General features: G+C 62.5%; 49 protein-coding genes (2 of these 49 cut by a window edge). 19 read left to right on the top strand and 30 right to left on the bottom strand.

The window, feature by feature from the left end; all coding sequences use genetic code 11:
* Nucleotide 1 carries a 1-nt sliver of a hypothetical protein gene (locus AWB69_RS08765; RefSeq protein ID WP_156528779.1) on the bottom strand. 179 nt of this gene lie to the left of the window's left edge, so a 1-nt sliver of its 180-nt coding sequence is all that appears in the window; the start codon is cut by the window's left edge — 1 of its three bases falls inside, at nt 1; the stop codon falls past the left edge of the window.
* 275 nt (nt 2-276) lie between these two features.
* On the opposite strand from AWB69_RS08765, the gene AWB69_RS08760 reads away from it, so the two are divergent.
* The 8 genes from AWB69_RS08760 to tdh all read left to right on the top strand — a co-directional run bounded on the left by AWB69_RS08760 (nt 277) and on the right by tdh (nt 8083).
* The gene (locus AWB69_RS08760) at nt 277-783 is read left to right on the top strand and encodes a metal-dependent hydrolase (protein WP_062084392.1); all 507 of its coding nucleotides are present in this window, start codon (nt 277-279) and stop codon (nt 781-783) included.
* Nucleotides 784-1175: 392 nt separating this feature from the next.
* Nucleotides 1176-1865, top strand: a complete 690-nt coding sequence (locus AWB69_RS08755; RefSeq protein ID WP_062084443.1) for an ABC transporter permease — start codon at nt 1176-1178, stop codon at nt 1863-1865.
* Between the two features lie 22 nt (nt 1866-1887).
* Nucleotides 1888-2601 carry an ABC transporter permease gene (locus AWB69_RS08750; RefSeq protein WP_062084390.1) on the top strand — a complete coding sequence of 238 codons (714 nt, stop codon included), beginning with the start codon at nt 1888-1890 and terminating at the stop codon, nt 2599-2601.
* Nucleotides 2602-2694: 93 nt separating this feature from the next.
* Entirely contained in the window at nt 2695-3486 is a 792-nt protein-coding gene (locus AWB69_RS08745) for an ABC transporter ATP-binding protein (RefSeq protein ID WP_062084387.1), read from the top strand.
* Nucleotides 3487-3589: 103 nt separating this feature from the next.
* Nucleotides 3590-4564 carry a GlxA family transcriptional regulator gene (locus tag AWB69_RS08740; RefSeq protein ID WP_062084440.1) on the top strand — a complete coding sequence of 325 codons (975 nt, stop codon included), beginning with the start codon at nt 3590-3592 and terminating at the stop codon, nt 4562-4564.
* A 147-nt stretch (nt 4565-4711) separates the two neighbouring features.
* Entirely contained in the window at nt 4712-5509 is a 798-nt protein-coding gene (locus AWB69_RS08735) for an ABC transporter substrate-binding protein (RefSeq protein WP_062084386.1), read from the top strand.
* A gap of 320 nt (nt 5510-5829) precedes the next feature.
* On the top strand, nt 5830-7029 hold the full coding sequence (locus AWB69_RS08730; protein WP_062084384.1) for a glycine C-acetyltransferase: 1200 nt from the start codon (nt 5830-5832) through the stop codon (nt 7027-7029).
* 25 nt (nt 7030-7054) lie between these two features.
* Complete coding sequence (gene tdh, locus AWB69_RS08725) at nt 7055-8083, top strand: L-threonine 3-dehydrogenase (protein ID WP_062084383.1); 1029 nt, start codon at nt 7055-7057, stop codon at nt 8081-8083.
* A 43-nt stretch (nt 8084-8126) separates the two neighbouring features.
* Here the strand turns inward: tdh and AWB69_RS08720 are convergent, their stop codons facing one another.
* The 5 genes from AWB69_RS08720 to xylA all read right to left on the bottom strand — a co-directional run bounded on the left by AWB69_RS08720 (nt 8127) and on the right by xylA (nt 18560).
* Entirely contained in the window at nt 8127-13001 is a 4875-nt protein-coding gene (locus AWB69_RS08720) for an NAD-glutamate dehydrogenase (RefSeq protein WP_062084381.1), read from the bottom strand.
* Nucleotides 13002-13105: 104 nt separating this feature from the next.
* Complete coding sequence (locus AWB69_RS08715) at nt 13106-14305, bottom strand: sugar ABC transporter permease (protein WP_062084378.1); 1200 nt, start codon at nt 14303-14305, stop codon at nt 13106-13108.
* On the bottom strand, nt 14302-15858 hold the full coding sequence (gene xylG / locus AWB69_RS08710) for a D-xylose ABC transporter ATP-binding protein (RefSeq protein WP_062084376.1): 1557 nt from the start codon (nt 15856-15858) through the stop codon (nt 14302-14304). Before xylG ends, AWB69_RS08715 begins: the two co-directional genes overlap by 4 nt.
* Before the next feature lie 91 nt (nt 15859-15949).
* A complete protein-coding gene (xylF, locus tag AWB69_RS08705) occupies nt 15950-16978 on the bottom strand; it encodes a D-xylose ABC transporter substrate-binding protein (protein ID WP_062084373.1) in 1029 nt (342 codons plus the stop codon).
* A 265-nt stretch (nt 16979-17243) separates the two neighbouring features.
* Nucleotides 17244-18560: a xylose isomerase gene (xylA, locus tag AWB69_RS08700; RefSeq protein ID WP_062084364.1), complete on the bottom strand. Its 1317-nt coding sequence runs from the start codon at nt 18558-18560 to the stop codon at nt 17244-17246.
* Between the two features lie 244 nt (nt 18561-18804).
* Here xylA and AWB69_RS08695 point away from each other — a divergent pair, with 244 nt between their 5' ends.
* Both AWB69_RS08695 and AWB69_RS08690 read left to right on the top strand, forming a co-directional pair.
* Nucleotides 18805-20013 (top strand): XylR family transcriptional regulator, encoded by a 1209-nt coding sequence (locus AWB69_RS08695; RefSeq protein WP_062084362.1) that lies wholly within the window; start codon nt 18805-18807, stop codon nt 20011-20013.
* A 12-nt stretch (nt 20014-20025) separates the two neighbouring features.
* On the top strand, nt 20026-21111 hold the full coding sequence (locus AWB69_RS08690; protein WP_062084360.1) for an aldose epimerase family protein: 1086 nt from the start codon (nt 20026-20028) through the stop codon (nt 21109-21111).
* 130 nt (nt 21112-21241) lie between these two features.
* Here AWB69_RS08690 and tssA read toward each other — a convergent pair whose 3' ends face one another.
* The 23 genes from tssA to AWB69_RS08580 form a co-directional block, all read right to left on the bottom strand.
* Nucleotides 21242-22438, bottom strand: a complete 1197-nt coding sequence (tssA, locus tag AWB69_RS08685) for a type VI secretion system protein TssA (protein WP_062084358.1) — start codon at nt 22436-22438, stop codon at nt 21242-21244.
* Nucleotides 22435-26661: a type VI secretion system protein gene (locus AWB69_RS08680; RefSeq protein ID WP_062084356.1), complete on the bottom strand. Its 4227-nt coding sequence runs from the start codon at nt 26659-26661 to the stop codon at nt 22435-22437. Before AWB69_RS08680 ends, tssA begins: the two co-directional genes overlap by 4 nt.
* 61 nt (nt 26662-26722) lie before the next feature.
* Nucleotides 26723-27478, bottom strand: a complete 756-nt coding sequence (locus tag AWB69_RS08675; protein ID WP_062084354.1) for a DotU family type IV/VI secretion system protein — start codon at nt 27476-27478, stop codon at nt 26723-26725.
* Nucleotides 27479-27535: 57 nt separating this feature from the next.
* Nucleotides 27536-28867 (bottom strand): type VI secretion system baseplate subunit TssK, encoded by a 1332-nt coding sequence (tssK, locus tag AWB69_RS08670; RefSeq protein WP_062084351.1) that lies wholly within the window; start codon nt 28865-28867, stop codon nt 27536-27538.
* Between the two features lie 90 nt (nt 28868-28957).
* On the bottom strand, nt 28958-29398 hold the full coding sequence (locus AWB69_RS08665; RefSeq protein ID WP_197500200.1) for a hypothetical protein: 441 nt from the start codon (nt 29396-29398) through the stop codon (nt 28958-28960).
* Nucleotides 29399-29457: 59 nt separating this feature from the next.
* Complete coding sequence (locus AWB69_RS08660; protein ID WP_062084347.1) at nt 29458-30879, bottom strand: dicarboxylate/amino acid:cation symporter; 1422 nt, start codon at nt 30877-30879, stop codon at nt 29458-29460.
* On the bottom strand, nt 30876-31577 hold the full coding sequence (gene cuyB / locus AWB69_RS08655; protein ID WP_062084345.1) for a cysteate racemase: 702 nt from the start codon (nt 31575-31577) through the stop codon (nt 30876-30878). Before cuyB ends, AWB69_RS08660 begins: the two co-directional genes overlap by 4 nt.
* 8 nt (nt 31578-31585) lie before the next feature.
* Nucleotides 31586-32860, bottom strand: coding sequence for a dicarboxylate/amino acid:cation symporter (locus AWB69_RS08650; protein ID WP_062084343.1), 1275 nt, complete (start codon nt 32858-32860; stop codon nt 31586-31588).
* Nucleotides 32861-32906: 46 nt separating this feature from the next.
* Entirely contained in the window at nt 32907-33821 is a 915-nt protein-coding gene (locus AWB69_RS08645) for a substrate-binding periplasmic protein (protein WP_082913313.1), read from the bottom strand.
* A gap of 98 nt (nt 33822-33919) precedes the next feature.
* Nucleotides 33920-34168, bottom strand: a complete 249-nt coding sequence (locus AWB69_RS45610; RefSeq protein WP_075643881.1) for a hypothetical protein — start codon at nt 34166-34168, stop codon at nt 33920-33922.
* Nucleotides 34169-34180: 12 nt separating this feature from the next.
* Nucleotides 34181-34567: a DUF4280 domain-containing protein gene (locus tag AWB69_RS08640; RefSeq protein ID WP_062084341.1), complete on the bottom strand. Its 387-nt coding sequence runs from the start codon at nt 34565-34567 to the stop codon at nt 34181-34183.
* A 2-nt stretch (nt 34568-34569) separates the two neighbouring features.
* Nucleotides 34570-35238 (bottom strand): toxin-antitoxin system YwqK family antitoxin, encoded by a 669-nt coding sequence (locus AWB69_RS08635; RefSeq protein ID WP_231937033.1) that lies wholly within the window; start codon nt 35236-35238, stop codon nt 34570-34572.
* 81 nt (nt 35239-35319) lie between these two features.
* On the bottom strand, nt 35320-37215 hold the full coding sequence (tssI, locus tag AWB69_RS08630; RefSeq protein WP_062084337.1) for a type VI secretion system tip protein TssI/VgrG: 1896 nt from the start codon (nt 37213-37215) through the stop codon (nt 35320-35322).
* A 4-nt stretch (nt 37216-37219) separates the two neighbouring features.
* Nucleotides 37220-39976: a type VI secretion system ATPase TssH gene (tssH, locus tag AWB69_RS08625; protein WP_062084335.1), complete on the bottom strand. Its 2757-nt coding sequence runs from the start codon at nt 39974-39976 to the stop codon at nt 37220-37222.
* Entirely contained in the window at nt 39973-41160 is a 1188-nt protein-coding gene (tssG, locus tag AWB69_RS08620) for a type VI secretion system baseplate subunit TssG (protein ID WP_062084333.1), read from the bottom strand. Before tssG ends, tssH begins: the two co-directional genes overlap by 4 nt.
* A complete protein-coding gene (gene tssF, locus AWB69_RS08615; protein ID WP_062084331.1) occupies nt 41115-42878 on the bottom strand; it encodes a type VI secretion system baseplate subunit TssF in 1764 nt (587 codons plus the stop codon). The genes tssG and tssF overlap by 46 nt, the downstream gene beginning before the upstream one ends.
* Nucleotides 42871-43326 carry a type VI secretion system baseplate subunit TssE gene (tssE, locus tag AWB69_RS08610; protein WP_062084329.1) on the bottom strand — a complete coding sequence of 152 codons (456 nt, stop codon included), beginning with the start codon at nt 43324-43326 and terminating at the stop codon, nt 42871-42873. The genes tssF and tssE overlap by 8 nt, the downstream gene beginning before the upstream one ends.
* A gap of 66 nt (nt 43327-43392) precedes the next feature.
* The gene (locus AWB69_RS08605) at nt 43393-43881 is read right to left on the bottom strand and encodes an Hcp family type VI secretion system effector (RefSeq protein ID WP_062084327.1); all 489 of its coding nucleotides are present in this window, start codon (nt 43879-43881) and stop codon (nt 43393-43395) included.
* Between the two features lie 65 nt (nt 43882-43946).
* Entirely contained in the window at nt 43947-45458 is a 1512-nt protein-coding gene (tssC, locus tag AWB69_RS08600) for a type VI secretion system contractile sheath large subunit (RefSeq protein WP_062084325.1), read from the bottom strand.
* A gap of 62 nt (nt 45459-45520) precedes the next feature.
* On the bottom strand, nt 45521-46090 hold the full coding sequence (gene tssB, locus AWB69_RS08595) for a type VI secretion system contractile sheath small subunit (RefSeq protein ID WP_062084323.1): 570 nt from the start codon (nt 46088-46090) through the stop codon (nt 45521-45523).
* A gap of 661 nt (nt 46091-46751) precedes the next feature.
* Nucleotides 46752-48539, bottom strand: coding sequence for a hypothetical protein (locus AWB69_RS08590; protein WP_062084321.1), 1788 nt, complete (start codon nt 48537-48539; stop codon nt 46752-46754).
* Nucleotides 48540-49025: 486 nt separating this feature from the next.
* The gene (locus AWB69_RS08585) at nt 49026-49331 is read right to left on the bottom strand and encodes a plastocyanin/azurin family copper-binding protein (RefSeq protein WP_231937032.1); all 306 of its coding nucleotides are present in this window, start codon (nt 49329-49331) and stop codon (nt 49026-49028) included.
* Nucleotides 49332-49425: 94 nt separating this feature from the next.
* Entirely contained in the window at nt 49426-49698 is a 273-nt protein-coding gene (locus AWB69_RS08580) for a hypothetical protein (protein WP_062084317.1), read from the bottom strand.
* A 185-nt stretch (nt 49699-49883) separates the two neighbouring features.
* On the opposite strand from AWB69_RS08580, the gene AWB69_RS08575 reads away from it, so the two are divergent.
* The 4 genes from AWB69_RS08575 to AWB69_RS08565 all read left to right on the top strand — a co-directional run bounded on the left by AWB69_RS08575 (nt 49884) and on the right by AWB69_RS08565 (nt 52857).
* Nucleotides 49884-50540 (top strand): RNA polymerase sigma factor, encoded by a 657-nt coding sequence (locus AWB69_RS08575; RefSeq protein ID WP_407923025.1) that lies wholly within the window; start codon nt 49884-49886, stop codon nt 50538-50540.
* Entirely contained in the window at nt 50530-51222 is a 693-nt protein-coding gene (locus AWB69_RS08570) for an anti-sigma factor family protein (protein WP_062084314.1), read from the top strand. Before AWB69_RS08575 ends, AWB69_RS08570 begins: the two co-directional genes overlap by 11 nt.
* A 680-nt stretch (nt 51223-51902) precedes the next feature.
* The gene (locus AWB69_RS45605) at nt 51903-52298 is read left to right on the top strand and encodes a hypothetical protein (RefSeq protein WP_407923023.1); all 396 of its coding nucleotides are present in this window, start codon (nt 51903-51905) and stop codon (nt 52296-52298) included.
* Nucleotides 52299-52323: 25 nt separating this feature from the next.
* Complete coding sequence (locus AWB69_RS08565; RefSeq protein WP_062084311.1) at nt 52324-52857, top strand: YMGG-like glycine zipper-containing protein; 534 nt, start codon at nt 52324-52326, stop codon at nt 52855-52857.
* A gap of 65 nt (nt 52858-52922) precedes the next feature.
* On the opposite strand, the gene AWB69_RS08560 is transcribed toward AWB69_RS08565, so the two are convergent.
* The gene (locus AWB69_RS08560; protein WP_062084310.1) at nt 52923-53747 is read right to left on the bottom strand and encodes an IclR family transcriptional regulator; all 825 of its coding nucleotides are present in this window, start codon (nt 53745-53747) and stop codon (nt 52923-52925) included.
* A gap of 167 nt (nt 53748-53914) precedes the next feature.
* Here AWB69_RS08560 and AWB69_RS08555 point away from each other — a divergent pair, with 167 nt between their 5' ends.
* The 5 genes from AWB69_RS08555 to AWB69_RS08535 form a co-directional block, all read left to right on the top strand.
* Nucleotides 53915-54682: an ABC transporter substrate-binding protein gene (locus tag AWB69_RS08555; RefSeq protein ID WP_062084307.1), complete on the top strand. Its 768-nt coding sequence runs from the start codon at nt 53915-53917 to the stop codon at nt 54680-54682.
* Nucleotides 54683-54713: 31 nt separating this feature from the next.
* Nucleotides 54714-55370 (top strand): amino acid ABC transporter permease, encoded by a 657-nt coding sequence (locus tag AWB69_RS08550; protein WP_062084305.1) that lies wholly within the window; start codon nt 54714-54716, stop codon nt 55368-55370.
* Nucleotides 55367-56113, top strand: coding sequence for an amino acid ABC transporter ATP-binding protein (locus tag AWB69_RS08545; RefSeq protein ID WP_062084303.1), 747 nt, complete (start codon nt 55367-55369; stop codon nt 56111-56113). Before AWB69_RS08550 ends, AWB69_RS08545 begins: the two co-directional genes overlap by 4 nt.
* 9 nt (nt 56114-56122) lie before the next feature.
* Nucleotides 56123-57415 (top strand): NAD(P)/FAD-dependent oxidoreductase, encoded by a 1293-nt coding sequence (locus AWB69_RS08540; RefSeq protein ID WP_062084301.1) that lies wholly within the window; start codon nt 56123-56125, stop codon nt 57413-57415.
* Between the two features lie 179 nt (nt 57416-57594).
* Nucleotides 57595-57671 carry the 5' portion of a hypothetical protein gene (locus AWB69_RS08535; protein ID WP_062084299.1) on the top strand. The gene runs 394 nt beyond the window's last position, so 77 of the gene's 471 nt are visible here — the first part of the coding sequence; its start codon is at nt 57595-57597; its stop codon lies beyond the right edge, outside the window.

The following is a 57671-nucleotide window of genomic DNA, read 5'->3' as shown; positions in this document are numbered from 1 at the left end:
TGATTGCTCCTTGTTCATGCACCAAACGGAACATGGCATCAGTAAAAGGTGGCGACATCTTCAAACAGCAAATCACGCGCCCGGCCCCTGCCTGAAGTCCGAACCCGGACTTGAGCGGCCGGCGCCGCCTTACCCGCTAGCGCTCCTCCGCGCGCGTCTCCTGACAAATCCGCAAGCACCCGAACGTGCCCGATCCTCGCGAACATTGCGCACACTACGCAACTCTTGTGTCAACATGCGCAGCTTCATTTCATTCGCTACACGCGGCATCTCTTCATGGCTTCGAGCAACGCGCATCACGCGACCGGTTGGGCAGCAGGTCTTATCGCTGCCGCGGTCGTCAGCAAGGCCGGCGCAGCCGGTCCGTATCACGTCTGGGGCGTACTCAGTTTTTGTGCAGGCGTGTTCGGCGGCACCGCGCCGGACTGGCTTGAAGTGGCGTGGTGGACGCGGGCGCGAAGGTTATGGATCACGCACCGCACGCTCACGCATTGGGGCGTTGGCTGGGTTGCACTGCTCGCCGTTTCATACCACCTGCTTGGGGTCCACCCATGGGCCGCCGTCGGTTTCGGTTTTGCCTGCGGGGGCTTGATGCATCTCTTCGCCGACTGGCCCAACCCCCTTGGCGTGCCGTGGCTCGTCTCGCGACATTCCCTGAACTGGTGGAACAGCGGCCGCTGCGACGCGTTGATCGTCGGCGCCGCGTGGATCGCCGCAGCCCTGGCTGTAGACCACGTCTGGTTTCACGGCGCCTACGGGCTCAAGCTGCTTCACGCACTCTGAACAGCGGACACGCATTTTTCTCCGCGTCTTCATCCACGATGAATCGAGCGAGCGGATTTTTTCCGCCCAGCCCCCGCCAAAGCGCTTTCCAGGGCCTCCTGGTTTCTATCGGAAAAGCGACGCAAAACCCGTGGATTCCGCTCGGCAGTCAACGTGCAGCGTCATGTCGTACGAAAGCCGCAACCCGACCGAAGCCCCTGTCCCACGGTTCATTGTCCGCAATACGCATCGATGACCCATCGGTGGATACATTTGCTGCAGCGCAATAAACAGCCTCTGCCCCGTTTGAGCAATTCTTTTTCGCTGGTGATTATCGGCGCCAGTCGTCCGGGCAATGCCGTCGTGATCAGGCGCATGCCCGTACGACCCCTTCAACAGACGGAGACATGCACTTGTTCCTTTACGGCTATGGTCCACTGCTGCTGGCGGGCGCAAAACAGACGGTCGCGCTCGCGGTCCTGTCTCTCGCGGTATCCATCCTGCTCGGGCTCGCGGGTGCAAGCGCCAAGCTATCGCGCAACCGCGTCACGCGCAGCCTCGCCACCGCCTACACGACGCTGATTCGCGCGGTGCCCGACCTGGTCCTGATGCTCCTGCTTTTCTACAGCATCCAGATTGCCGTCAATCACCTGACCGATGCTTTGGGCCTGGACCAGTTCGACATCGATCCCTTCACGGCGGGTGTCCTCACGCTCGGCTTCATCTACGGCGCCTACTTCACCGAAACCTTTCGCGGCGCGTTTCTCGCGGTGCCGCGCGGCCAGCTGGAAGCCGGTAGCGCCTACGGCATGAGCGGCGTGCGCGTGTTCGTTCGGATCCTGTTTCCGCAGATGATGCGCTTTGCGCTGCCGGGGATCGGCAACAACTGGCAGGTGCTGATCAAGGCGACGGCGCTGGTATCGATCATCGGCCTCGCCGATATCGTCAAGGCCGCACAAGACGCCGGCAAAAGCACCTACAAGATGTTTTTCTTCATCATGGTCGCGGCGGCGGCCTATCTCGCCATCACGACTGTCTCGAACATCGTTCTGTTGTATCTCGAACGCCGCTATTCCACCGGCGTGCGGCACGCCGAGCTCTGAGCAAAAGGGAACAGCGACCATCATGATCCAGATACTTGCCGATTACTGGCGCCCGTTTCTTTACTCCGACGGCATGCGCGCCTCGGGTCTCGTCGTGACCTTGTGGCTGTTGGCAAGCTCGCTTGCGCTGGGTTTTATCGCGGCGGTGCCGCTTGCCTGCGCCCGTGTTTCGAAGAACCGCTGGCTCGCCACGCCGGTGCGGCTCTACACCTACGTGTTTCGCGGCACGCCGCTCTACGTGCAGTTGCTGCTGCTCTACACCGGCATGTACAGTCTCGAATTCGTGCGCTCGCAGTCGCTGCTGGAAGCATTTTTTCGCAGCGGTTTCAACTGCGCGATACTGGCCTTCGCACTCAATACCTGCGCGTACACCACCGAGATTTTCGCCGGTGCGATCCGCTCGATTCCGTACGGCGAAGTGGAAGCGGCGCGTGCATACGGCATGAGCACCTTCACGGTGTACCGGCGCGTGATCCTGCCTTCGGCACTGCGACGCTCGCTGCCGCTGTACAGTAACGAAGTGATCCTCATGCTGCACGCCACAACCGTCGCATTCACCGCGACCGTGCCGGACATCCTGAAGGTCGCGCGCGACGCCAACTCGGCCACCTATCAATCGTTCGAGTCGTTCGGGCTTGCGGCGCTGATCTACCTGTCCGTGTCGTTCGTGCTGATCGGCGCATTCAGGCGTGCGGAAAAGCGCTGGCTTGGTTATCTGGGCCCGAGTCGCCGTTGAAGGACATGAATTAAAATCGGCGCCTTGCAAGGATTCCCTCGCGGATCACCTTGGTTTAAACCGCAGTTCAGTCAACCACCCCGGGAGTATGAGTTGGAGCCAACCGCCAAAGATGCAGCGACGAAACTGGTCGCGCAGGATATTCACAAGCGCTACGGCGACAATGAGGTGCTCAAGGGCGTATCGCTTTCCGCACGCGCGGGCGACGTCATCAGCATCATCGGCGCGAGCGGGTCGGGCAAGAGCACGTTCCTGCGCTGCATCAACTTTCTCGAACGGCCGAACGCAGGACAGATCGTGGTGGACGGCGAGACGGTGCTCGTCAAGCCTGACCGCGCGGGCAACCATGACGTGGCCGACCGCAAGCAATTGCAGCGGGTGCGCACGAAGCTCGCAATGGTGTTCCAGCACTTCAACCTGTGGTCGCATATGACCGCCATGGAAAACGTGATGGAAGCGCCGCGCCATGTGCTCGGTCTCTCGAAGAAGGAAGCCGAGGAGCGCGCACGGATGTACCTCGAGAAGGTCGGGCTCGCGCCTCGCATTGAAAAGCAATATCCGTCGCACATGTCGGGCGGACAGCAGCAGCGCGTGGCCATTGCGCGCGCACTGGCCATGCATCCCGACGTCATGCTGTTCGACGAACCCACTTCGGCGCTTGACCCGGAACTGGTCGGCGAAGTGCTGAAGGTGATGCAGAAGCTTGCCGAAGAGGGCCGCACAATGATCGTGGTCACGCACGAGATGGGCTTTGCACGCAACGTCTCGAACCATGTGATGTTCCTGCATCAGGGCCGCACCGAAGAAGAAGGTGCGCCGGCCGACGTGCTCACAGCACCGAAGAGCGAGCGGCTGCGCCAGTTCCTCTCCGGTAGTCTCAAGTAAGCACGTGAGCCTAAGCGTGAACGTGAGCGCTAACCCCGGGCCGGGGCCGGCCCCGGGCGCCAAGCCGCTCAAGGTCACAATCGTTGTCCTGCCGCCCTGCTCCATGAGCGGCGTGGGGATGATCCTGGACAGCCTGCGCCTCGCGAACGAGATCGATGGCCACGCGCTCTACGACTGGCAAATCTGTTCGTGGGACGGCCGGCCCCTGACGTTCGCGGGGGGGGCGCAACTTCAGGCCGACACCGCGTTCGGTGACGCCGTCAGTTGCGACTGGCTGATCGTGGTCAGCGAGCGGTATCAGCAATTCGCGGACTACCGGCTCTTCCTGCAAAGCCTCGCGCGCGTGGGCAGCCGCACGCCGCGCGTGACCGGCATTCACCACGGCGTCTGGTGGCTCGCGATGGCGGGCCAGTTGAGCGCGTACCGGGTGGCCGTAAACTGGGAAACCTATCAGCAGTTCGCCGAGGAGTTCGAGCGCTCGATCGTTACACAGCAGATCTTCGAGATCGATCGCGACCGTTCCACCTGCACAGGCGGCCAGGCGACCGTCGACTTCATGCTTGCAATGATCGCCCGCGACCAGGGCGCCGACCTCGCGGAACGGATCGCTGATTCGCTTGGCATTGGCGTATTGCGCTCGGGCGAAGAGCGCCAGCGCATTCCGTTCGTGACCGCGCCGGGCGAACGCCATCCGCGGCTGAACGACGCGCTGCAACTGATGGAAGCGAACATTGAAGACCCGCTCGCCACCGATGAAATCGCGGGGCTTGTCGGCATCTCGCGACGCCAGCTCGAGCGGCTGTTTCGACAGTACCTCGGCGCGATGCCGTCGAAGTATTACGTCAACCTGCGCCTGACCAAAGCCCGCACGCAATTGCAGCGCACCAGCAAGTCGGTGGTGCAGATCAGCCTCGCGTGCGGGTTTGCATCGGCGGCGCATTTCTCCAACGCGTACCGCGACCGCTTCGGCGTGACACCGCGTGAGGAACGCCGTAACTGGATCGAAAAGCATAGCGGACAGGCGCCCGATGAACCGCGTGGCGGCGCGTTGCTCGGTTCATCGCGTGAGCCTGTTTGAAGCTTCTTTTTTTGGCTTGCGTATGTCCTCCTATATCCGCTTATACCCCCTTATGCCCCCAATCCCGCGTTCGCCGGCAATGGCCGTGCAAACGCATAAAATCACCGCCCCACTCCTGAGAGGTATGCATTGAAGACCGTTTTCCGGATGAATCATAAAGTCGCCGCTTTCGCGGTTGCCGCCGCCACGGTGTTTGCCACCTCATTCGCGGCATCAAGCGCGCAGGCGGCGGATCTCAAGGAAATCCGCTTTGGCGTCGAGGCGTCATACGCGCCGTTCGAATCGAAGTCACCGAGCGGCGAACTGACTGGTTTCGACATCGATGTCGGCAACGCCGTATGCGCGAAGCTCAAGGTCAAATGCGTGTGGGTCGAGAACTCGTTCGACGGCCTGATCCCTGCCTTGCAGGCACGCAAGTTCGACGCGATCAATTCGGACATGACCATCACCGACCAGCGCAAGGCAGCCATCAACTTCACGAATCCGATCTACGCAATCCCGAACCAGTTGATCGCGAAGAAAGGCAGCAAGATCCTGCCCACCGTCGACGGCCTGAAGGGCGCGCACGTTGGCGTGCTGCAAGGGTCGATCCAGGAAACCTACGCGAAGGCCAAGTGGGCGACGGCCGGTATTGATGTGGTGTCGTACCAGGCGCAGGACCAGGTGTATGCGGACCTCGCGGCGGGCCGTCTGGATGCGGCGTTCCAGGACGCGGAAGCGGCATCGAAAGGTTTTCTGAAGACGCCGCAGGGTGCGGGCTTTGCGTTCGCCGGACCCGCTGTGGCCGACGAGAAACTGCTGGGCGCGGGGGTGGGTTTCGGCGTGGCGAAAAATAACCACACGCTGAAAGATGCCCTTGATCAGGCGCTCTCGGACCTGAAGGCCGACGGCACCATCGACAAGCTGGGATCGAAGTACTTCGACGTGAAGGTAGTGGTGAAGTAAGACGGCTTCGGGGTGCTATAAACGCCGCGTTCAATGCACGGATGCATAGCAGCAATCCGTCGCAAAGCTGGGGCAAACCCGAGGGCACGGCCGTGTATCTCTCCTTGCCCGCGTCGCGTGATGTGAATGGCCAGATCATCATGTGGATAGAGGCTGGTACGCGGTGCTCTGATTACCCTGAATCGGCATTTTGCTTCATGCCTGACGTCAGTTCCTGCATACTGGCAGCCGTATCGTCTAAACGGCGTTGCCTTGGGGTCCCTCGATGCCGATCCATCGTGGGTTCTGTCGGGCGTCCGTATCACTCAGGAGCATGATCCATGCATGATTCTTATCTGACGCATGTGCGCAGCACTCTCGATCAGATTCGCGCAGACGGTTTCTACAAGACCGAACGCGTAATCTCAAGTCCGCAATCGGCTGACATCCAGCTCGCGAGCGGCGGCGACATGCTGAACTTCTGCGCCAACAATTACCTCGGCCTCGCCAACGACGCCCGCCTGATCGAAGCCGCAAAAACGGGCCTCGACCGCGACGGTTTCGGCATGGCGTCGGTGCGGTTTATCTGCGGTACGCAGACCGTCCACAAGGAACTCGAGCAAGCGCTCGCTTCGTTCCTGCAAACCGACGACTGCATCCTGTACTCAAGCTGCTTCGATGCAAACGGCGGGCTGTTCGAAACCCTGCTCGACGAGTCCGACGCCATCATCAGCGACGAACTCAATCACGCGAGCATTATCGACGGCGTGCGTTTATCCAAGGCCAAGCGCTACCGCTACAAGAACAACGACCTCGCTGACCTTGAAGCCAAGCTGCGCGAAGCGGATGCTGCAGGCGCGCGTTTCAAGCTGATCGCCACCGACGGCGTATTTTCGATGGACGGCATCATCGCGAATCTCGCCGGCATCTGCGACCTCGCCGATCGCTACGGTGCGCTCGTCATGGTCGACGACTCGCACGCGGTGGGCTTCATCGGCGAACACGGACGCGGTACGCCTGAGCATTGCGGCGTGCTCTCTCGCGTGGACATCATCACCGGCACCTTGGGCAAGGCGCTGGGCGGCGCGTCAGGCGGTTATGTCGCCGCGCGCCGCGAGATCGTGGAGTTGCTGCGGCAGCGTTCGCGCCCCTATCTGTTCTCGAATTCGCTGGCGCCCAGCATTGCCGCCGCCACGCTCAAGGTGCTCGACCTGCTGGCGAGCGACGAAGGCGCCCAACTGCGCGCCAGCGTCCGTGCCAACGGCGCCCATTTCCGCGACGCCATGAGCAAGCTCGGTTTCACGCTCGTTCCCGGCGAACATCCGATCATCCCGGTCATGCTCGGCGACGCCCAGGTCGCGTCGCGCATGGCGGACGCGCTGCTGCATGAGGGCGTCTACGTGATCGGGTTTTCGTTCCCGGTGGTGCCGAAGGGCCGCGCCCGTATCCGCACGCAGATGAGCGCCGCGCACACGCCGGCGCAGATCGATCGCGCGGTGGATGCGTTCGCGCGTGTCGGCCGTTCACTGGGCATCATCTGACGTATCGGGATTAATCGGAACAATCATGAAAGCACTGGCAAAACTGGAACGTGGCCCGGGGCTGACGCTGACGCGCGTCAAGAAGCCTGAAGTCGGTCATAACGACGTGATGATCCGCATCACGCGCACAGCTATCTGCGGCACCGACATCCATATCTGGAAATGGGACGAGTGGGCGCAGAAGACCATCCCCGTACCCATGCATGTGGGCCACGAGTACGTTGGCGAGATCGTGGAGATGGGGCAGGAAGTGCGTGGCTTCGCGATCGGCGACCGCGTGTCGGGTGAAGGGCATATCACCTGCGGGTTCTGCAGAAACTGTCGTGCGGGGCGCCGGCATTTGTGCCGCAATACCGTGGGCGTAGGCGTCAATCGTCCCGGTGCGTTCGCCGAATTCCTGGTGATTCCGGCGTTCAACGCGTTCAAGATTCCGCCGGAAATTTCCGATGATCTGGCCGCTATCTTCGATCCGTTCGGCAACGCAACGCATACGGCGCTGTCGTTCAATCTGGTCGGCGAGGACGTGTTGATCACGGGTGCCGGGCCGATCGGCATCATGGCCGTGGCCATCGCCAGGCACGTGGGTGCGCGCAACGTAGTGATCACCGACGTGAATGATTACCGGCTGGATCTTGCCCGCAAGATGGGCGCGACGCGGGCGGTGAATGTGTCGGAGGCGTCACTGCGCGACGTGATGGCCGAGTTGCACATGACCGAAGGCTTTGACGTGGGGCTGGAAATGTCCGGCGTGCCGAGCGCGTTCACTGGTTTGCTGGAAGCGATGAATCACGGCGGCAAGGTGGCCTTGCTTGGCATTCCGCCCGCGCACATGGCGATCGACTGGACCCAGGTGATTTTCAAGGGACTGGAGATCAAGGGCATCTATGGCCGCGAGATGTTCGAGACCTGGTACAAGATGGTCGCCATGCTGCAGAGCGGGCTCGATCTCTCCCCTATCCTCACGCATAGTTTCGCCGTGGACGACTATGAAGAAGCGTTCGCGACCATGTTGTCAGGCCAGAGCGGCAAGGTGATCCTGGACTGGACGGTTTGAGACCCGCACAGCTGGAGCCATGGACATGGCTCCAGCTGTGCAACTACGCACGTTCCAGCGTCGCTATCTCGCGGACCACAACCAGCAGCATCGAAAGACTCGCGCCGCTTGTCGCGCGCAATTCCGCCAGCAGACGTGCGTAACGTTCGACCGCGGCTTCTCTTCTCGACCGCCAGTTTTCGACGATCACCTCAGGCGTATCAATGTCGCGTGTCTGCTCGAGCGCACTGACCGTCAACGCGCGCTTGAGCCGCGCGAGTTCTTCCAACGCAGCCGCCCGCGCGAGCAGGTCCCAGTGAGTGGATGCAGGCAACGCCATCGCGCGCTCCGCAATCCAGCCGTAGTTCAGCAACGTGCCTATGGCGAAATAAACGCTGGCGACGGTCTCGAGGCTACGGTCGCAACTGGCCGCCACTTCGGCGCTGTCCAGCACGGCAGTCGATAACCCGCCGCTCGCCACCAGCGCGGCCAGCGGACCTTCAACGCCCGCGTCCTCCAGCACGCGACGCCGTTCCGTCCATCCGTCGAGTTCGTCGGCAGGCAGCAAGTTCGGCAACTGCGGTGCAAGCCTTTGCGCCGCCTCACGACACCGCGCGACACGCTCGGCCGCAAGACCCGCGTCCTCCGTCGATACCTTCAAATGACGCAGGAACCAGAGCGTTGCGCCCTCCAGCAAACGCACGACATCGACGAACATCCGCGCTTGCACTTCGTCTGCGACGTGATTGTCGAGTCCGTCGATACTGCTCCAGATCTCGTTCAGATCGAACACGTCGCGCGCCATGATGCAGGCACGCACGATCTCGCTTGGACATGCATCGGTTTCTTCCATCAAGCGATGCACGAAGGTGCAGCCGACCCGGTTGATCAACGCATTCGTCAGATGCGTGGCCAGGATTTCGCGCCTGAGCGGATGGCGTTGCATCGGTTCGCTGTAGCGAGCCTGCAAGGGCAACGGGAAATAGTCGGGCAGCATGCCGGCGACAAGCACGTCCTCGGGGACATCCGAGGCGAGCAGTTCGTCGTAGAGCCACATCTTGCTGTAAGCCAGCAGCACGGCCCGCTCGGGCGACGTGAGCCCAAGTTTGGCCGCCTGACGCTCGGTGATGTCTTCATCCGACGGCAGGAATTCGATCTTGCGTTTGAGCCTGCCTGCACGTTCGAGCCAGCGCATCAGCCGCGCCTCGCCGTCGAGCAACTCGGCCACGTAGCGATTCGCAATCGATAACGCCTGCGTCTGCGCGTAGTTGTCCTTCAGTACGAGCAGGCCCACTTCATCGGTCATCTCGGCAAGCAGCGCGTTACGCTGCTTCTCCGTCATCTCGCCGTCTGCCACGACCAGACCAAGCAGGATCTTGATGTTCACTTCGTGGTCGGAACAGTCCACGCCCGCGGAGTTGTCGATGGCGTCCGTGTTGATGCGCCCGCCATGCTGCGCGTATTCGATCCGGCCGAGCTGCGTCACGCCCAGGTTGCCACCTTCGGCTACTACCCTGCAGCGCAGTTCGGAGCCGTTGACGCGCACGGCGTCGTTAGTGCGGTCACCGACTTGCGCAGGGGTCTCGCGCGTCGACTTGACATAGGTGCCCACGCCGCCGTTATAGAGCAGATGCACATCCGCCAGCAGAATCGCGCGGATCAACTCGTTTGGCGCGAGCGTCGTTGCTGTCACGCCGAGCGCGGCCTGGACCTGTGGCGACAATGGAATGGTTTTCGCGGTGCGCGGGAACACACCGCCACCGGCTGAAATCAGCGTGGTGTCATAGTCCGCCCAACTCGATCGCGGCAGCGCGAACAGCCGTTCGCGTTCGTTGAAACTCGCGGCGGTATCGGGGTTTGGATCGAGGAAGATATGACGATGATCGAACGCCGCAATCAGGCAGATATGACGCGAAAGCAGCATGCCGTTGCCGAACACATCGCCGGACATGTCGCCAATACCCACCACGGTAAAGTCCGTCGTCTGGGTATCCACACCCATCTCGCGTGAATGCCGCTTAACCGATTCCCACGCGCCGCGTGCGGTGATCGCCATCCTCTTGTGGTCGTAGCCCACCGAACCGCCTGATGCGAAGGCATCGTCGAGCCAGAAACCGTATTCGCGCGCAATGGCGTTGGCGTAGTCGGAGAACGTGGCCGTGCCCTTGTCGGCCGCGACAACGAGGTAGGGGTCGTCGGGATCGTGGCGCACGGTATCCGGAGGGGGCACGATGACGCCGGACACACGGTTGTCGGTCACATCGAGCAGCCCGCGCAGGAACATCTGGTAGCAGGCCACACCTTCACGCGCGAACGCCTCGCGGTCCGCGACCGGCGGCGGGTTCTTCACCACGAAGCCCCCCTTCGATCCCACCGGCACGATCACGGTGTTCTTCACCATCTGCGCCTTCATCAGGCCGAGCACTTCAGTGCGAAAATCTTCCCGCCGATCCGACCAGCGCAAACCGCCGCGCGCCACCTTGCCGCCTCGCAAGTGCACGCCTTCGACTCGCGGCGCATAGACCCAGATTTCGAACATCGGCTTGGGCTCGGGCAGGCCCGGCACCATCGACGGATCGAGTTTGAACGACAGGTAAGGTTTGGACTTACCTTCGGCATCCTTACGAAAGTGATTGGTGCGCACCGTCGCGTTGATCACGCCCAGGAACTGCCTCAGGATGCGGTCCTCGTCCAGATTCGGCACGTTGTCGAGCGCGGCTTCTATGTCGGCAAGCACATGCTGCGTGCGGGTGTCGCGAAACTCGCGGCTTTGAGCGTTATCGCCGGCCGACCCCGGAAGAGCCGGATCGAAGCGCACCAGGAACAGTTCAAGCAACTTGCGCGCGATCGCCGGGTTGCCGGTCAGCGCACGCTCTATGTAAGCGTCGCTGAACGTGGACCCCACTTGCCGCAGGTACTTGGCGTAGGCACGCAGGATCGTGACGTCGCGGGCGCCGAGTTGCGCACGCAGGACCAGCCGGTTGAAGTCGTCGTTCTCGACCTCGCCGGTCCAGACGCTTGCGAACGCGTTCTCGAACAGCTCCTTGACGCGATCGATATCGAACTCCACGTCGTCGGCAAGCTCCAGGCCGAAGTCGTGTATCCACGCATGCGGCGCACCCTGCGGTTCGATGCGATAAGGCCGTTCTTCATCCACCCGCACACCCAGGTGCTCCAGCATTGGCAGGCTATGCGACAGCGCGATCGGGTCACCCACCCGGTACACCTTGAAGCGAAACGCCCGCCGCCCGGCTTCAATCGGCCTGTAGAGGCTCATGGCGAGGCCGCCCGCCTTCACCTGCGTCTGCTCGATCAACTCGATATCGCGGACCGCCGTACGGGCCGGATAATCCTCCCGGTAACCCGCCGGGAACGAATCCGCGTATCGATTCAGGAGCCGGTTGCCCTGCTCTTCACCGTAGCTGTCGATCAGCGCATCCGCGAGATCGTCCTGCCAGCGGCGCGCAACCTGCACGATCCGTTGCTCGAGTTCGCGCGTATCGGCTTCAGGCATTGCGCCTTTATCCGAGCGCACCGTGATATAGATGCGCGCAAGCGGAGACTCCGAAAGCAGCGGCGTAAACTCGATGCTCTTGCCGTTGAACGCTTCCATGAGTACGTTCGCGATGCGTTTGCGCAGGTCCGTGTTGAACTTGTCACGGGGCACGAACACAAGGCATGAGACAAAGCGGTCGAACCGGTCGCGCCGCACGAACAGGCGTGTGCGCTGATGTTCCTGCAACCGCAGCACGCCAAGCGCGATGTCGAACAAGGCGTCCTCATCCGCTTCGAAGAGTTCTTCACGCGGATATTGTTCGAGCACGGTCACCAGCGACTTGTGCAGATGCCCCTTCGCGAGAAAACCGGCACGCCTGATGATGTTCGCGCATTTGCGCCGCACGATCGGGATCTCGGAAGTCGGAACCAGATACGCGGTGGACGTGTACAGGCCGATAAACCGCCGCTCCCCGATCACCTTGCCATCCGCGCCGACGCGCTTCACGCCAACGTAGTCCAGGTAACCCGGCCTGTGCACGGTCGCGCGCGAATTCGCCTTGGTGAGGAAGATTGGCGCGGAGCCGTTGATGATGGCGGCCGCTGCCGGAGGCAAGGGCGTGATGTTATCGGCTGAGGGCGGCCGCAGGCTTTCGCGCAATAGTCCCGCGCCGGAGCCCGGCACGCCGCGCAACGCGAACCCGTTGTCCTGCGTAATGAGTTCGTAGTCGCGGTGCCCGAGGAAGGTGAAATGATCCGCGACCATCCACTCCAGGAACGCGCGTGCCTCGACGCCGTCAACACTGGTCTCGCGCGCTTTCATTTCTCCTATGGTGGCACGCGCAACATCGAGGATCTTCGGCCAGTCTTCAACCGATGCGCGTACGTCGCCAAGCACGCGCGCGATGTCGCTGCGTAGCTCGTCGAGCTTGGCTGCCTCGCCGCAGCGGTCCACTTCAAAGTGAATGAACGACTCAAGCCTTGATTGCGGATCGCCACCGTCGACGTGACCCAACGCGATACGCGTGATCGCACCGCTTGCGTCGCGGGAGACCCGGAACACCGGATGAATGGCGGAATGCATCGCGAGACCCAGGCGGTTGACCGCCATGGTGACCGAGTCGACGAGGAACGGCATGTCGTCGTTGACGATCTCGACCACCGTGTGATCGGAGTGCCAGCCGTGTTGTTCGAGGTTGGGGTTGTATACCCGCAGGACCTCGCGGCCCGTCGTGAATTTTTGCGCCGTCTGCCAGTGCGCCATGGCCGCGCCGTATAGATCGGCTATGTCGCGGCTCTGGACGTCTTCGGGGTCCGCAAGCTCGTAGTAGTGGCTCAGGAGAGGTTCAACGACATTGAACGCGGGCTCGCGCAGCCGTCCCCGTGCAAAGTCGACTACGTCGGTGAGAAGGTGCGCTACGCGCTCTTCGCTCTTGGTCAGCATGTCGGCTCCCGGATCTGGTACGTACGGTGCTCGGATTATGCGCCAAGTTTTATGACACTTGCCCTCCGGTCAAACCACCATGGAAACCCCGGCGCCAGTGCTGATCAGCGTTGATTAGAACCCGACACGACATCGATCCACACCGCGAGCACAAGAATCCCGCCCTTCACGATCATCTGCCAATACGAATCGACATCGAGCATGGACATGCCGTTGTCCAGGCTCGCCATCACCAATGCACCGATCAATGCGCCATAGACGGTACCCGAGCCACCGCGCATGGAAGTCCCGCCGATAAAGCACGCGGCAATGGCGTCGAGTTCGCCCATGGTCCCCGCCGACGGCGACCCGGCCGCGAGCCGCGCCGTGTTGACTAGCCCGGCAAGCGCGCACATCAGGCCCATCAGCGCGAAGATCATCAGCTTCACGCGGTTCGTATTCACGCCCGATAAGCGGGTCGCTTCGAGGTTTGAACCAACCGCATAAATACGCCGGCCAAACACGGTCTGCGTCGCGATATAGGTGAAAATACCAAGGAGCGCCAGCAGCAGCAACACCGGCACGGGAATACCGCCGTACTGGTTCAGCGTGGTCACGAACGCGACCAGCACGAGCCCCGCCGCCACGATCTTCACGCCGTCCTGCCAGAGCGGCACGACGGCCAGGTTGTAACGCAGGCGGTTCTGCCGCTGGCGCACGGTCAGCGAGACGAGCAGCGCAAACAGCACGACGGCCAGCACATTGCCCGCCATACGTGGCAAATATCCCTGGCCGATGAACACCAGGTTGCCCGAGACCGGCGCGATGGTCGAACCACCCGTCACGCCCAGCAGCACGCCCCGATACGCGAGCATGCCGCCAAGCCCGACAATGAACGACGGCACCCGCAAATAGGTCGACCACCAGCCGTTGAACAGGCCGACTGCAATGCCAAGCAGCATGACTGCCGGCACCGTGAACTGGATCGGCCAGTGATGCGAGACATCGAGAATAGCGGCCACGCCGCCGAGCAAACCGAGCAGCGATCCAACCGACAAGTCGATCTCGCCCGAGATGATCACGAACACCATGCCGCACGCGAGCATGCCGGTAATCGACATCTGCCGCAGCAGGTTCGACAGGTTGCGCGGCGTGACGAACGCGCCGTCGGTGAGGAAGGAAAAGAAGATCCAGATAACGGTGACCGCCAGCAGCAACGCGAGCAACTTGTAACGCGTAAAAAGCTGCTTGAAGCGCTGCCCGGAGGAGGTGCTCGCGCCGCCGGTGGCGCTGCGTTTGGGCGACGAGGTGACGTCAGGAGTCATGCGACGCTCGCTTGAAAAGAGTTGGTCTGTGGGGTCGCGCGGATGGCCGCCGCCAGGATATGTTCCTGCGTAAGCCCCTCATTAATGAAGTCGCCGCGCAACTGGCCTTCGCCGATCACCAGCACGCGGTCGCTCACGCCAAGCACTTCGTTGAGCTCCGACGACACCACGATGATCGACACGCCGCGCCGGGCCAACGCGAACATGAGCTTGTAGATCTCGAACTTGGCGCCTACGTCAACGCCGCGCGTGGGTTCATCGAGGATAAGAATTGCGGGGTCGGTCAGCAGCATCTTGGTCAGCACGGCCTTCTGCTGATTGCCGCCGGACAGGCTCGCGATGGACAACATCGGGGTGGCTGCACGCACGGAAAGCCGCTTCATCTCGGTGTGGATCGTGTCGAGCTCGGCCGCGGAATCAATCCGGCCGCCTTTCGCAAAACGGTTCAGCACGGCAAGGGTGATGTTATGTCCCACGCCCAGTTGCGGCACGATGCCGTGGCGCTTGCGGTCCTCGGGCACCATGCCGATACCGGCGTCGATTGCGTTGGCCGGGGTCTTGATCTTCAGGCGCTTGCCGTTCAGATAAACCTCCGCCTCGCTGATGCCCGGGTAAGCGCCGAAGATTGCCTGCATCAGTTCGGTCCGCCCCGCGCCGACCAATCCCGCGACGCCAAGAATCTCGCCCTTGCGCAGCGAGAACGAGACGTCATCCACGCGCTTGCGGCGTGAGTTGGTCACATCGAAACAGGTAACGTGGCGCGCCTCGAAGATCACTTCGCCAATGTCATGCGGCTCGCGCGGGAACAGGTTCTTGATCTCGCGGCCCACCATCATCGCGATGATGCTGTCGGTGCTCAGGTCCTTCATCGGCTGCGTGGCGACGTGCTTGCCGTCACGGATCACCGTGATGGTGTCGCAGACGGCTTCCACTTCATCAAGCTTGTGCGAGATGTACACGCACGCCACGCCGCGTTTCTTCAGGTCGCGCACGATGTCCAGCAAGATCCGGATTTCGCTCGCGGTCAGGGACGACGAAGGTTCATCCAGGATCAGCAACTTTGCGCGCTTGTTCAACGCCTTGGCAATCTCGATCAGCTGCTGATGGCCGCCGCCATAGTTCATCACGGGCTGAGCCACGTTGATGCCGCTGATGTTCAGTTCGCGCAGCAATTCGTCCGCGCGCTGGTACATGGCCGCGTAGTTCATGCGGCCGCCGCTCAGCGTGATCTCGTTGCCGAGGAAGATGTTTTCCGCCACTGATAACTGCGGCACCAGCATCAGTTCCTGATGAATGATGACAATGCCGGCGTCCTCCGTTTCGCGGATGGTCGATGCCCGTAAAGGCTCACCTTCCCAGCGGATTTCGCCTTCCCATGTGCCGTGCGGATAGACACCGGACAGCACTTTCATCAGTGTCGATTTGCCCGCGCCGTTCTCGCCGCACAAACCCACACATTCCCCGGGCGAGACCACGAGGTCGATTCCGTCGAGCGCCTTCACACCGCCAAACGTCTTGACGATGCCGTGCATTTCCAGCAGCGCGTTTGCCATGCGGTTTTATCCTGGACAGTGAATCAGCGTGAAGGCCCACCCTTACTCATACTTGTAAGGCCCTCACGCCCGGCATGACGCTAAAGGCGTGTTAATTCCCCGCCAACTGGGCCTGTGTATAGAAACCGTCCTTTATCACGGTGTCGACATTGCTCTTCGTCAGAAGCGTCGGCTGCAGCAACACGGTGTTGACCTGCTTCATGCCGTTGTCGTATTTCGCGTTATAGGCCGGTTGCTGCCCTTTCGCCAGGTCCACCGCCAGTTTGGCCGCTTCGCCCGCAATCAGCTTGAGCGGCTTATAGACGGTCATGGTCTGCGTGCCGTCCACCAGGCGCTTGACTGCAGCCAGGTCCGCATCCTGGCCGGAGATAGGCACCTTGCCCGCGAGGTGTTGCGCAGCCAGCGCCTGGATAGCGCCGCCGGCCGTGCCGTCGTTGGACGCCACAATGGCGTCGATCTTGTTGTTGTTCGCGGTCAGCGCGTCTTCGGTGATACGAAGCGCGGTCGCAGCACTCCATTCCGGCACCCATTGCTGGCCGACAACCTTGATGTCGCCGCGATCGATTGCCGGCTTCAGGATCTTCATCTGCCCTTCACGCAGCATCTTCGCGTTGTTGTCGGTCGGTGCGCCGCCGAGCATGAAATAGTTGCCCTTCGGCTGCGCGTTGAACACCCCTTGCGCCTGCATTTCGCCGACCTTCTCGTTGTCGAAGGAGATATAGGCGTCCACATCTGCATCGAGGATCAGGCGATCGTACGACACCACCTTGATGCCCGCCTTCTTCGCTTCGGCCACCACGTTGCCGAGGGTTTTCGAATTGAACGGCACGATCACAATGACATCGACACCCCGCGAGATCAGGTTTTCAATCTGCGATATCTGGCGTTCTTCACTGGCATCGGCAGATTGGACGGACACCTTGGCGCCCAGCTTGGTTGCGGCGGCGACGAAATAATCCCGGTCGCGCGACCAGCGTTCGACCCGCAGATCGTCAATGCAAAAGCCAATTTCAGGCTTGTCCTTGCTTGCGTAAGCCAGCGAAGGAAGCACGGTCAGACTTGCGAACATCGCTCCACAGACCAGCGATCCGAGCACAGCACGGCGTTTTGCAAACTTCATGTCTCACTCCTCTTTATGGTTGACGAGCCGATACGTCTCCCTGCGCGGCCGGTCAGGGCCACGCATAGCGAGAGAAGGGACGTCGGCGGAATCTACTGCTTGCGCCGCGAATCGGTGTCCGCGGTCGTCGGTTTTGCGGGTTGGCGGTCTCTTTAATCTGTCGTTAGCTTGGGGCCTTATTCGCCTCGAACGCAATTGCGAAATCAGCCGGACCGCTTAATGATTTTCAATGCAGCTTCTTTGCGGTTTTGCCAAGCGTGGCGGATCACTTATAAATCGCCCTGTTCACGATATTTTCGAGCAGCTCCTGTTGTCCGCTCACATGTTGAGGGCTCAAGCGACGTCCAAGCGCGTCCATGGCCAGCGATTCCAGAGAGTAACCGCCTGAGAGAATCTTGCGGCCAAATTCCGTGTCCCATCCCGCATAACGCTGGGTCTTGAACTCCGCAAGCTTGTCGTTTTCGACCATCGTGGCTGCCCGTTCAAGCGCGAGGGCTATGACATCGATCGCGCCTATATGCCCGAAGAACAGGTCCTCGGGCGCCACGCTTTGGCGCCGCACTTTCGCGTCGAAGTTCATGCCGCCGGTACTGAAGCCGCCATGCCGCAGGATTTCATACAACGCCAGCGTCAGCTCTTCAACGCTGTTCGGAAACTGGTCGGTGTCCCAGCCGTTTTGCGGATCGCCGCGATTGGCGTCGACACTGCCGAAGATGCCAAGCGCGTAAGCGGTCGCAATTTCGTGGTGGAATGAATGCCCCGCGAGCGTTGCATGATTCGCTTCAATGTTCACGCGAATTTCATTTTGCAAACCGAACTGCGCGAGAAAACCGTTGACCGTCGCCACGTCGTAGTCGTATTGGTGCTTGGTCGGTTCCTGCGGTTTCGGCTCGATCAGCAACGCGCCCTTGAAACCGGTCTTGTGCTTGTGCTCCACCACCATGTTGAGGAAGCGCCCAAGCTGATCACGTTCACGCTTGAGATCGGTGTTCAGCAGCGTGTCATAACCCTCGCGGCCACCCCACAAGACATAATTTTCTCCGCCAAGCCGATGCGTGGCTTCAAGCGCCTGGAACACCTGCGTGGCTGCGAACGCAAACACTTCCGGGTTCGGATTCGTTGCGGCCCCTGCAGCATAACGCGGGTGCGAAAACAGGTTCGCCGTGCCCCACAACAGCTTGATGCCTGTCTGCTCCTGCTTGGCCGCCAGATAGTCCGTGACGCCTTTGAAGTTGTTGACGTAGTGCTTGATGCTGTCACCTTCGGGTGCCACGTCCGTGTCATGGAAGGTGTAATACGGCGCGCCCAGTTTCGAGAAGAATTCGAATGCCGAGTCGGCTTTCACATGGGCTCGTTCTATTGCGTCACCGGGTTGCTGCCACGGCCGGTGAAACGTGCCCTGCCCGAACATGTCCACCCCCGGCCATACAAACGTATGCCAGTAACAGACGGCCAGGCGCAAGTGATCCTCCATGCGCTTGCCGAGCACCAGCTTGTCGCGGTCGTAATGGCGGTAGGCGAAAGGATTGTCGGACTGCGGGCCTTCATAACGTACGGCCGGCAAATGTTCGAAATACGACATGGGCGTCTCCTTGCTTTTAATGTGACACCATGCTGCCAGTATCGTCGCACGGCGGGCAATTGCGAAATCCGCCAGCGCTCATGGTGTTTCTTCAGGTAAGTCATAATCAGGCTGGCGGTGGGCTGACGCGCAGGCCTAGAATCAGCGAACGCTACAAAGACCTTGGAAAAACAGGCGCATATTGCGCTGCAACGGAGATGACGGGCATATCGCGACGCAGCGGCATGCGTCCGTCCGGAGTTCGATGACACGACCACAGACCGCTCAGGCATCACACCGGATCGCGCTGCTGTTCAACGCGAACAAGGTGTATGACCGTGAGGTGATTACCGGCATCGGCAACTATCTGCTGTCCACGCGTGTGGCATGGGATCTCTTCCTGGAAGAGGATTTTCGCTGCCGGCTGAACGGCATCGAACGCTTCGAAGGAGATGGCATCATCGCGGATTTCGACGATCCGGCGGTGGCCGAAGCACTGGGAGATTCGCAACTGCCCGTGGTCGCCGTGGGTTCGTCTTATGCGGACCCTGCATGTTATCCAGCCAGACTGCCCTATATTGCGACCGACAACGCCAAGCTGATATCGCTTGCATACACGCATCTGATCGGCGCCGGCTTGCAGCGTTTTGCGCTGTACAGCCTGCCTGAAGCACCGGAAAACCGCTGGGCGCAGGAACGCGAACTGGCCTTCAAGGCGCTGCTCGCGGCCGATGGGCTGGAAGCGGATATCCATCGCGGCCTGCCGACCAGCGCGCCCGTCTGGAGCCAGGCAAGCGCGCAACTGACCTCGTGGCTGGAGAGCTTGCCGAAGCCCGTGGGCGTGATTGCCGTGACCGATGCACGCGCACGGCATCTGCTGCAGGCGTGCCTTATTTCGGGTATTCCCGTACCCGAGCAAGTGGCCATCATCGGCATAGACAACGATCCATTGACCCGTTCGCTCACCCGCATCCCAATCTCTTCCGTGATTCAGGGAGCCGAAGAAATGGGCCGGACAGCGGCTCATTTGCTGCACCAGATGCTGGGCGGCGCACGCTTTCACGGCAGGCGCATCCTCGTCCCGCCGGTGGGCATCAACGTGCTTGAATCAACGCGGCATCAACCGGTGTCGAGCCCCTATGTCATGCGTGCGCGCCACTACATCCGGCAATACGGATGCCAGGGCATCAAGACGGAACAGGTGGCCGATTACGTGGGTGTGTCGCGCTCGTCGCTGGAGGATCACTTCCGCCGCGAACTCGGCTGCACCGTGCATCAGGAGATCCTGAATCACAAACTCGAGATCGCGAAGCAACTCCTCGCCCGTCACGATTTATCGAGCGCGGAAGTCGCCATTCGCTGCGGCTTCACTTCGCTGCAATACATGTACGCCGTGTTCCGCCGCGAGCTGGACTGTACGCCGCGCGAATACCAGGAGCGCCTGCCGGTCGCGCCCTGCGCACAACCCGGCTGATCCCCGCTCTCCATGAATCTAGCCGATATGCCCACCCCAATCCGCCCAGGCTCCGCGCGTGTCAGTGTCGAACGCTGGGGCGAGTTGCCCGGCGGCGACGTGGCGCGCCTGTTCACGCTGCGCAACGTGCACGGCATGCGCGTCGCGATCAGCGATCTCGGCGCGACGCTGGTCTCATGGAATACCGCGGACCGCGCGGGGCGCGTAGCCGATGTCCTGCTGGGCCACGACACGCCCGCTGAATATTTCGCCGGGCAGGCCTATCTGGGCGGCGTGATCGGACGCTGGGCAAACCGGATCGAGAACGCGCGCTTCGCACTCGACAACGTCGCGTATTCGCTCGATCGCAACGAGGGCCACAACTTGCTGCACGGCGGCGCAGCGGGCTTTCATCGCGCGCTATGGGACGCTCAGGAAGTGGACGGCGGACTGGTCCTCACGCATGAATCGCCGGAAGGCGACGCGGGATTCCCCGGCAATGTGTCAACCACATTACGCTACACGCTCGACGACGACGGCACGCTGACGCTCGCGTATGAAGCGGTATCGGACGCGCCTACACCGCTCAACCTGACGAACCACGCTTGCTTCAACCTGTCCGGCGACGAAACGGCCGATATCCGCGGCCACGTGATTTCCATCGATGCCGACACGTTCTTCGAAGTCGACGCAGCGCTGATTCCGGAAGGCCGCGCGCAGGTCGCGGGCCACGCGTTCGACTTCCGCGCGGGCGCTCCGCTCGGCGCGCGGCTCGACTGGCCGCACGATCAGCTCGTGCGAGCGGGCGGTTTCGATCATTGTTACGTCGTAGGTGAAAGCGGCAAGACGCTCAAGCCTGTCGTGCGGCTCTACGACCCCGGCAGCGGCCGCGAGCTGACGATGGGAACCAGCGCACCCGGGGTGCAGTTCTATACCGGCAATCATCTGGACGGCATCGTGGGACGGCATGGACGGCGCTATGGAAAGCACGCCGGCCTGTGTCTCCAGGCCGGCGCATTTCCGAATCAGGTCAACATGGCGGATGCGGGCAACGTGATCGTCCGGCCCGGTGAACCGTATAGGCAGATCACGTGGTATCGGCTTGATGTGCGGCAATAATGTGTTGCTCTGCGCGGCGACACGACACGACACGTCCGCTTAAGCTGAGGGGGTCGCCCGAACAAAGGTGGCTTCGCTCGTAAGCGGAGTAACCGAAGCAACCGGGTTCGAGAGGTTCATTGAACCCGGTTCACCGTTCCAGTCCGAGCAGCGCGAGGTAACGCGTCAAGTCTCCCTCGGTGCGCACGATCTCGCGCATCAGGTCCGCGAGCGGCATTTGTCCCCACGACACGGCTCGCTTGAGCAGATACGGCGTGGGACTATGCGGCTCGTTTTCCTCGAGATAACGTGCGACGATTTCGATCAACCGGTAGGCGTGCGCGCGGCTCTCGATATGATCCGGCAATGCCGCCATCGCCTCGCGGCGCCCCTTCTCCGCATCGCGTTGCGAATCGCCGGCGAATGCCCCGGATCCCAACGGCCCCTCCTGTTCCGCGGACGCAAACTCGCCTGCATTCGCCGGCTCTGCCGCCGGTAAATGCGCGAACTTGTCCCGCGCCCCTCCAGGCGGCGTCTGCGGCAACGCGTGCTCGCCAAGCAGGCTCGCGGTCGCACGCGCGAGCCGCGCCAACACGTTGCTGACGCGCGAAAGATTCGGGCCATCGTCGTGCAACCGTTCGTCGACCCGACCGGTAAGCGAGCGCCAGGCGCCAAGCGCGCCGTCCAGTTGCTGATGCAATGACATCAGGTTCGCAAGATTGCGCCCTTTGTTCAGATGCTGCGAGAGCAGATCGCGCGTGAGCGAGCCTGTGCTGGCGTCGTCATCGGCAAGCTGCAGGACCCGTTGCCAGTCGTCGAGATTGACCTCGGCCGGTTCGCGCCCGTCGATCGCCATCAACGGCACATGCAATGACAGCATTAACGAAAAGGCGTCGTTCATCCAGACGAACGGCGCAATCCGCACCTCCACGTCGTCGTCCTCGTCCTCGACCCGCGGCCATGCATGGTCCCAATAGCGCTCGACCAGCGCAGCCAGGAGTCGCGTCCCGGCAACGAACCCGTCGATCCGGTGCAAATGCGTCCACGCTTCGCAAAGCCATGCCGCCAACTGAAAATCCTTGCTGCGGTTGCCGAGCGCGTCACTGCATAACGCGGCGACCGTTTTCCAGTCGGCCTTGATCAGTGGGCGCTCCCATTCACCCATCGGCAGCGTCGCGTCGTCCTGATGCCGGGCATCGCGAATCCGCTGGTAGACCGGGTCATAGCGCAGCGAAATGCCGGCGCCGCCCTCGCCGCCTGCGACCGGCGCAAGAAGCGATGCAAGAAGCGATTCGAGATCGACGTCAAACGCCGGCGTCGCAAGATCCATTGTGTCAGCCAGTTTCATAACGCGGTCCAGTCCGGCGCGCGCGCCGGGAAACTGCCGGGCCACGGCAGTGGGGTTTTCTTGCCGGCGGGCGTCAGCGTCAGGCGCAGGAATGCACTGCCCCGGGCCTGCTTCGGCAACAGGGCCAGGTCGGCCGGGCTCGCCGTGCCAATCGGGAAATAAAAGCCCAGCAGTTGCGACGCGCTGTCGCCTCTCAGGCTCGCATCCGCCACACGCTGCCCTCCGATAAACGACAGCAACGCCCAAGGGTCCGCGAATTGCCAGGTGAGCGTGCGTCCGTCAGTGGACAGCGCGCGCTGCTGCGGGTCGCTTGCCGCGATGAGCGGCGAGTCTTTCGCGAAACGCAGCACCAGTGACACCGGCGTGCCGTAATCCCAGTGAAGCGGATGCGGAGCATCGTGCAACGACAGGCTTTGCGAGCCGATCGACAAAGTCCAGTCGATCACCTGGTTCGCCGCCACTTCAGCGCCGCGATTGACGCGGAATTCGACGCTTACGTCATAACCCGTCGGCGCGCCATCGTCAGCCGGATAGAGCGGCGCGAGCAGCGTTCTGATTTGATCGAAATTGCCGATGAACCGGCGCACCGAGGCGTTCGTCAACGACGGCTGCATGTCCGCCCCTGTGTGTGCGGCGCGGAACGTATCCGACACAGCCGCGTAACGCCTGAGCACCTGACCCAGTTCGCCGAAATCCACCGAGCTCGCCTCGCCCCCGTTCGCGACGGGCATCAGTCTCGCACCGTTGAAGGGTTGCCGCCCGGCGATGTTCTGGTTGAAGGCCGTCGCGAAGCTGTCCCACTGCTGCCGCAAGTCGTACACGTCGCTCTGGCTGCAGCGCGCCAGCAGGCGATCGTAAAGACGCGCGTGCAACGCCGCGAAGTAGTCATCGGCCCCGTTCGCGGCAGGCCGGCCGGCAAACTTCCCCATGCAGTTGCGTGCGCCCGGGTCGGCCGCGGCCATCGCCACGAACTGCTCGAGCCGCAGCAGACTGCTGTTCGGATTTTTCAGGCGATAACGTTCGAGATCGCGCACGATCGACTGCCAGCGCTGCGCGAGCGGCGACGCCGCGTCGGCCGCGTCAAGCCCGGCCAGATAGACGGAGGCCTCCTTGCCGAGCGCGAGCGCACGGCCCGATTGCTGGTCCAGATAGACCGCGAGCGCGCCGGCATCCGGAACGCCGAACGCCGCCAGCACGGGCGAGCGGCTACTGCTGGCGCCGTCGTACGCGACACTGTCGCGAGTCGCGTACAACTCGGATTGCCTTAGCGCATCGTCGATGAGTTTCAGATGCGCCGTCGCATCGCGTGACATCAGGCGGTCCAGATCCTCGACCTGAGCCGACGCATTCATCTCCGTCAACAGCGCTTCGATCCTGACGAGGCGCGCGCGCGACGCGTCGAACGCGGCGCTGTCCGTCTCGCCTTGAGCTGGCGTAATCGTCGCGGCGGCCGCGGTCTGATCGAGTATCAACTGCGCGAACTGAACGTCGAGCGCCTGCTCGATCGCCGGCCGGGTTGCCGCCGGCAAGGTCGCGAGACCATCGGTCACGAAGCGCTTGTGAACGTCGCCGAGGGTCAGCGCCTGGTCAAGTTGCGCGCGATCCCAGACGATCGTCGAGCCTTCGCCGAGCTCGGGCAGCGCACGGTCCCGCGGCGCCGTCATGAACGGCTGGCCCAGCAGATTGGACAGGCTGTCGCGCAGGGCCAGCCGTGCCGGCGAGACCGCATAGCGGGCGTCCTTGTCGAGCCATACGAGGCCACCGTCCGGCGCGTCGAAACGCAGCGCGAGTTCGCTGCGAAATGCCTGAAACGCCGTGTCATCGCGCTCACGAATACGCGCCACGAGATCGGGCCCGAGCAAGCGGTTCTGTGCCGCATGCGCGAGGGTGCGTTCATAGACCGGCCCCGGCGTGAATTGCGGCCGGCGCAGCCAACCGCCGTCGCCCGACGCCAATAGATCCCGCTGCGCATCGATACCCCCGACGATCGCGCGATAGTTATTGGTCAGTTGCGTGAAATTCGCCGCGCCTGCGTTGCCGACCGACAGGTTGTTCAGATGTTCCGTGACCGAACGCTCCGCGGCCAGCAACGCGTTGTTGGTGAACAGGCCGCTGCCGACCTGTTGCGCGCCCTTGTCGAGCGTGCAGCGCAGCGCCTGCTGGATGACCGGCAGATTGACGTTGCCCGTGGGATTGGCCGCGAAGTTGGCCGCGCCGCGACCGGCCGGATCGCGATAGAAGTAAGGCAAGGTGCCGGCCACGCTGCCTTGCAATTCGGCGCCAAGCGCATAACGCACCACCAGCCGCAATGCGTCGGCATTGTCCGGAGACGGTGTCTGCAGGCGCTGCAGCGCCTGCAACGCGGCGTCAAGCTGATCGACCGAGCCGACGTACTGCTGCAATGCGCGCACCTGCGGCAAGTTGTCGACAGCGAGGCCCGTGGCGCCGCGCACGTCGCTGCGCGCCGCTGCCGGCGCCGTGCAGTCGTCGTTGACGATCAACTGGCCGGTGCTCGGGTCGCGGCTTTCACCCGTCAACTGGCTCACGCGCAAAAACATCTCGCGCTCCAGCGCAGTCACCGCGATTTCGCCGAATTCGCGTTCAAAGCGCTCCTTCACGCGTGCGTTCAGATCGTCGACCGCACTCCACGAGCCCGGCATGAAAACCGTCCATGCGCTGTCGGTTTTCAGATGCTGGTTCAGCGCAATCAACGCAAGCGCCCGGCGACGGTACCAGTCCGCCGGAAGGTCCTGGGCCTGCTGCGCGGCCGCGGAACGCTCCTGCGCGTCCCTGTGCAGCGAGCCGAGCGCAGCGACCAGTTCGCCGTTGCGATGGCTCAGTTGAACCGTCGCCACGACGAGCCCGAGACCCCAGCTCCCAAGCAGCGCGATGCCGCCCCAGCGCAACGCCCGGCTCAGCACCGGACGCGCCAGGTATTGCGAGCGCGACGGTCGCGTCAGGCCGTACTCCAGGAAGATTTTCTTTTCGAACAGGTCGCGCAGGAACGCGGGCTGCAACATCAGGTCGTTGAGCGAGCCACCCGGTTCGCGGCGGCCCATGGGCGAATCGCCGCCGGCCGGCTGCAAGGCGGCGTCGCCCATTTCGCCCGTTTCGTAGCGGGTCACGCCGCCCGTCGCCAGGTCTTCGTCGAATGCAGGCGATGCAGACGACTCCGGCGACGCGAGCGCATCACGCTTCACCGCGGATTCGTCGCCCTGCCCCACGCTCCACTGGGCAAATTCGCTGCTGTCACCGGTCAGATAGATGCCGCGGAAGAAAAACGGCTCGTGGTAGGCGCTCGCGCGCAGCAGTTCATCGACGTAGCGCTGCAATTGCGCGCTCATCGCCTCGATCCGCGACGGCAACAGCAGGAACTGGCGAGCGTCCATCTGCCCGGCATCGAGCGCGAACAGTTCAGCGCTCGCATCCGAGACCGAACGCATGATGCTGTGCATCGCCGTGTCGACCCAATCCGACGAATACGTGGTGGACAGGTCATACGGCGACGACCAGCCGAGCATGCTCGCGCGCAACGCCTCCGGCAATGCACGGGCAAACGGGGCGAAGCCCGTCAGCGCCTCGCAGCCCGTGACCACGACATACACTGCGAAGCGCATCGCGAAACGGTTCTGCGCGAGCCACAGGCGCCGATGGGCGAGCTTCGCATGACGCACCAGCTCGAGTTGCGCATCAGTGTCGTCGGCAAGCAGTGTCGCAGCCGGTACGGTGATGACGACCGAGTCGAACGGCCGCTGTTGCCGATAGTTGCGGCACAGGCCGAGAAACTCGTCCCACGGCTTTTCATCGCCGTCATCTTCCGGAGAACCGAGATAGGCCGCCTTGATATCGACGACGATGCCGCGATCGAAGAAATGCCACGAGATCCCCTGCGTGGCAGCCGGACTGGCCGCCTCCGCGCTCAACACGCTCGCCACGCCGGATTGCGCGATCGGCAGCGGGCGCGGATCGTCGCCTTCATTGAGGATCATGATCCAAGGAATGTTGTAGCGCTCGGCGCGCGACGCAATATTCCCTTCGATCAGCTCGACAGCCTCGCGAAACGCGCTGCGCAGCGAATCCGAGCGCAGGCGGACGATCTTGCGATCCGGGGCGGGCTTGCTTTGCGCGCCATGCAACGCGAAGTACAGCACGGCGCCGAGCACGACGCACACTACCAGCGTCAGCACTGCAATCGACAACAGGAACAGATTGCTCGTCAACATGCTCGCGCTCCCCTGCACCGCGCGCCGCGCACTGCCGCAACCCTGATCAGCTTGAGTGGATTCACGGGTTCACCCCCGTCACCGGATCGGCATACAACGCTTCGCGCACCGGCCATGATTGCCACAGCCATAGCACTTCGGAAATCGCCAGCAACGACACCAGTGCGAGCAGGAAAATCACCGTCCAGCGGCTGACGGTCGGCAGCTTGCGCGGCGCGACGTGCGACAGTGTGTTCGCGTACGCCGGCTCGGCCAGCACGCGGTCACGGCCGCCAAGATCCGCGCGGCGCTGATAGACGAACTCGTAGAGTTCCTCGCGGTAGCTGCGCAGCCTCGCGGCCGCGTCGGCATCGCGAAAGCGGCCCTGAAAACCCATGGCGAGCGCGAACAGGTAAAGCCGCGCGACGTGACGGCGCGACGGTTCGCGGTCCGACAGCAGCTGCTCGATGCGGCGGAACACCAGATCGCCCGCGACATTGGTGCGAAACAGCGTCGATTCGAGCAGATACGCGGTCCAGCGCTCGCGGCCGGTCCACGGCGTATTGAGCAGGATTTCATCGGCAAGCACGGCTTTCAGGTAACGCGCATCGGCGACGTTTTCCATTTCGAAGCGCGAGCTGTCGCGCCGTGACTGCAGCGTCTGCACCTCGAGCAGATTCAGGAGATGACGGCTCAGGCCAAGCGCCGCGACATCCGGATCCGTGCCGGGCACCTCGGAAAAACGCGCCTGCGCCTTGACGAGCTCATCGAGAAAAACCCGGAACTGTTCAGTCACGAGGTCGTCTTCTTCGGGTTCAAGCGGTCGATTGCGTGCCATGCTCAGCGTACCTTCATCGTTGCTTTCATCTTTACTGTCCCAGTGTCATGCCGGGCATCAGCCCTTCACGAACAGCAGCATTTCCTGTGGCCGCTGCGCGCTCGCGCCTTCGTTCGGATTCCCGATCACCAGCGGCTCGGCGGCATGCACGAGCGCCGCTTCGGCGTCGATCTCGAACAGCAGGTACCCGGAACCGGAACGGATCCCAAGTTCGTCCGCATAATCGACGCCGCGCCGCGAAGCGCCGAGCACACGGCGCGCCCGCAGCGATGCATACACGGACTGCGAGCCGATCACCGCACCGTCCATCCATGCGAGCAGGTCACGCTCGGACTGGCCGCGCAGACCCACGACGAGACGCTCGCCGACCCAGTCCGGCTGCAAGCCGATTTCGAATGCGCCGTGGCGGAAATCGAACTTGTGCTCGCGGTAGTCCTCGCTGACTTCGGAAACCGATTCGCGCAGTGAACGCAACAACGGCGTGAACACAGCCAGCGGATCCGCATGGTCGTAATCGGGCGGCACCGGGGGCAGGCCTCCGGGCTTGATCGTGGCGAGCGCTCCGCTTAGCGACGCCAGCGACCAGAACAGGGCGAGCGGATGCAGATGCGGCGTGCGCAGCACCGCTTCGGCAAGCGGCAACGCGCTCAGCAGGCTGCGCAGGCGATCCTTCAATTCCAGCTGGGTCAGACGGTCATCCACTTTCGACGACGGATTGGCCGTCTGCCGCGCGACGAAGGCCGCCTTGCCGCGCAGTTGTCCGAGCAGCGAAGCGACGGCGGTCCACAGCGGGTTGTCGCGGGCTATCTCAAGCAGCGGCGGCAGGCTGTCGCCAAGCCGCACCACCTCGTTGTCGCGATATACCGAGCCGAGCCGCAAATGCACATGCATCCCCGAAGGCAGTTCGCCCGCAGTCAGCGCGAGATTCGGCAGGAGGCGCGGGATATCGGCAGGCGGCGCGTCGGACACTTCGTCTTCGACCGGCACACCCGCGGTCGAACGAAAGCGCTTCACCTGCGCATCGCGGCGCATCGTAGCCGCGACCGGCAGCACCAGATGGAAATCGAGCGGCCCTTTCGCCAACTGCTCGGCAAACGGCGCAAGCGACAGCTCAAGCCGCCCGTGCTGGCTCGACTCGGCCGCATACGAAACCGCCGTGCCGTCGGGCATGATCGCGTCGAGCTCGAGAATCCGCACGAGTCCGGTCGGCAACAAACCGTTGTCGAACACCAGGCGCCGCACGCCCCAACTGAACGGCGCGGCGGCCAGGGTCTGCCACGCCACGAGCGAATCGACCCGCGCGGCCATCAACTGAAAATGCTGCGGCGACAGCAACATGCCTTCGAACCACTCGATGCGCTCGGTCACCGCGTTAGCCGGGTTAGACATGGTTGTTCCTCCACGCGCCCCGTTCGTTCGCGCGACGGTGTGCGCCCGCCGGGCTGGCGGGGCGATGTTTCAACAGGTGCTCACAGACTTTCATTTCGTATCCGCGACTGAAAAACTATTGCTGTCCAACTGCACGACGAGGTGACCGCTGAACTTTTGTATCCGGACGCGATGCGCGCCGGGGTCGGGGTAATTGGCAAACACAAAAGCCGCGACGACACGCGGGCCGGTGAACGCATCATCTGGCAGGTCCACCCGCTGGCCGGGCACCAGTTCCCAGCCGCGGTAGCGCAAGCTCTTCGGGAACGTGCTGAGCAGATCGGCGCGCCCCGCGAACCATTTCGATGCGGGCAGCTCGGCGAGCCGTGCGAGCATCGCTTCGTCACTCACCAGCACCACGTCCACCGCCAACGGGCTGTTGTTGTTCATGTCGTCGCCGGCCACAAACGTCACCTGCGACCACGATGCTTTCTCGCCGCTCAGACCCAGCATGCCGCAGCTCGCGAGCACGCACGCGCAGCCGATCGCCATCAACAGGCGAGCGCCTCGGCGCGACATGCGGCGCACATCTTCGCTCATCAACCAGTTCGTCATCTCGCTCCAACTCCAATGCCCATCAATACGATCAGCGACGCCGCCACGGCCACGCAGCCTGCCGCCAGCATGAGCTGCGCGCGCGTGAACTCGAAACGCAGCACCTGTGCGGGTTGGACGCCGCCATGCCCATCGGCCGTCTGAATCCGTTCCGACGGCAATCCCGCCGACACGAGCGCAATCACCGTGCAGACCGATAACAGGCTCAGCACGTTGCGCGGGCCTTCGCAGATAAGATCGATCGTGACGAACAGCACGCCGGCGGCTTCCACCGGCAGATGCAGGAACGACAGCACGACGCCCGTATAGCCGACTGTCGCCACGCCGTTCTGCCCGGCGGAGATGAATGAGGCCAGCGCCGCAGCGGCGGCGATCAGCACGAGGTCGCCGGCATCGAGCGGGCGCTCGTACAGATTCGCGACGAACACAGTCGCAAGCGCGAAGTAGAGTGCGGAGCCGGCCCGCAGGAACACCGAGCCGAACGGCACCACCAGTTCGACTATGCCGCGGCTGAAACCCAGCGCCGCGCTCATCGCCTCAATGGTGTGCGGGATCGGCGCTGTCGCGCTTCCAGACGTCAGGCCTACCAGCAGGGGCGCCTTCAGGCCCCTGAGCACTTGCCCCAGCGGCTGGCTGCTGCGCGCCGCGATCATCGCCAGCGCGAAGCCGCCAAGCAACAAGGTGGTCAGCAGCAAGCACAGCAGGAAACCGCCCATGGCGCTGAGCGTGGCACGCTCCGTATGCGATGTCAGATGCGCGGCCATGCCGAACGCCAGCACGGGAATCAGCAGGTTCGCATGAGCGATGATGATCTCGAGCGCCCGGTACACACCCTCGAACACACTGTTCAACATGTTCGACTGGTCACGTGAGAGCGTGGCGAACGCCATGCCGAAGAGGATCGTGCCGGTCAGGATGCCGAGCGAGCGGCCTTCAGCGAGCACCCGGTAGAAATTGTCCGGAAACAGATCCTGCACGCCATAGGCACCCACGCTCGACGCAGCGTGCGACACATGGCCGAACAGCGTGACGTGCACTTCGCCGGCATCGCTCGCGTTTTTGAGAACGAGGCCGCCGAGCTGTGCGTGCGCGGCCTCGGAGAGATGCTGACCCGGCATCATGAGCACGCCGGCCAGCGTGCCGCCGATCGCGCACAACACGACCAGCGCGACAGCCAGACCGACTATCGTGCCGACGCGCACGGCTGGCCGCGGCAACGTCAGCACCTGGCGCAACCCGAAAAACGTCGCCACCACCAGCAGCGGAACGGCTGCCATGTTGACGACCGACAGATACAGTTCCCCGACGAAATACGCGAATGCGCCGGCCGGCGCGGCGAACACGCCGCACAGGCCACCTGCTGCAAGGCACAGCAGCAAGCCCAGGGTGCTCTGCGAGAGTATCTGCAAGGTCTTCATTGCGGCCTGTTCCAGCCGCGCGCGACCGCGAACGATACCGTGGCGCGCGCCAGCTCCAGCGAACTGTCGATCAACGTCACCGGCGGATCCGGCAGATGCCGTGCGGCCAGTGGAATCTCCGTGCAGCCCATCACCGCCGCGCGCACATCCTGCGCGGCCAGTTGGTCGAGCACCACCGCCAAATGGCCGGCGGCCCGCTCGAGTGCGCCAGCCTTGACCTCGTGGATACACGCGGCGATCTCTTGCTGCATCTCTGCGTCGGGCACCACCGGCTCGATGCCGCGCGCGGCCAGCGCCGCCTGATAAAAGCCGGACACCAGGGTGCCGCCGGTGCCGAGCACGGCTGCGCGTCGCGCCGAAACGGGCACGGCGGCTACGCAGGCATCGGCAATGTGCAGAACCGGCGCGTCACTGCGCGCCACCATCTGTGCATACCAGTGATGAGCCGAATTGCACGGGATCGCGACGAGTCCTACGCCGTTGCGGTTCAGCAAATCGATGCCCGCAAGCAGACCGTCGAGACAATCCTCACCGTCCCCGAGAATGGCGCGGGAGCGGTCCGCGACGTGCGGCAGGTTGGCGACCAGCATAGGCAGATGCTGCTGGTCGCAGGTAGCAATGGTGAGTTGCACGACCTTCGCCATGAAGTCGACCGTCGCGAGCGGTCCCATGCCGCCGAGAACTCCGATGAGTGTCATCAATGGTCCTAGATTTTCAACGGGCGCGGACAGATCAGCGTCACCGCGGCTGCGTTGCCGATCACGAGGATCAGCGTGCGCAGCATGTCGCACAACGGATCCACCGCGAGAAACAGGATGAACGCTGCTTCGAACGGCAGGCGCAGATACGCGCACGTCATGCCCACCAGCGATACCGTGACGAGCCCGGTCATTCCGGCCGATGCAAAACCGGCCAGCACCGACGCGAGCAGCACCGTGGCCAGCTCGACGATGCCGAGGGAGTGCCCATACAGCTGCGCGATGAAGAGGGTCGCGCACACGTAATAGACCATCGGCCCGACGCGCAACAGCGAGATCGTCAGCGGCACCAGCAACTCGACGCGTGAACGCGCAAAACCCAGTCCGTCGACGAGGCTTTCGATCATGCTCGGCATGCATGCCGCGCTGTTGCGGGTCGCGAGTGCGAGCGCGAACGGCGCGCGCAGTTCGCCCAGCGTCTTCCCGAGGCTATGACTCGACCGTTTCCAGATGATCGCGGTCGCAAGCAGCAACAACAACACGGAAGCGATGAAAAACGCTATGACGAAATGCAGCATCGCGTGCAGCGGTCCTACACCCGACTTGCCGAGCTGGGCGGCGCTCATGCAGATCAGGATCAGCGGCAGCGGATAGCTGAGCCAGTGCATCAATCTCTGACACGCGTGATAGACGGTCTCCAGCGACTGGCTAAGGCCGGCCGAGATGCGCTCGGGCACACGTCCGACCGCAAGACCGAACAGCAGCGCGAACACCAGCGCCTTCAGCGCGTCACCGTTAGCGAGCGCGGCGAAGATGTTGGTCGGCACGAGACTCGTCAGTACGTCGGAGAAACTGAGCGGCGCTTGCGTGACATCGGCACCGTACAGGCTCATCACGGTATCGCTGGAGGTGCTGTCGTTGCCCACCATCAGACCGAAAGTCTGCATCGTCGCACTGGACAGATTCTTGCCGGGATGAAGCACCAGCAGCACGATCGCGCCAACGACCGCGACCGTCGCCGAGGCACACAGGAACACCGTGACCACCCGAACCAGCAGGCGCGAGGTGCCGCCGTCGCGAAACAGGCGCTGCAAACTGAAGATGACCGCCGAGATCATGAACGGCAAGGTCGTCATCTTCAGCAGGTCCACATAGATGTCGCCGATGAAGCCGAGTTTCTGCGCCTCGACGGGCATGAGCACGCCGAGTGAGCCGCCGATCGCGAGGCTGCCGATCACCACCCACGGGTTTAGGGCAAATGCATAGATCTTGCTGGAATTCATGGCGTGCTCTCTTGCGTATGTGCGTATGTAGTTATGTGTGTGCGCATCAGTCGTTGGTTGCCTGCAGGACCGTGCTCACGTCGAACTTGGTGTTGCGCTCGGCCAGAAACTGGTTGATGAACGCAAGCAGCGTCGGGTTGGAAACGTTCACGCCGATCGCGAGCGTGTCTTCCAGATCCTGCAGCGTGACGACACGAAGCCGCAGCGACGCGGTCGGGTCAAGCTTGAGCACGCGCTTCACCTCGAACTCATCGCGGTAGGCCGCCGTCACTTCGCCGGCGTTCAGCGCGCGGAGCACCGACTCCCAGGTCGGATAACTGTGCACCTGCGCCTGCGGAAAATTGGTGACGACATAACCGGCGTACGACGAGTCGGCAACTACGCCGATCGAGCCGTCGTACGAACGGATCACTTCCGGCACCCCCCGGCCGTGCGCGAGCTGCGCGAATTTCACGCGATTGAGCAGCAACGCACGCTTCAGGCTCAGATAAGGCGTGCTGAAGCTGATCACCTGCGCGCGCGACAGGGTCCGCGACAACTTGCTGACGGCGAGGTCCGCCTGCCCTTTCGCGAGCAGGCTCACGACCTCGTCGAAGGTCTTCGCGTCGCGATTGAAGCGCACCTTCACCCCGAGCTTCTTTGCGATGTCGCCGGCGAGGGTGATATCGAGACCGGTCAGCTTGCCGAAGCGTTCTTCGAAGAACGGCGGCTGGTCGACGCCGAGCACCGCGACCACCAGCTCTCCCCGTTCGACGATACGTGCGAACTCAGGCGCGAGCAGCCGTCCGTCCGGCATCTGGACCAGACCCGTCGATGTCACCGGCAAAGCTGCTGCTGTGGCGGCGGATGCTGCTGCGGCCGGTGCGCGGGGCGCGGCTGGCGGCGCATTGCCCGCAGCGCCGGCGGGCAATGCAGCCAGAGTGACGATGGCCGCGAGCAGCATGACTGCCGGGCGCCGCATGCCGCTCGTGATACGCACCGCCAGCGCTTGGCGGTCGAGGGTCCGGGTAACGATAAGAGTCACGATAAGAAGCAGAAACGACATGAAAAGTACCAGTCTTAGAGAGTCGAGGAAGCGGGAACCGCGGCGAGGTCATTAGTACCTTGCGATGCCGGCTGCGGTGGAACACTGCTGGCGGATACCGCTGAGGGAACTGCCGGAGTCATGGACGCGTCGGGCGGCGGGGCCGCGCTCAAGCGCGCGCCGATCTCGATGCCCAGCAGGAACAGCAGGACACAGAGCAACAATGCGCAGGCCGCGGCAATGGTCACCATCCGTGAAGTCATCGAAAAAACGTATTGCTGCATCGGGCGTTATCCTTAAGGAACCATGGTGGTGAACTGCGCGGGCGCGACGATCTGGATCACGCCGCCCCACGAGCACATCAGCTTCGACGAGTTCTGCAACGCCGGCAGCCCGCCGATCAGCACGGTCGGAGACCCCGGCACCCACGGCGCGGCCGTGACCGGTATGCAAGGCATGGGCGTCAGCACGCCGAGCGCGGCGGCGGTCGCGGCGGCGACCATCGGATTGGCCATGCACATGCATGTCCCGAACGGCATCACGTTGACCATCGGCAGGTGGTCCATCACGGTTGCCGCCGGCGCGCCGGACAGCACACGGTTCACCGGCAGCACGCCGAGCGTTCCCGGCGCCGCGCCAAAGCTGCATTGCAGCGTGGTCCCTGCTGTAACCTGAATGCCCATGTCTAGCCCCTGACCCATTTTTCAAAGTGCTTCACGAGCCGCGGCGCGGCCGGCGAGCTACCGGGCGCCGGCGCTGCGTCGACGCTGCGCCATTCACCTTGCGGTTTGCCCTGCTGGTAGACGCGCTCTTCAAGCACGCTGCCGTCGGGTGCGAACCGGCGCACGGTTCCATGCAGCAGATTCGCCCGGTAAGGCGACGACTGAACGAGCGCGCCGTCGCGCGCGTATTCGCGCGTTTCGCCTTCGAGCAGTCCGCTACGGTAGTTCATGCGCCGGACGACGACGCCGTCGGTCATGAACAGCGCCTCGCGATCGAGTTTGCCCGCCTGGTAAGTCATCCGTGACGTGACGAGTCCCGACGGCGCATAGGACACGCTCTCACCGTGCAGCACGCCCTCTACGTAGTGCTGACGCGCGGCGAGGCAACCCTCCTGATAGAGCGTCGTCACACCATGCAGCTTGCCGTTCACGTAGTGCGCGTGCTGCAGCGGCATGCCTTGATCGTCGAATGAGCGCAGCGGTCCGTTCAGTACGCCGTGCGCATAGTTCGCCTGCAGCAGCGTGGCGCCGCCAGGCGCATAACGCGTGCTCTCGCCATGCGGCACACCGGCCGCGAACGACGCGCGGCCGACGAGGCGCCCTGCTTCGTCGTGCTCTTCGATGATCCGCACGACTCCATCCGCCGGCGAAGAGGCGGGCAAAGAGGTGGGCGTTACGGCTGGCGGTGACAGGAAAGTTTCTATCGCTTGGCCTCAATTCAGTTTGACCAGCCCGCCCTTCAGCGCGAGCATGCCGCCACCGTCGACGGTTTGCGTCGCCGATGCCTTGTGTGAAATCGTCATGCCTTCGCTGCTCAAGGCCGTGCCCGCCTTGCTCGCGTGCGTCGTGCCGCCCTCGCTGGCGAGTGACGTGCCCGCCTTGATGCTGACCGACCCCGTCACGTCGATCACCAGGTTGCCGGTGACCTTCAACGTGTAATTGCCGCTGACGTTCTGTGTGAAAGCTGCATGATTGGTGTGCGTCTCGTCGCCGGTCACGTCGAGCGTGCGGGTGCCCTTGACGGTGTGCGTCTCCTTGCCGGTCTGCACGTCGATCGACCGGTCGCCCTTCTGGATGACATGCGATTCCGCGCCGGCGATCACCGTGGTGGTCAGCGCGTTTTCGATCGCGACGTTCATGTCTTTTTGCGCATGGAAATACAGCTCTTCCGAATTGAGTTTGTCTTCCATGCGGATTTCGTTACCAGCAGTGCCGCCCTTCGACGAGCGCGAGAGCATCACGCTTTGTGTCTGTAACGAAGGCAGCGCGACGGGCGTCGCGTTCTGGCCGTTGTAGACGCTGCCGATCACAAGCGGCCGGTCGGGGTCGCCGTCGACGTAGCTCACGACCACTTCCTGGCCGATGCGCGGCAGGAACAGATGACCCCATCCCTGTCCCGCCGATGACTGCGCGACGCGCACCCAGCACGAGCTGTTCTCATCAGCGCCCGCACTGCCGTCCCAATAGAATTTCAGCTTCACGCGGCCGTTCGCATCGGTCCAGATTTCTTCGCCGGACGAACCGACCACTTTCGCCGTGTGCGTACCGGAAACAACAGGACGCGGCGTCACCAGCGGCGCGCGGAACGGCACCGATTCCGGAAACGCCTCGAACGCGTTGCTGTAGGTATCGTTGGACGCCGTATGCGTCACGGCGCGCACCACATACGACACGTTGAGCGCGCTGTTGACATGTCCGCTCAACGCGAACGACGTGCCGGCCGTCAGCGCATAGCAATGGCTGTCACCATGCCCGGTCTGTTGCTGGACCGTTTGGGCGGCGAGCCGGACTGCGGATTTACGCGTGCCTTCCGCGCTGGTCGCGTACTTGCCGGGGAACGTATAGCGCCGTCCGGTGGGTACCGACGCGCTTGCGCTTGACGAAGCCGTCGAACTGGCGGCGGCGAGATAGTCGTAATCGGCCAGCACGTGTTCGCCGGATACGATGTTCTGCGTCAGCGTGAATTCGGCGACCCGCTCGGCGCGCGGCGCCACACTGCTGTCGGGTGAAAAATAGAGCGTGGGCTGGCCGACCTTGTGCGCCGAGGCACTGTCGGCGAGCACCATGGTGTGAGCGCCGTCGGCAAAAGTGAAGAAGTAGAAGATGCCTTCCTCTTCCATCAGCCGCGAGATGAAATCAAACGCACTTTCGTCGTACTGCACACAGTACTCGCGCACCGCATAGCCGGTGCCGCTGATGCGCAACTCGAGCGGCACCTGGAAGGTGCCGAGCACGGCCTTGACGATATCGAGCGCGCTCTGGTTCTGATAGATCATCCGGTCCTGGCCGAGCGTCAGCAACCACAGGCGCGGCGCCAGTTCGGCCGAGTAGAAGCCGTATTGCGAATTCGCGCCCGTGTGCGCGAAGCGCTTGACGATGCCGTTGAAGTAACGCGCCGTGCCAACCTGATCCTTGACCGTCACCGTGACGCTCTTGCCGATGACGGTCTGCGCATCCAGCGCCTTGTTCGTCGAGTGCATCCGCAAGTCGAAATGAAACGGCTCGGAGATCGCCTCGCGACCGCCGAACCCGTCGAGCAGCAGCACATCCGCACCGAACGGCGTCGCGACCGACACGAAGCAGTCGGCCTGGCTGGGCACAGTCGACATGCTTCTACGCCTCCTCGACAGACAGGAAGCGGAATTCGACGACGCCCGCGCCGTTCAGCGCAAGGTGCACGCCGCCGAACGGCTCCGCGATCGAAATGCGTTCCAGCACCTGACGCGCCAGCTCGGGCAATATTGATTGCGTCAGGATGTGATCGACATTGCGCGCGCCGCTATCCACTTCCTTGCAGCGCTCGGTAATCAGCGCGGCCAACGGTTCGTCCCACGTCAGGCGCGCGTGATGATTGCGCTCGAAACGCTCTGCGAGCCGCGTGAGCTTCAGGTTGACGATCGACGTGATCTGCGCGTCGCCGAGCGGGTAGTACGGCACGAGCACGAGACGGCCGAGAAACGCCGGACTGAACTGCTTGAGCAGCGCCGGACGCAGGCGTTCTATCAGCGCCTCGGGCTCCGGGCGCCGGCCGCCCTGGCACGCGTCGGTGATGATGTCCTGGGCCGCGTTCGAGGTCAGCAGGATGATCGTGTTCTTGAAGTCGATCGGCACGCCTTCGCCGTCTTCCATCACGCCCTTGTCGAACACCTGGAAAAACAGTTCGAGCACGTCAGGATGGGCCTTTTCCATTTCGTCGAGCAGCACGACGCTGTACGGGCGGCGCCGAACCGCTTCGGTCAGCACACCGCCGCGCCCATAGCCGACGTAACCGGGCGGCGCGCCCTTCAGGCCGGACACACTGTGGGCTTCCTGGAACTCGGACATGTTCACGGTGATCATGTTGCGCTCGCCGCCGTACAGCGTATCCGCGAGTGCGAATGCCGTTTCGGTCTTGCCGACACCGCTTGGGCCCACCAGCAGGAATACGCCGACCGGCTTGCCCGGATCGTCGAGATCGGCGCGGAACGTGCGCACCCGGCGCGCGATCGCATCGAGCGCCTGGTTCTGGCCGACTACACGCTCGGCGAGCTTGTCCTGCAGATACAGCACCGTGTGCAGTTCGTCGGCGAGCATCCGGCCAACAGGAATCCCGGTCCAGCCTGAAATCACCTTGGCTACCATGCCGGAATCGACGCAGACCGGCACCATCGGCTCATCGCTCTGCACGGCCTCGAGCCCTTTCTCGAGGCGCGCAAGATTCGCCGTCAACGACGCGCCGTCTTCGGCATCGTCGCCTTCCGCCGCATTGCGGTCGTCCGCCAGATGAAGGCCGATCTTCTTGCGCCACGCGATGATTTCGCCGACCGCGTGCTTTTCCGTGACGAGCTTGTCGCTCAGCCGGGCGTGCTGTGCGCGGTACTCCTCGAGTTGCTTCGTGACGGCGGCGATCGCGCCGGCGTGATCGCTGCCGGTGGCGGCTTCGTGACGCAGGATGCGCAACTGGTTCTCGTTGGTCTCGATCGAGCGGCCCAGTGCTTCGATTTCCTCCGGCACGCCGTTCTGGCCGATAGCGACCCGCGCGCATGCGGTGTCGAGCACGCTGATCGCCTTGTCGGGCAACTGGCGCCCGGAAATGTAGCGATGCGACAGCTTGACCGCATCGCGCACCGCGTCGTCGAGAATTTCGACGCCATGATGTTCCGCGAGCTTTTGCACCATGCCGCGCAGCATATCGATTGCCACCGCTTCGGTCGGCTCTTCGACCTTCACCACCTGGAAGCGCCGCGCGAGCGCCGGGTCACGTTCGACGTATTTCTTGTATTCCGCCCAGGTCGTCGCGGCGATGGTGCGCAGTTCGCCGCGCGCCAGCGCCGGCTTGAGCAGGTTGGCCGCGTCGCCCTGTCCTTCGCTGCCGCCCGCGCCAATCAACTGATGGGCTTCATCGATGAACAGAATCACGGGCACCGGCGACGCCTTCACCTCGGCGATCACCGACTTCAGGCGATTCTCGAATTCGCCCTTCACGCCGGCGCCTGCCTGCAACAACGCGAGATCGAGCGAGAGGACCGACACGTTCACCAGCGCGGGCGGAACATCGCCCTGCACGATGCGTTGCGCGAATCCTTCGACGACTGCCGTCTTTCCGACACCCGCCTCACCCGTCAGGATCGGATTGTTCTGGCGCCGTCGCAGCAGCACGTCGATCAGTTGGCGGATCTCCGCATCGCGGCCGCGGATCGGATCGATCGCGCCTTCACGGGCCAAAGCGGTCAGGTCGACGGTGTACTGGGCAAGCGCGGTGCGCTGCGTGCCGCCTCCCGGCCCGCGGGACATTGACGGCATCGCGGGTTGCAATGGCGATGCGGCCGGTTCACCGGCGAAAGCGGCCGCCTCGGCGGGCTTGCCAGCGGGGCTGCCACTGACGGCAGCGGCGCGCGCGGCGGCCCCGCCGGCGTCTTCCGCCGAGCCGGCCAGCACTGCCGGCAACACCTCGCGCAAACTCGCACGCGGAATATTCAGCAACGCCGGCGCCGATTCGAGCAGCAGGCCGCGCAAGCTGTCGACCTCGAGCAGCGCCAGCATCAGCGTGCCCGACCGGATCTGTTGCTCCGCGAGCAGCATCGAACTCAACAACCACGCTTCCTGGAAGAGTGACGAGAAATTCGGCGACAGTGCCGGCGTGCGGCCATTGCCGCGCTTGAACTGGTCGACTGATTTCTGCAGTTGCGCAATCAGCGTATCCGGCTTGATCTGGAAATGCCCGAGAATCGCGTGCAGATCAGGCGCATCCGATTCCAGCAACGTCAACAGCAGATGCTCGACATCTACGTTGTAGTGAGTCTGCCGCACGCACAATTGCGCGGCCTGTTCCATCGCGTGCTTGCACTCCGGGTTGAGCCGGCTCAGCAGCGTACGGATATCAATGTTCATGCGCTGCATCCTTCATGGTGGCGCTCGGGATTGCCGGCCGCGCGCAGCGCAAGTCGAACCGGAGATGGCGCCGCGGCATTCGTGCCGCTTGTGCGGGTTGCATGGGTCTTGCGGGCCGGTTCGCCGTCATCCGCGGCGCGGCGCTGCGCGCCGCCCACCCATGAGGTCCAGCCCAGCCGGGCAGCATTCGGGCCGCCCAGCGCGCAGGTCACCCGTTGCGGCGCCAGTTTCAGCACGAACTCCACATCGAAATCCTGTTGCACATAACACTGGATCAGCCATTGCGCGAGCGCGTGATCCGGACCGCCGGGCAGCAACGCAGCAAAGCGCTCACGCGAAAGATCGGCGAACTCGATGCGAATGCCCGCCGCCTGGTCCCACGCCCGGCGCCCGAGGATGCTCTGTCCGCCGAGCCGGGGGGCGCGCGAACCCACCCGCGCGAGCCGCAGCGAATCCGTCTTGTCGATCTCGCGCCAGCCGCCGACAAACTGCACACCACGCACCGGCATCCCAAGGCGATCGGACAGCAGGGAGAGCAAGCCAGTCATTGAACGCGGCGCCGCGCTGAGCAGCCCGGCATGACGCAGCCACAGCCGTTCGCGATGCGGGCCTCGCCCAGCATCGCGCAGCCCCAGGTTGCTCAATGCGTCAAGACATGCAGCGAGCGCCGACGCATGCGGCGAGTGCCAGTTCAGACCTGGCGCGTGCTTCTTGCGGCTGCGATAGAGAAACGACAGGAAGCGGTGATTGAAGATATCGAGCAGGTCGGCGGTTGCGGAGTCACGCTGCGCGCGGCCTTCCAGCACCAGTTCGGTAAACGGCATCGGCAGCGGGCCGTTCGCGCCGGCCAGCGTCAGCACCGGCGTTGACAGGGTGTAGGCCGGACCTGGCGCTCCGGGAGCGCGAGACGCGTCATGCGGCACGCGTTCATGAGCGGATGGACGCCTCGGCGGCTCGCCGCACCGCACGCTGCGGACATCGCTCGGCTCGAAGGCAAGCGACACAAAGCCGCTCAGCCGCACGGCTTCGCCCGCGCCATGACCGCGCCCGAGCGGGCGCGCATGAGGCACCGCGCGCTCGAGCAGACTGATGGCCTGGAACAGGTCGAATCCTTGTGGATTCGCAATGAGCCGGGCGATCAGAGCAGCTGCTGGCAACCGGTCATCGGCTCCCATTGCTTCCATATCTCGTCTCCACGGCGCACTACCAACCGCACAAAAGAATTGACCGATGTGTACATGGCGAAAAACCGCGCGAGCACCGCGCCCATCAGCAACGGCGAGCCACCGACGAACGCATGGGCGTCGAACTCGATGCTGACTTCGGTGCCGCGGCAGTATCCGCGCCACGCGTCGGCGCCAACGTGCGCTGTCACGTTGCGCGCCTGAATGCTCTTGATGCCGTGAATCTGGTCCTGCTCGCGGATGCTCTCCGACGCGAACAGACGCAGCATTTCCTGCAACTGCTTGTGCCCCGTCGCGCCGCTCACGAGCGAGTGATAGTTAAGCGTCAACATCGAGATCAACCGCCATAGCGTCTCGCTGCCGAGCGGCGGGCTGCGCTGCATGGTCGGTTCATAAAGGCAACGCACCCGCACGTTCTGCGATACCTTTTCGACCAGCATGCGCGCGCCGACCGGCAATTGTTCGGCAAGGTGCCGGTTGGTGCACATCACATTCGCGTAGACGACCGGCTCGGCCGGCCGGCTGATGGCATTGCCCGCGTCGACAAAACTCAGGAACATGTCGGTACCCTGCACGTTCTCGCGCAAACTGTGCTCGCGGCGAGCGGACCAGAAGATGGTCCCGCCGTTCGCGTCGGCGTGGTCGGTCGCGGAGAACCCCGGCACTGTCGTCGAGCGTTCCATCGACGGGTCCGACGCGACCACGGAGACGATCGAGTGAATCTCCGTCATTGCGTCGCGCCGCTGATCCGCGACCAGTCGATATTCATACTGGCGATGATCGATTGCGATCGGCTCGCTGGTCTGCGAGAACAGGTTCACGATCGGCGTGCAGCCAAGCTTGAAATGTTGTGCACCCAGCATGCCGAGCCCGCGCGGCACCCGCTCGAGATGCAGCACGATTTCACACGTGCGGCCGCTGCCAAGCCGGCCCGCCAGATGGTGCAGATCGAAAAAATGAAACTTCCGCGGAAAGGCGAAATATTCCTGCATCAGGCCATAGGCCGGCTGCGCATGCGGTGGCTGCGGCAGCACGTTGTCGCCTTCCGCGTAACCCACTTCGCGCCACGCCGACGCGGGCAAAACGACACCCGCGCCACCCTCCGGCCGCAGCGACACGTCTGTCACACCCGAGGCCAGCAATTCATAGAGCGGCATCGTCGTCATCCAGTCGCCGTGCAGATGGATGCGCAATTGCTTCAGTTCGAGCTCCGCGAAATCGGCGCCCGGTTCGCACTCGAGCATGAGGCGCAGCGTCGAGTCGTCTCCGAACGCGGCCCGGCTGATCCTGAGCGGCCAGAGCACCGTCTCCCACGCCGAGCGGAACCGGCAGGCTTCACCGCTCTCGGTGAGCGCCTGCAGGCCCGTGTGACGCGGCACCTTGAAGCCCGCCGTCACCTTGCCCTGGCTCGGGTCAAGTTCGAACTGCGCCACGGTCATCGACGGCACCGGCTGAACGAGCGACGGGCAAACGTTGTCCAGCAACGCAGACGCAACCTGTGGAAATTCCTGGTCTAGATCGCGATGGACACGCGCCGCGAGAAATGCCGTGGCTTCGATCAATCGCTCGGTGTGAGGATCCAGCGATTCGGTGCCATGCAACGCAAGCCGGGCCGCAACCTTCGGATAGCGCCGCGCGAAATCAGCGCCCTGCGTGCGCAGATAGGACAGCTCGCGTTTGTAATACTGGAGGATGTCGTCACGCGCCAGGTCAGCCATGTTCCACCCAACGCGGGTCCGCTGTGTGATGACCCGCGGATGCCAGCTCGAAGGCCACATGGTCAACGCCTGTTCCTTCACGCATCTGGCCGCCGATCAGCAGTATCACGCCGGGCTCGCGATCAGCGGGGAAGGCAAAACCGACGGTGACATTCGTGAGACGCGGTTCGAACAACGCGATCGCGTGCCGGATTGCCTCGGCAATGGCGTCGCGATCGCCGCCCGAGCGCAACGAACGCTCCGAGAAGTCCGGCACGCCGTAGTCGATGACACTGCCCTCGGTTGCGCCGAACGCCTCGAAGGTGAGCCGCGAACGGGTGTTCAGCAACCTGCCCAGATCACGCGCCACCGACTCCCGGAGCACATCCTTGCCCGGGAGCCGGGTCTCGCCGCCAGCGGCGAGACGGTCGAACAGGGGCATGGCTGTTCCCCTTGAAGTTGCCGACATGACGCGATACTCCTGAAACGCAGATTGTGAAACGTCCTTCGCCTGGTCGCGACCCACCCTCGGCTATCAGGCAGCCGGCGCGACCGCGACGTTCTTCGACAGATCCCAACCGAACGACGCGTTGCCCTTCTTGGTCGAGTCGAGGTTCTGCTGCGTGTACTCCGACGTCATCTGCGTGAAGTTCAGCGAGAACGTGTCGCCCATTTCACCGCCGCCGCTCGTGCCGACCGACGACACCATCGCATTGGTCAGCACGTACTTCATATGCAGCATGAACTTGCCGTTTTCGTTACGGCCGATCGACAGCGTCGCGTCGCCGAGCTTGGTACCCTGGGCGCAAGCCGCAAAGAGACCGGGCGTCGACTGGTCGGTGCTCTTGGAGAACGTGAATTCCTGGAAATTCGGGCGGCCGAGCGTGCGCTCCGTATTGGTCGCGTCCATTCCCATCGGCAGCGAAACGGAGTGCGAGAACGAGTGGATCACGATCTGATCGGTGTAGCTGTCGATCATCGCGTTACCCTTGATGTCCTTGATTAGAAGCAGAATCGTATCCATGACTGTCCTGATTTAATTGGGGTAGATGAGCAAAGTTCGCGTGCGGCCGGGCCGCACGCAATGCATCAGGCTGCCGCTGCCGGCAGTTCCGCGACGAGACGGATCGACGCGGTCAGTTCTTCCATCTGGAAATGCGGCTTCAGGAAACAGGTTGCGCGATACGCACCCGGCTTGCCCGGCACTTCCGTCACGTCGACACGCGCTTCGCCGAGCGGATAGCGCGCCTTCGACGCCTGGGACGCCGACGGATTGATCAGCACGTAGTCGGCAATCCAGTTGTTCAGATAGCTTTCGACATCAGCGCGCGTCTGGAAGCTGCCGATCTTGTCGCGGATGATGACCTTCAGGTAGTGCGCGAAGCGCGAAGCAGCGAGCACGTACGGCAGACGCGACGACAGTTGCGCATTCGCGTTCGCCGAGTCCTTGTTGTAGGTCTTCGGACGGCTGGCGGTCTGGCTGCCGAAGAACGTCGCAAAGTTGGAGCCTTTCGAATTGACGATCGCGATAAAGCCGAGGTCGTTCAGTTCCTTCTCGCGGCGGTCGGTGATCGTCACTTCGGTCGGGCACTTCAGCACGACATCGCCTTCCCCGGTCTTGAACGCGTGAGCGACCATGCCGTCCACCTTGCCGCCGCCTTCAACGCCGCGAATAGCCGTCGACCAGTTGTATTTTGCAAAGGCGTCGGTGATGCGCAGGCCCAGTTGATAGGCCGAGTTGGCCCACAGGTACTTGCCGTGGTCGGTGCCGTCGACGTCTTCCTCGAAGCTGAAGCTCTCCACTGGCTTGGTCTTCGCGCCATACGGCAGACGCGCGGCGTACGACGGCAGCACGAGCGACACGTAGCGGGAATCCTCCGAATCGCGGAAGCTGCGCCATGCGGCGAGTTCGGCGCTTTCGAACGTCTTCGACAGATCGCGCGTGACGCCCAGTTCCGTGTACGACTTCATGTCGAACAGGCTCGGTGCGGCGGCGGTGATGAACGGCGCGTGGGCGGCGGCGGCCACCTTCGAAATGCGTTCGAGCAATGCGAGGTCTTGCGGATGACGGCCGAAGCTGTAATCGCCGATCAGCAGCGAATACGGATAGCCGCCGAACGTGCCGTATTCCTCTTCATAGATCTTCTTGAACAGCACGCTCATGTCGTGATCGACGGCCGTCTCGAGATCTTTCAGCAGTTCTTTCTTCGTGACGTTGAGCAGGCGCAGCTTCAGCTTCGTGCTCGTCTCCGTGCCGTACACCATGTCGTGCAGACCGCTCCATGACGCTTCGAGCGCCTGAAATGACGAGTCGTGCATGATCGCGTTGAGCTGATTGCTCAGGAGCGAATCGATTTCGGCGACGCGTTCGTTGATCATCGCGACAACGGTCTTGTCCGGACTCGTGCGCATGCCTTCGTCGAGAATCTGCGACGCGAGTTGCCCGATCAGCTTCTTCGCGTAGACGCTTTGCGATTCATGGACCGCCATGTTGCCTTCATGCACGATGCGTTCAAGCAGACTCAGTTCGGCGACCGGCGCCGTTGCTTCGATTGTCTGGGTATCGCTTGCCGCCGTGCCGGCTGCATTCTTGCTTGCCATCTGGATCACCTATGAAAGTTCGTTACGCCCACAGTTGCGGGCATGCAATGCCGTGGCGCCCATCAGGCGGCGGGTACGCCTTCGTCGGCGGCGGGCTCGGCTACAGCCTCGGCGGCCGAGGCAGCCGGCTTGTCGCCGGCGTGAGCCTGGCTTTGAACTTTCTTCAGTTCCTCCGAGTTTTGGACGATGCCTTCCAGCAACACGTCGAGTTCGTCGTTACCGTCGAGTTTGGCAAGCAGATCACGCAGTTGCTGACGTGCTTCCAGGAGCTTCGCCAAGCGCGGAACCTGCTGCACGATGGCTTCCGGATGGAAATCACCGAACTTGGCGAAGTTCAGTTCGACCTTGATATTGCCTTCGCCTTTCATCGTGTCGGGAACCGACAGATCAAGACGCGGTGCGATCTTGCTCATGATCTCGTCGAAGTTGTCGCGATCGATTTCGACCAGCCGGCGATCTTTCAGCTTCGGCAGAGGCTTGTCCTTTGCCGGTTGGCCCGACAAATCGGCGAGAAGGCCGACGACCATCGGCAATTCGCGCTTTTCAATCGCGTCGCCGATTTCCACGTCATAGGTGATCTGGACGCGCGGCGGACGATTGCGCCCGACCCACTTCTGCAAACTATTGGACATACGTATCTCCCTGGAAAACTCGAATGCATTGAGAAAATCGCCCGCTCGCCCCGATTCGAAGGCGACCGGCAAATCAGGTAATTCAGATCAGGTAATTCGGGGTAGAACACGCAGGAATCGCAGAAAACGAGGACAGGCGCGCGTAAACACCGTTAAACGTCCTCATACGTACATCGATATCGGCAGGTACTTTGGGTTCTTTAGAGTTTTTATTCGAATTCCGGGTTAATACCTATAAAATGACTTTTTTATTATTCCTCTTATAAATACCAACGGCATCGTGCAATTAATCGTTTTATAAAATAGCACTCTTGTATGACGATTCGAAAATCAATCTTGCGTACGCTCTGAATCAATTTTGCGTACGCTCTTTGTAATCAGCCTGCCTGAGCGACAGGACGAGATATGACGTCCACGCTATCGTCAAGTTGCTGTCGGGTTAATGTTTGGCTATTGTCGGGTTACTGTCAAAACAGCAGATTCGACCCCGCCGGTCGAGCACGGAGAAGCACTGGCCGGCAACGGCCCCTCATAGCGGACTGGCGAGCGTCTGTTGACCAACGACGAGCGCTACCTGGCTCTAGCGAGGGAGCCGCCGCCCGCCATTGACAGAACAGCGTTCCGTGCGCAGGTCTCGAGCTGTGCGCACATTGCGCGCTGCCTAGGTTGCGGCGAGGAAGGCGCTGGCCTTGCTGGCCATCGTATCGTGGCCATGGTGGTGCACGGCGTGATCGAGCAAGCCCTGGATGTTGTTGCGCGTTCCCGTTTCGCGTGCCTGGAACTTGAAGCCGGAGGTCTGCAAATACCGCGCACCGAAACTCTTGAGCCGGGCAAAATAGGCCACGCCGCTATTGTAGGTCGCTCGATCAACCACCTCGCGACCCGTTTTTTCTTCGTCCCTGAACAAGTTGACCAGGGTCATCAGGCTGCCGCAAATTCCGGTGTTGAGGGTGAGCATCGGGATCAGCGGGCTGGCGTCGCAACCTTCCTGGAAAAATGCCTTGAACTTGTCCAGGTCATGGATGATGCCCCCTCTCGTGGGATCCATATTCGGCTGGAACTCCAGGCCGCGCGGGCCCGGGTCGCGGGTGGCCAGATCGCGCTCATGCTTGTAGAACTCGCGCGCCTTCTCGAGAAACGCCTTGATCTTGCTTTGCTCCCACAGGCGGAAGGTGAACTTCACCAGCCACTCGACTCCCGTGACAATCGCCGATACGAGGCTGCCGGCGCCCGGCAGGAAGGAGTTCAGCGCCATGGAAATCACCCCTTTCAGCGTGGTCCACAGACCCTGGAAAATGCCGGATTCCATTTCGCCCTCCAGCGCCGCGGCAATCAGTTCGGGGTGCCCGGGGTTCAGCTCGATCCGGCGCCGTTGAAGCCAGGCACCGACCTTTTCCGCCGCCGCACGCAAGGTCTTGACAATGCCCGCGCCAATGTCCATGGCCGCACCAATAAAAGGCGCCGCGCTGGCGAGGCACTGTGTGACGACGATCTTGATCAGCGACCGGACGACGCTGCCGGCCAGGTTGAATGTGCCGGCCGACGTGCCGAGCAAGGCATTCTTGATTTTCTCGAAGGCCCACGTGACGGCGCTGTCTATCTCGCGGCGCAAGTTGTTGAGGGTTTCGGTGATCGTGACGAACGCCGTGCCGACCAGGGTGGCCGGCAGCACCCAAGGGTTGAGGAATAAAGCCGGATCATCCTTGATCATTTCAAAGCCGGCCTGGGTCGTCGGGTAGGTCCAGGTCACCTTCGACTTTACCTGCGTGCTTGTCGCATTATCCATGCGGGGCCTGACGGTGCCTGTCGGCGACCATAGCCGGTCGCGGCCGTTGGGCTGGCTGAGGCCGAAAGTCCCGTCGACTGTCTTGGCCACTTTGGGCACCGCTTTGGCGGCCGTCGAGGCGCCCATGGCGAGCGCCCGCGCAGACACCTGGTGTCCTGCCAGATCGACATGCCGAACGGACTGTGTGGCGCTGTTCAGATGCTGCATGTTCGTAGCTAAGCCGGATCCGACCGCGCCGCCCACGGCAGCCACGCCCTCCATGGCGACGGTGAAGCAGTTCATGTCGATGTCGAGATTGCCCAGCAGGTAGAGCACACCGTAGCGCGAGTGCGGGATATCAAACGTCTGGATCTGGCTGCGTGCGGCTGCTGCCGACGGCCGGGGCGGCGCAACGTTTGTTGCCTCCCGGAACACGTATTCCATGAGGCCGCCGCTTTCGGTGTTGCGCGGTACCCGGGACCAGCTACCGCCTTTCTCAGCCAGGTAGTCGTCGAGCGCGTCGCGCAGGGTGGCGGCCTTGAGCGGGTCGAAGCGCGCCGTGCACCAAGCGGTGTACGCGGCATCGACCCGGCGTGTGCTCGCGCTTCGCGAACTGAGTGTCAGCGCCGTGCGCCGGATCCACTCGGATGCATTGACAACGGCCAACGGTCCTTTTGCGCCCATTTGCAGATCCCCTGTCGCCGATCCAACGGCTTATTCTGGTATTGAATTCTGTTTCATCAGACAAAAGATAAATGAACTTCTACACCAAGCTCGTTCCGCCAGTTCCTGGACCGTTGACGGCGCGCGCCTGAAACCTGCAGCTTCGGACGGGTTACAGCGCCAGGAAAATGTGCATTCGCCGCAATCACCGTCCAACGGGTTAACGGCCCGCACGCGGCGGACTTTAGTGGAAAATCCCGCGCGCTGCGGACTTTAATGAAAAATATTTTGCGGAGCAATGCTGCGAAAACCGGCACTGGAAGTGATTTGCGGAAAGTCCGGTTACATGGATCCAGCCGAACTGTTCCGCATCAAACGACACCCTGCATTACAACTGGACTTCAACGGCCAGAAAACCGAAGGGCTCGGACCGTCGAGCCATGAAGCCCAGGCGGCCGTGCATTTTCATGCAACCCGGTGCGAGACCCGTTGTAGCCCATTTGATCCTCATTTCACAACAATCGTCCCCGTCATATGCGGATGGATCGAACAGAAATATTTGTACGTGCCGGGTTTCAGGAACGTCTGTGAAAAATGCTCCCCGGAATCGAGCGGCGCCGATTTGAATTCGCGCGGTGTTGCATCGTTGACGATCGTATGAGGCATGTCGTCATGGTTCTCCCAGGGCAAGGTCGACCCCGCTGCAACCGACAACTGAGCAGGACTAAACAAAAAGTTGTCGATCACTACGGTAGTCGCGGCCGGATTTGCATCGGCGGCAAATGCGGGCGCAGCCGCCAGCGCCGTTGCCAAGCACAATGCGGCTGTTTAGCAGCGGTCGTGGCCACCCATTCACGCCGGAAATCAGACAGTGTCATCATTGTTCTCCGCTGGTTCAAAAGGGCGCTCATACGCTGAGCCGGGTATCGACAACGGCCAGTTCGGCCTTGCCCGGAACATAGTTGACCGAACGCACTCCCAGCATCTTGCGCAGCGTGGGAATCTTGTCCACGGCTTCCGTCAGGGTGCTCGCGGGGTCGAGGTTCGGGTCCTTGCTGAAGCCAATGTGACTGTCGCTGATCTGCACGAAGCTGAACGCGTGGCGGTCGACTTCGGCAGCCTGTGCGGTGCCGCTTATCAGCTTCGATCCCGGCACGCCGCCGTTGAGGGTCCACAGCATGCCTGCACCGGCCCATGCCCACCGAACTCAGCAGTCCACCGATTTATTCCCGATAAATTTTTTCGCCAAACTCGCATAATCTGGAACAAAGCGGGAATAAAGCGAGAAGCCGGACGGTAAGTACGATTGAGAGCCGGCGTTTTGTAGTGCGGTATGGCGGACCGACCGGCAACCCGTCATGCGCGTTGGCGCATGACACACATCCAGCACGTTCCACGGCAGGGAGAGTACCGATGGCGAAGCACTCGCCGAATCGCTTCGACGAGGTGATGCTGCCGCATCTGGACGCGGCGTATAACCTTGCCCGCTGGTTGAGCGGCAGTCCCACGGACGCCGACGACGTCGTGCAGGAAGCCTTCCTGAGAGCCTTTCGTTTCTTCGACGGTTACGAGGGCGACAATCCGCGTGCCTGGCTGCTGGCGATCGTGCGCAACACCTGGTTCACCGAATGGCGCAGGCAACATAACCGCGCGGATGCCACGCCCTACGACGACTCGCTCAATGTCGACGATCAGCTTCCCGGCTGGGCCGATGAAAGCGGCGACGATCCGGAGAAACTGGCCGTGCGCCAGGACGAGACCCAGCTCGTGCATCGGGCGCTGGCCACGTTACCGGTCGAATATCGTGAGGTGATCGTGTTGCGAGAGCTGGAAGACATGAGCTACAAGGACGTGGCAGCGGTGGCGGGCATCCCCATGGGGACGGTGATGTCGCGGCTGTCGCGCGCGCGCCGCCTGTTGTGCACGGCCGTGCGGGCGGCCCAGAGCGGGTCTGAACAGCAGGCGATCCGCCTGGTCAAAACACCACCCGCCGGTCCGGGGGAGTCCAAGCGTGGAAACTAAACCCAACTCATCGCTCGCTGACAAACTGCGTGACGGCTCGCTTTACGAGCGCGCTCCGGCATCCCTGCGTGCGCAGGTGCAAGCCCGGCTGAAAGCGGAAACAGTGAAGGAAGCGAAGCAAAAGCCGTCGCCCTGGAACTGGTCGTGGCGCATGGCGGGCGTCCCGTTCATCGGCGGCGGCGTAGCGGGGATTGCCCTGTGCTCGATGGTCTTCATGACGCTGCTCTGGACCCAGCAAGCGCCCCGTGGCGGCGACCTGCAGCAGGAGATCGTTTCAAGCCACGTGCGGGCGTTGATGTCGGCGCGCACGATGGATGTGCTGTCGAGCGACCAGCATACGGTCAAGCCCTGGTTCAACGGGCGCATCGACTATGCGCCCCCCGTGGTCGATCCTCAGGCGGAAGGTTTTCCGCTGGTCGGCGGCCGGCTCGATTATGTGGATCATCGTCCTGTTGCCGTCATGATCTACCGCTACCTGAAACATCCGATCGACCTGTACGTCTTCCCGGATGATCACGGCAAAAGCGCGCCGTCGTCCACGCCTCTGGTCACGCAGTCCGACGACGGTTACTCGCTGGTCGAGTGGCATCAGGACGGCATGGTCTATTGGGCGATCAGCGACGCTTCGCCGGTCTACATCAAGCGGTTCGCCGAAGCGATCAAAGCGGGAACGCGGCAATAAACGCGACCGCACGGCTGGACACCGGCTGTCCGCATTTCACGAGCTCACGGACAGCCGGGCCGGCGTCATGATCCGCATCATGGTGCGGCCGGAACCACTACTGCGCCTGCAGCTTGCCTGCAGCTTTTATCCGGCCCCGCCGCTACGAAGCCTCGCGCTTCTGCTTCGCGCGCAGCAACGCCAGTTGCTGTGTCAGTTGCTGTGTCAGTTGCGGCGTCGATTGCGGCGTCACTACGCTCCCTTCAATCCTTGCCCGCCATTCGCGCCGACCGTTGCGCGAGCACACATCCACGGTTGTCCGCTCTTGTGCCTGAAGACGATTCGGCGTCTCATGTAAAAAAACGTTTCGCGCCGGGAATTTCCGGACGAAGTAATCGTTTTCAATTGTAAGAGCCGTGCCGCAGGACTGCCGGAGCGGACACCTTTACTCCTGATAGAAACTGCCCCGGATTACCGGCTGTTTTTCGATTTATTTCCATAAGAAAATATTACTTGATGCTGTCAATAATCTTTCGAATAAGGGCGTTAACCGCAGTTTTGTAACGATCGGAAAAATGACGCGTAACGTCTGTAATGGCACTTCGTGGTCAACTGAATTAGCGTTCAGTTGTGCTCCTTTAATGCGGCGGATAGCAGGTCGGTCCACTATCTGCTTGCGGTAAAAAAAGTCGGGGAGCGTGATGTCAAACCAGGTTGGGAGAAATGTCGTGAAACGCCTGAATTCTTGCTTGCCGCTGGCGGCGGTGGCAGTCGCCGCAGCCTTTATCTGCGGGCCGGCGAATGCCGCACGTGTTTTTGTGGGAGTGGGGGTGGGAGTCCCTTATTACTATCCCGTTGCACCGGTTCCGTATTATTACCCCTACCCCTACCCGCCGGTCGTGGCTGTGCCGGCGCCGCCACCGGTCAACTATGTCGAGCAGGGACAGGCACAGGGTCCGGGCCCGTCGGCCGATGGCTCCGGGCAGCAGGGTGGTTCCTGGTACTACTGCGATGCATCGAAAGGATATTACCCGTATGTGAAGGACTGCCCGTCCGGCTGGCGTCCCGTGGCGCCCCAACCAGGCAACTCTCAGTAATCCTTGAACGGAAGATCAAAGCGTCATGAAGTATCCAAGACTTGCATTACTCGTTTCGATGGGGGTTTCGCTCGGCATTCTCGGCGGGTGCGCCGTGGTGCCTACGGGACCGAGCGTAATGGCCCTTCCTGGTACCGGCAAGACCTTCGACCAGTTCCGCGCGGACGATGGTTCGTGTCGTCAGTTTGCGTATGGACAGGTTGGTGGTGACCAGGCCAATCAGTCCACGACCAATAGCGCGGTAGGCAGTGCGGTGGTCGGCACGGCGTTGGGCGCGGCTGCGGGTGCGGCGTTCAATGGCGGTTCGGGCGCCGCGGTGGGTGCGGGCGCCGGCTTGCTGGCCGGCAGTTTGTTTGGTGCATCCAACGCGCAAGGGTCGGCTTACGACGTACAGCGCCGCTATGACCAGGCGTATCTGCAGTGCATGTATGCAAGCGGTAATCGGGTGCCAATGCGCGGGCGGATGATGAGTGCGCCACCCCCGCAAGGCGTTTATTCGACGCAGCCGCCGCCTCCGCCGCCGCCCGGGATGCCGCCGCCTCCGCCACCGGGGTATTGAAGAACGCTTGACGTTTTCGTTCGCACCCGGGAGAGATCTGACTCCAGGAGTGCGAACGATAACCCTTACCCCAGCGTACGAATCGAGTTGCTGATTCCGCGCGCGCAATCAATCACCGCCGGGGCCAGGCGCTGCTCCGCTTCGGCGAGCGTCCAGCGGCTCGTGGGCGCGACAACATGCACCGCCCCCACCGGACGACGCTCGCCGTCAAGTACGGCCGCTGCAATCGTCATATCGCCAATGAACAACTCCTCCCGATTCGAGGCATAGCCGCTGAGCCGCCCTTGCGCCAGCCGCGCGTGAATCTCTCCAAGATCTGTTACGGTGTACTGCGTATGCACCACACGCTCGCTTGCCTCCAGCAGCACGCGTGACTCCTCCTCCGGCAACGCCGCCAGATACGCCCTCCCCGACGCCGTGCAATACATGGGAATGCGGCTGCCGATCGGCATGTGTATGGGCAGGAACTTCGTACACACGAATCGCCCCACGTAGACCATCTCCACGCCATCCGGTTCGGTCAGGTTGGTCGTCTCTCCCGTCACATTGGTCAGCTCCGACAGGAACGGATTGGCGACATCAATCAACGTATCCGCCGCCAGGTAGTTGAAGCCGATCTGCATGGCCTTCACCGCAAGCTGATACCGCTTCGTGCGCGGATGCTTCTTCACATACCCCAGCTTTTCCAGCGTGTAGATCATGCGCTGCGCCGAACTCTTGGTGATCGACGTGGCCTCGGCCACCTCCGGCAGCGTCATGGTCCGCCGCTGCGCACTGAACGCCCGCAGCACCGCGATGCCCTTCTCCAGCGACTGGTTGAACAGCGCATCCGGCGTGTCGCCGGCTATGGCAGGCACGTCCACCTGAGGGTCCGGCTTGTTTAGATTCATGGATTTACCCAATTGTTTGGATCGAGGTCCGGGATGACAATGCAGCATTATCATATCGAATATCGATACGAATATTTCGATTGACGATTTTATTGTCTCGAATAAGATACGCCAACCGTCACTGATCGATTTTCCTTGTCGACCCTTCCCAATAAGTGGAGAGCCTCATGTTCCAGTTAGTCAAACGCTTCGCCTGTGTCCTTGCAACGGGATTGCTGCTCACGGGCGCACCGGCCCTGTCGGTGGCCGCCACCCCCACTTATGCGGTCGGAGCAACGGCTACGGGCATCCCGTTCACCTTTCTCGACGTCAAGACCAACTCGATCCAGGGCTTGCTGGTCGACGCCATCACGGCGACCGGAAAGGCGTCGGGTTTTGACGTCAGCATCGAACAAACCACGTTCTCCTCACTGATTCCGTCGCTGACCACGAAGAAGATCGACATCATTTCAGCCGCCATGCTTAAGACGCCCGCACGCCAGCAGGTGGTCGACTTCTCGGACACGGTTTATTCGTATGGCGAAGGCCTCATTGTGCGCGCCGACGACACCGGCAAATACCCGACAATGGACTCGCTCAAGGGAGAAGTGGTGGGTGCTCAGGTAGGGACGGCGTTTGTCGATGCGCTGAACAAGAAAGGCGTTTTCAAGGAAGTGCGCACCTATGATTCAGTCGCCGACATCATGCGTGACGTCGCGCTCGGGCGCATCAAGGGAGGCTTTGGCGATCATCCGATCATCGCTTACCAGCTTCAGCACAACCCGAATCCGCAGTTGCGGCTGGTCGCCGAGTATCAGCCGGAAGTGAAAGGCCAGTTGTGCTTCGTGGTGCGCAAGGGTGACACGGCCACGCTCGACCAGTTGAACGCGGGTATCAAGAAGATCAAGGCCGACGGCACGCTGATGCAGATCATCAAGAAGTGGCAGGTGGAATAGCGGCATCCTCAGCATAAAGAGGATAGAAGCCATGTTCTTCCAGAACGCCATCGAGTTCCTGCCGATCCTGCTGAAAGGCGCGGTCGTCACGATCGAGATCACCTTCTGCTCGTTCGTCCTGAGCACGCTGCTCGGTCTCCTGCTGGCGCTGATGCGCGTGTCGTCGAACAAGTTCGCTTCGCGCGCCGCCGCGACGTTCATCAACGTGATCCGCGGCTTGCCGATCATTGTCCAGCTGTTTTATATCTACTTCGTGCTGCCCGATCTCGGCGTGCGCCTGTCCGCGTTTCAAGCGGGTTTTATCGGGCTGGGCATCGCTTACTCCGTGTATCAGGCCGAGAATTTTCGCGCGGGCATCCAGGCGATCGATCACGGGCAGATAGAAGCGGCGCAATCCATCGGCATGCGCGGTGCGCTGATCATGCGGCGCGTAGTGCTGCCGCAGGCGTTCAAGATCGCGCTGCCGCCCTATGGCAACACGCTCGTGATGATGCTGAAGGACTCGTCGCTCGCGTCCACCATCACGGTCGCTGAAATGACCCGTGCCGGGCAGTTGATCGCGTCGTCGACCTTCCAGAACATGACCGTATTCACGCTGGTTGCGCTGCTTTATCTCGGGCTCAGCCTGCCGCTGGTCTATGGCTTGCGTCGTCTGGAACGCCGCCTCGGTCTCAAGGGGAAACGATGATCAAGGTCGACTCGATTCATAAACGCTTTCACGACCAGGAAGTGCTGAAGGGCGTCAGCCTTACCGTTGAAGCGGGTCAGGTGGTTTGCCTGATCGGCCCGTCCGGCTCGGGTAAATCAACGCTCCTGCGTTGCGTCAACGGACTGGAAAAGCATGACGCCGGCACCATCACCGTGGATGGCCGTATAGTCGACGCCCGCTCGAATCACATTCACGAGCTGCGCATGCAGGTGGGCATGGTGTTCCAGCGCTTCAACCTTTTTCCGCACCGCACCGCGCTGGAGAATGTCTGCGAGGGTCCGGTGTTCGTCAAGAAAGAAGCCCGTGCGCAAGCGCGGGAAAAAGCGCGTCATCTGCTCGACAAGGTCGGGCTCGGGCATCGCATGGATGCTTATCCGTCGGAATTGTCGGGCGGCCAGCAGCAGCGCGTGGCGATTGCCCGGGCGCTGGCCATGGAGCCCAAGGCGATCTTGTTCGACGAGCCAACGTCCGCGCTCGACCCCGAGCTGGTTGGTGAAGTCCTGAACGTGATGCGCCAGCTCGCCTATGACGGCATGACGATGATTGTCGTCACGCACGAAATGAGTTTTGCGCGCGAAGTGGCGGACAGGGTGTGTTTTCTTTATGACGGCACGATCTGCGAAGAAGGCGCCGCAGCCGATCTGCTCGAACGTCCGCAACATCCCCGCACGCGCGATTTCCTGCGCCGGGTGCTCACTTCCACCGACGCGCCTTCAACCTGAATATCCAACATGAGCCTCGTTGAAGTTGCACAACCGTTGCCGCCTTCTCTCTGGGCCGCGACGGCGGAACCGGCCGTCGATACCCCGCCGCTCGACACGTCCATCAAGACCAATGTGCTGATCGTAGGGGCGGGTTATACCGGCCTGTCGACCGCCTTGCATCTTGCCGGGCAAGGTCTGAAAGTCTGCGTGATCGATGCCAACGAACCGGGCTGGGGCGCGTCCGGCCGCAACGGCGGCCAGGTGATTCCCGGCCTGAAATACGATCCGGATGAGCTCATCCGGCGCTATGGTCCGCGCGATGGCGAAGCCCTCGCGCAGATTGCCGGGAGTGCCGCGGACACGGTCTTCGACCTGATCGATCGTCATCACATCCAATGCGACGCCACCCGCAATGGCTGGATCCAGCCCACGCATTCGAACAAGCTGCTCGGCACGCTGCACGCCCGTGCAAGGCAGTGGGAAGCGCGTGGTGCGCCGGTAGAACTACTCGACCGCTCGCAGGTTGCGAAGCGGCTCGGCACCGAAACATTCGTGGGCGGCTGGATCGACAAACGCGCGGGCAGCGTGCAGCCCCTGAGTTATGCGCGTGGACTGGCGCGCGCGGCGCAGGCCGCGGGTGTCGCGATTCACGGTGCAACCCGTGCCGCCGCGCTCGAACGGAGTTCCGACGGCTGGCGCGTGCAATGCGCGGGCGGTACGGTGGTCGATGCAAAACAGGTGCTGCTCGCGACCAACGGTTATACCGATTCGCTTTGGCCCGGCCTCGAGCAATCGGTGATAGCGGCGAACAGTTTTATCGTCGCCACCCGGCCTTTGCCCGGCGATATTTTAGCGACCGTGCTGCCCGGACGCGAAGTTGCGTCGGACTCGCGGCGGCTGTTGCTGTACTTCCGCAAGGACGCCGCCGGCCGCTTGCTGATAGGCGGCCGTGGTCCCTTCCGCGATCCGCGTGCCGTCGCCGATTGGGCGCATCTTGAACGCGCAGCGCGGTTGATGTATCCGCAACTCGAAGGTATCGAATATGAATACCGATGGGCGGGACGCATCGCCATTACGCGGGACTTCCTGCCGCATGTGCACACGCCTGCCGAGGGCTTGACGATCGCGCTGGGCTACAACGGGCGCGGCATCGCCATGGCGACAACCCTGGGCAAGCACCTCGCCGCATTCATGAGCGGCGCGGCACAGGGGCTGCCGCTGCCGCCCACGTCGATCAAGCCGATCCCTTTTCATGCGCTGCAGCGTGTGTATATCAGCGCGGGAGTGGCGTGGTATGGCTTGCTGGATGCGCTTTCCTGACAACTGTCCGATGACGGCCGGCCTGCCGAAAAAAAACCTCCGGGGACCGAAGAGGCGTAAATTCATTGGATAGGTTTCGGCCCGGCGCGTAGCGGTTGCATGGCGGTTGCATGCTGGTTGCATGCCTTACGCGACGGGTCAAACGTCGAAGTCGGACACGTTGTACAGGAGGAGCAGCCATGAACACAAAACAAAGTAAAAAGGGACATCTCGAAGCCGCAGCATCGCATCACGAGCAGGCCGCGCGATTTCACCG

Origin of the sequence: Caballeronia udeis, assembly GCF_001544555.2 — a bacterium.
Taxonomy (GTDB): Bacteria; Pseudomonadota; Gammaproteobacteria; order Burkholderiales; family Burkholderiaceae; genus Caballeronia; species Caballeronia udeis.
Note: the sequence above shows the minus strand (reverse complement) of the source record. Positions and strands in the feature narration are given on the sequence as shown.

Excerpts from the sequence above, each read along its gene's own strand:
- AWB69_RS08760 (WP_062084392.1), top strand. The coding sequence starts at position 277 with ATGGCTTCGAGCAACGCGCATCACGCGACCGGTTGGGCAGCAGGTCTT.
- AWB69_RS08750 (WP_062084390.1), top strand. The coding sequence starts at position 1,888 with ATGATCCAGATACTTGCCGATTACTGGCGCCCGTTTCTTTACTCCGAC.
- AWB69_RS08740 (WP_062084440.1), top strand. The coding sequence starts at position 3,590 with ATGAGCGGCGTGGGGATGATCCTGGACAGCCTGCGCCTCGCGAACGAG.
- AWB69_RS08735 (WP_062084386.1), top strand. The coding sequence starts at position 4,712 with ATGAATCATAAAGTCGCCGCTTTCGCGGTTGCCGCCGCCACGGTGTTT.
- AWB69_RS08730 (WP_062084384.1), top strand. The coding sequence starts at position 5,830 with ATGCATGATTCTTATCTGACGCATGTGCGCAGCACTCTCGATCAGATT.
- tdh (WP_062084383.1), top strand. The coding sequence starts at position 7,055 with ATGAAAGCACTGGCAAAACTGGAACGTGGCCCGGGGCTGACGCTGACG.
- AWB69_RS08720 (WP_062084381.1), bottom strand. The coding sequence starts at position 13,001 with ATGCTGACCAAGAGCGAAGAGCGCGTAGCGCACCTTCTCACCGACGTA.
- AWB69_RS08715 (WP_062084378.1), bottom strand. The coding sequence starts at position 14,305 with ATGACTCCTGACGTCACCTCGTCGCCCAAACGCAGCGCCACCGGCGGC.
- xylG (WP_062084376.1), bottom strand. The coding sequence starts at position 15,858 with ATGGCAAACGCGCTGCTGGAAATGCACGGCATCGTCAAGACGTTTGGC.
- xylF (WP_062084373.1), bottom strand. The coding sequence starts at position 16,978 with ATGAAGTTTGCAAAACGCCGTGCTGTGCTCGGATCGCTGGTCTGTGGA.
- xylA (WP_062084364.1), bottom strand. The coding sequence starts at position 18,560 with ATGTCGTATTTCGAACATTTGCCGGCCGTACGTTATGAAGGCCCGCAG.
- AWB69_RS08695 (WP_062084362.1), top strand. The coding sequence starts at position 18,805 with ATGACACGACCACAGACCGCTCAGGCATCACACCGGATCGCGCTGCTG.
- AWB69_RS08690 (WP_062084360.1), top strand. The coding sequence starts at position 20,026 with ATGAATCTAGCCGATATGCCCACCCCAATCCGCCCAGGCTCCGCGCGT.
- tssA (WP_062084358.1), bottom strand. The coding sequence starts at position 22,438 with ATGAAACTGGCTGACACAATGGATCTTGCGACGCCGGCGTTTGACGTC.
- AWB69_RS08680 (WP_062084356.1), bottom strand. The coding sequence starts at position 26,661 with ATGTTGACGAGCAATCTGTTCCTGTTGTCGATTGCAGTGCTGACGCTG.
- AWB69_RS08675 (WP_062084354.1), bottom strand. The coding sequence starts at position 27,478 with ATGGCACGCAATCGACCGCTTGAACCCGAAGAAGACGACCTCGTGACT.
- tssK (WP_062084351.1), bottom strand. The coding sequence starts at position 28,867 with ATGTCTAACCCGGCTAACGCGGTGACCGAGCGCATCGAGTGGTTCGAA.
- AWB69_RS08665 (WP_197500200.1), bottom strand. The coding sequence starts at position 29,398 with ATGGCGATCGGCTGCGCGTGCGTGCTCGCGAGCTGCGGCATGCTGGGT.
- AWB69_RS08660 (WP_062084347.1), bottom strand. The coding sequence starts at position 30,879 with ATGAAGACCTTGCAGATACTCTCGCAGAGCACCCTGGGCTTGCTGCTG.
- cuyB (WP_062084345.1), bottom strand. The coding sequence starts at position 31,577 with ATGACACTCATCGGAGTTCTCGGCGGCATGGGACCGCTCGCGACGGTC.
- AWB69_RS08650 (WP_062084343.1), bottom strand. The coding sequence starts at position 32,860 with ATGAATTCCAGCAAGATCTATGCATTTGCCCTAAACCCGTGGGTGGTG.
- AWB69_RS08645 (WP_082913313.1), bottom strand. The coding sequence starts at position 33,821 with ATGCGGCGCCCGGCAGTCATGCTGCTCGCGGCCATCGTCACTCTGGCT.
- AWB69_RS45610 (WP_075643881.1), bottom strand. The coding sequence starts at position 34,168 with ATGCAGCAATACGTTTTTTCGATGACTTCACGGATGGTGACCATTGCC.
- AWB69_RS08640 (WP_062084341.1), bottom strand. The coding sequence starts at position 34,567 with ATGGGCATTCAGGTTACAGCAGGGACCACGCTGCAATGCAGCTTTGGC.
- tssI (WP_062084337.1), bottom strand. The coding sequence starts at position 37,215 with ATGTCGACTGTGCCCAGCCAGGCCGACTGCTTCGTGTCGGTCGCGACG.
- tssH (WP_062084335.1), bottom strand. The coding sequence starts at position 39,976 with ATGAACATTGATATCCGTACGCTGCTGAGCCGGCTCAACCCGGAGTGC.
- tssG (WP_062084333.1), bottom strand. The coding sequence starts at position 41,160 with ATGGAAGCAATGGGAGCCGATGACCGGTTGCCAGCAGCTGCTCTGATC.
- tssF (WP_062084331.1), bottom strand. The coding sequence starts at position 42,878 with ATGGCTGACCTGGCGCGTGACGACATCCTCCAGTATTACAAACGCGAG.
- tssE (WP_062084329.1), bottom strand. The coding sequence starts at position 43,326 with ATGTCGGCAACTTCAAGGGGAACAGCCATGCCCCTGTTCGACCGTCTC.
- AWB69_RS08605 (WP_062084327.1), bottom strand. The coding sequence starts at position 43,881 with ATGGATACGATTCTGCTTCTAATCAAGGACATCAAGGGTAACGCGATG.
- tssC (WP_062084325.1), bottom strand. The coding sequence starts at position 45,458 with ATGGCAAGCAAGAATGCAGCCGGCACGGCGGCAAGCGATACCCAGACA.
- tssB (WP_062084323.1), bottom strand. The coding sequence starts at position 46,090 with ATGTCCAATAGTTTGCAGAAGTGGGTCGGGCGCAATCGTCCGCCGCGC.
- AWB69_RS08590 (WP_062084321.1), bottom strand. The coding sequence starts at position 48,539 with ATGGGCGCAAAAGGACCGTTGGCCGTTGTCAATGCATCCGAGTGGATC.
- AWB69_RS08580 (WP_062084317.1), bottom strand. The coding sequence starts at position 49,698 with ATGCTGTGGACCCTCAACGGCGGCGTGCCGGGATCGAAGCTGATAAGC.
- AWB69_RS45605 (WP_407923023.1), top strand. The coding sequence starts at position 51,903 with ATGTCAAACCAGGTTGGGAGAAATGTCGTGAAACGCCTGAATTCTTGC.
- AWB69_RS08565 (WP_062084311.1), top strand. The coding sequence starts at position 52,324 with ATGAAGTATCCAAGACTTGCATTACTCGTTTCGATGGGGGTTTCGCTC.
- AWB69_RS08560 (WP_062084310.1), bottom strand. The coding sequence starts at position 53,747 with ATGAATCTAAACAAGCCGGACCCTCAGGTGGACGTGCCTGCCATAGCC.
- AWB69_RS08555 (WP_062084307.1), top strand. The coding sequence starts at position 53,915 with ATGTTCCAGTTAGTCAAACGCTTCGCCTGTGTCCTTGCAACGGGATTG.
- AWB69_RS08550 (WP_062084305.1), top strand. The coding sequence starts at position 54,714 with ATGTTCTTCCAGAACGCCATCGAGTTCCTGCCGATCCTGCTGAAAGGC.
- AWB69_RS08545 (WP_062084303.1), top strand. The coding sequence starts at position 55,367 with ATGATCAAGGTCGACTCGATTCATAAACGCTTTCACGACCAGGAAGTG.
- AWB69_RS08540 (WP_062084301.1), top strand. The coding sequence starts at position 56,123 with ATGAGCCTCGTTGAAGTTGCACAACCGTTGCCGCCTTCTCTCTGGGCC.